Consider the following 43,274-nt stretch of genomic DNA (forward strand, 5'->3'; position numbering starts at 1 on the left):
CAGTCGAGGGCCGCCCCAATGTGGGTCGGCCCTCAACTGCGTAGCGTCGAGTGCGGCGCAATCAGGAAGGATGTACCTGTGAGTTCAGGACCGCAGGACGGCGACCGTCCTCGACGTTATGAAGACCGTTCCGACCGACGTGGTGGCGCGCCCCGACGGGATGACCGTCCGCCGTACCGTGACCGGGACGACCGTTCGCGCGATCAGCGCGGCGGCCACGGTGACCGCCGGGAGGGCGGTTTCCGCACCCGCGACGACTCGCGGTCGACCGGCGGAGGCCGGGACGGCGGCCACCAGGGCCCGCCGCGCGGCGAGGGCCGGGACTTCCGCGGTGGCGACCGCCGTGAGGGTGGTCCGCGCGAGGGTGGTTTCCGTTCGGGTCCGCCGCGTGAGGGTGGCTTCCGCGGTGGTGACCGTCGTGAGGGCGGTTTCGGCGGTGACCGTCGTGAGGGCGGTTTCCGTCGCGATGGTGACGGCCGCCAGGGCGGCTTCCAGGGTGGGGATCGCCGTGAAGGCGGTTTCCGTTCCGGCCCGCGTGAGGGTGGCTTCCGCGGTGGGGATCGTCGTGAGGGCGGTTTCGGCGGCGATCGTCGTGAGGGCGGTTTCCGTCGCGATGGTGACGGCCGCCAGGGCGGGTTCCGTGGCGGTGACCGTCGCGAGGGTGATGCCCGTTCCGGGCCGCGCGAGGGTGGTTTCCGTTCGGGGCCGCCGCGTGAGGGTGGCTTCCGCGGTGGGGACCGTCGTGAGGGCGGTTTCGGCGGTGACCGTCGTGAGGGTGGTTTCCGTCGCGATGGTGACGGCCGCCAGGGTGGCTTCCAGGGTGGGGATCGCCGTGAAGGCGGTTTCCGTTCCGGCCCGCGTGAGGGTGGCTTCCGTGGCGGGGACCGTTCCGAGGGTGGTTTCCGCCGCGACGGTGATGCCCGCCAGGGCGGCTTCCGTGGCGGTGATCGTCGCGAGGGTGATGCCCGTTCCGGGCCGCGCGAGGGTGGTTTCCGTTCGGGCCCGCCGCGTGAGGGTGGCTTCCGTGGTGGTGATCGTCGTGAGGGCGGTTTCGGCGGCGATCGTCGCGAGGGTGGTTATGGCGGCGGTGACCGTCGTGAGGGTGGTTTCCGTCGCGATGGTGACGGCCGCCAGGGTGGCTTCCAGGGTGGGGATCGCCGTGAAGGCGGTTTCCGTTCCGGCCCGCGTGAGGGTGGCTTCCGCGGTGGGGACCGTTCCGAGGGTGGTTTCCGCCGCGACGGTGATGCCCGCCAGGGCGGCTTCCGTGGCGGCGACCGTCGTGAGGGTGGTCCGCGCGAGGGTGGCTTCCGCCGCGACGGGGAGACCCGCGAGCGCGGCTTCCGCGGCGGCGACCGTGAGGGCACCTTCCGCAGCGGTGACCGTCGTGAGGGCGGTTTCCGCGGTGGGGACCGTCGCGAGGGTGATGCCCGTTCCGGGCCGCGCGAGGGTGGCTTCCGTTCGGGTCCGCCGCGTGAGGGTGGTTTCCGCGGCGGCGAACGGACCGGCGGTCACGGCGACCGCCCGCGCCGGGACGACCGGCCGGGATTCGAGGACCGACGCCGGGACGGCGGCTACGGTGGCGGGGACGCGTCGCGCGACCGCCGGGACGACCGGCGTGACCGTGGCGAGCAGTCGGGGGCTGCCGCCCCGGCGCTGCCCGACGAGATCGTCGCGTCCGACCTGGACCAGGCCGTCCGCGCGGAGCTGCTGTCGCTGGCCAAGCCGGTGGCGGACACCGTCGCCCGGCACCTCGTCGCGACCGGCCAGCTGATCGATGAGGACCCGGCGGAGGCGCTGGCGCACGCGCTCGCCGCGCGTCGGCTCGCGTCGCGCATCTCGGCGGTGCGCGAGGCGGTCGGGTTGGCCGCGTACCACGCGGGGGAGTGGCAGACGGCGCTCGCCGAGCTGCGCACGTACCACCGGATGACCGGCCTGCAGAGCCATCTGGCCGTGCTCGCCGACTGCGAGCGGGCGCTCGGGCGCCCGGAGCGGGCGATCGACCTGTTCCGGGGTGCCGACCGGGAGAAGCTCGACCAGGCCGTCGCGATCGAGCTGCTGATCGTCGCCGCCGGGGCCCGGGGTGACCTCGGCCAGAAGGACGCGGCCGTGGCCATGCTCCAGGTCCGGGAGCTGACCAACGATGAGGCCGAGCCGTGGGCCGCCCGGCTCCGGTACGCGTACGCCGACGCGCTGCTCGCCGTGGGCCGCCGCGAGGAGGCCCGGGAGTGGTTCTCCCGGGCGGCCGACATCGACGCCGAGGGCGAGACGGACGCCGCCGAGCGGCTGCTCGAACTCGACGGGGTGCTGATCGAGGGCGACGACGTGGACGACGAGTCGGATGGCGACCTCACCGGCGGTGCGGACGCCGACGCCGCCGACGACGAAGACGACGACGAAGACGACGACGAAGACGACGACTTCGACGAGGACGACGACGACGACGAGGACGGCGCGGCCCGGGCGGCTGCGGACCGGACCGGGTCGGCGCCGGTGGAGACCGAGCGGGGCGCGGAGTCCGCGGCTTCGCCCGAGCCGGGCGCGGATCTGCGGTGACGACGGGCACCGGGGACCGGCTGGTCGACGGATACTCGCTGGTCGTCTTCGACCTGGACGGGGTCATCTACCTGATCGACCGGCCGATCCCCGGCGCGGTCGAGGCGGTGGGACGGCTGCACGCCGAGGGACGGGCGGTCGCGTACGCCACCAACAACGCGTCGCGGCGGGCCAGCGAGGTCGCCGAGCTGCTCACCGGGATGGGTGTGCCCGCCGCAGCGGAGGAGGTGCTCACCTCGGCGGGCGCCTCCGCCGAGCTGCTGGCGGAGCGGCTGCCCGCCGGCTCGCCGGTCCTGGTGGTGGGGGCGGAGGCGCTGCGCGCCGAGATCACCGCCGCCGGGCTGCGCCCGGTGTCCCGCGTCGACGAGTCCCCCGTCGCCGTCGTGCAGGGGTACGGCCCGCAGGTCGGCTGGGCGGACCTGGCCGAGGCGTCCCTGGCCGTGCGGGCCGGGGCGCAGTGGATCGCCACGAACACCGACCGGACCCTGCCCAGCGGGCGGGGACCGCTGCCGGGCAACGGGTCGCTGGTGGCCGTGCTGCGGACCGCGCTGGACCGTGAGCCCGACGTGGTCGTGGGCAAGCCCGAGCCGGCGCTGTTCGCCACCGCTGCCCGTCGGGCGGGGCAGGGGCGCACCCTCGTGGTGGGCGACCGGCTCGACACCGACATCGAGGGCGCCCGGCGGGCCGGCCTGGACAGCCTGCTCGTGCTGACCGGCGTCAGCGACGTACCCGAACTGCTGGCCGCCCCGGCGGCGCGCCGGCCGACGTACGTCTCGGTCGACCTCGCCGGGCTGTTCGACCCGGCGGCGGTGGTCCGGGTGCCGGGTGCCGCCGAGACGGGCGGTTGGTCGGTGCGCGCGACCGACGGCGGCCTGGAGCTGGCCGGTGCTGGCCGGCCGCTGGACGCCCTGGCCGCGCTCTGTGCCGTCGCGTGGACGACCGGCACGGGCGCGCGGGTACGGGCGGCTGCGCCGGAGGCCGAGGCCGCCCTGGCCGCCCTCGGCCTGGCCGACTGACCCACCGAGCGACGGGCGCAGCCCGCGCCACCGACCCCGGTCGTTCCGGGTCCGGTGGCGCGGGCTGCGCCCGTCCCGGGGCCGTCAGAGCAGCTTGCGGAGCTTCATCAGGTCGAACGGGTTCGCCTTGATCGACACCCGGCGGGACGCGATCGCCTTGGTCACGTCGAGCTGGCCGCGCACGAGGGCGAGCAGGTCGTCGCTGCTGGTGCTCAGTGCGATCTTCGCCTTGGGGTCGTCGCCGTCGGTCAGGTCGAGCAGCCGTCCGTCGGTGAGCCGGCCGTGGAAGGCGGTGTCCAGGTCGGTCACCCGGCAGGCCAGGGTGCGGTCCAGGTCGACCCGCTCCCGCACGGCGTCGGCGTTGCGGTCCAGCCGGGCGGCCAGATCCTGCAACGCCTGCCGGCACTCGTCCACGCTGGCCACTTTGTCTCCTCACGCACGCCACGTCCGTTTCCCGGCACCGTACCGCAATGGGCGTCCCACGGCGCCCGGTAGCGTGAGACCCGCAACCCCCACCCCGCGGAAGGACTCAGGCATGCAGGACGCGTGGCGCGCCTACCTCGGACTGGCCATGGGCCTGACGGAGGCGCCCCGGAAGAAGGCACAGGACGTGGTGCGTCGGGTCGTCGGCTCCGGCGAGGCGACGGCGACCCAACTCCAGGCCCTCGCCGAGGAACTGGTCTCGACCGGCGCGGCCAACCGGGAGGCGCTGACGAAGCTGGTGCGCTTCGAGGTCGACCGCGCGCTCGGCGCGGTCGGGCTGGCCACCGCCGACGAGGTGGCCGAGCTGACCCGTCGGGTGCACGAGCTGGAACGCCAGCTTCGGGAGGCCCGGACCGGCCCCGCCGAACCCGCCCCGCAGTCACCCGCCCCGCAGGCGTCGGCCCCCCAGCCGCCGGCGGCGGAGCCGTCCGCGTCGCCTGCCCCCGTGGCGAAGAAGGCGGTCGCGAAGAAAGCGGTCGCCAAGAAGGCCGTCGCGAAGAAGGCACCCGCCACGGTGAGCCGCACCGACTCGGAGGCAGGGGCGGCGGAATCGGCCCGCCCGCCGAAGAAGGCGCCGGCCCGCAAGCAGCAGCCGGGCGGTGCGGCGTGAGGGTGCCCGTGCCGGGTCGGGGCCGGCGGTGAGCGGGCCGTTCCGGCCGGGCCCACCGCCCGGCGGCCGGCCCGCGCCGCCGCCGGGGCCCCGACCGGGCCCGCCACCGCGCCCGCTGACCGACGCCGACGACGGCGACGCCCGGCACCCGGCCGTGGACGCCGCGGTGCAGGCGATGGCGAACGCCGCGTCGCTCTCCCCGGCCGACCAGATCCCGCAGTACGAGGCCGCGTACCAGACGCTGCGGGAAACCCTCGCCACCATCGACCAGGCCTGACCGACCGGAGATCCACCCCATGGCACGTCGCAACCGGCTCGACGCCGAACTCGTCCGTCGCGGTCTGGCCCGGTCCCGCGAGCAGGCCGCCGCGCTGGTCGAGGCCGGCCGGGTCCAGCTGCGCGGGGTGCCGGCCCGCAAGGCCGCCGCGCTGGTCGACCCCGCCGATCCGCTGCTGGTCACCGGTGCCGACCCCACCTCGGAGTACGTCTCCCGGGGCGGCCACAAGCTGGCCGGCGCGCTGGCCGCGTTCACCCCGGACGGGCTGCGGGTGGCGGGCCGGCGCTGCCTCGACGCCGGCGCGTCGACCGGCGGCTTCACCGACGTCCTGCTGCGCGCCGACGCGGCCGAGGTCGTCGCCGTGGACGTCGGCTACGGGCAGCTCGCGTGGGCGCTGCGCACCGACGACCGGGTGCGGGTGTTCGAGCGGACCAACGTCCGCACGCTGACCCCGGAGGCGATCGGCGGGGAGGTCGACCTGACGGTGGCGGACCTGTCGTTCATCTCGCTGCGGTTGGTGCTGCCGGCGCTGGCTGCCTGCACCCGGGCCGACGGCGACCTGGCGTTGATGGTGAAGCCCCAGTTCGAGGTCGGCAGGGAACGCGTCGGCGCGGGCGGGGTCGTGCGCGATCCGGCGCTGCGCGCCGAGGCGGTCCTGGACGTGTCGGCGGCGGCGGCCCAGCTCGGCCTGGGGCTTGCCGGGGTGACCGCCAGCCCGCTGCCGGGGCCCAGCGGCAACGTCGAGTTCTTCGTATGGTTACGCCGGGGCGCGCCGGCGGCCGACCCGGAGCGGGTGCGGGCCGTCGTGGCGGCCGGCCCGCAGGGCGCGAGCCTGTCCGGTGACGCGCCGGACGCGGCCCCGGAGGAGGTGGCAGGGTGAGCGCGAGGAGTGAGCTTGCGAGCCCCGCAGTCGCGAACGGAAGGTGGGTCCGTTGAGTCGTACCGCGCTGCTGGTGACGCACACCGGCCGGCGTCGCAGCACGGAGCACGCCCGGGCGGTCGCGGCGGACCTGATCGCCGCGGGGTTCGAGGTGCGGGTGGTGGCCGAGGAGGCCGACGACCTGGACCTGCCGGGCGTGGTGCCGGTGGCGGGGCCGGAGGCCGCCGAGGGGGCCGAGATCGTCTTCGCCCTGGGCGGGGACGGCACGTTCCTGCGCGCGGCGGAGCTGGCCCGGCCGGCGAAGGTGCCGCTGCTCGGCATCAACCTGGGCAAGGTCGGCTTCCTCGCCGAGGCGGAGATCGACGACCTGGACGTGGCGGTGCGCGACGTGGTGGACCGCAACTACACGGTGGACGAGCGGCTCACCCTCGACGTGACGGCGCAGTTCGACGGTGGCCCGACGATCGAGTCCTGGGCGCTCAACGAGATCAGCGTCGAGAAGGGCGAGCGGGCCCAGATGCTGGAGCTGCTGGTCGACGTGGACGGCCGGCCGCTGTCGCGGTACGGCTGCGACGGCGTGGTCTGCGCGACCCCCACGGGCTCGACGGCGTACGCGTTCTCGGGCGGCGGGCCGGTGGTCTGGCCGGAGGTGGAGGCGCTGCTGCTGGTCCCGATCAGCGCGCACGCGCTGTTCAGCCGACCGTTGGTGACCGCGCCCACGTCGACGTTCTCGATCACGGTGGACCCGTTCACCACCCTCGCGGTGCTGTGTTGCGACGGCCGGCGCGTCTACGACCTGCCGCCGGGGGCGCAGGTGACGGTGCGGCGGGGTGCGCTGCCGGTGCGGGTGGTGCGGCTGCGGGCCCGGTCGTTCACCGACCGCCTGGTGGCGAAGTTCGGGTTGCCGGTGCACGGCTGGCGGGGCAACCGCAGGTGAGCGACGTCTCCGGGGCGGCCCGGCGGCGCGGGTCGACCGCTGGTCGGCCGGGGTTCCGGCGGAGGTGACGGGGGCGGCCGCCGGCGGGCGGTCACCGCGTCCCGGCCGTGCCGGCTGGTCAACTGTCGGGGCCCGCGTCTACTGTCGGGTGCTGTGCTGGAAGAGCTGCGCATCACCGGACTGGGCGTCATCGAGGACACCACGCTGCCGTTGGCCGGCGGGATGAACGTCATCACCGGCGAGACCGGTGCGGGCAAGACGATGGTGGTGACCGGCCTCGGCCTGCTCTTCGGCGGCCGGGCCGACGCGGGCCGGGTGCGGGCCCAGCCGGGTCGGGCGGTGGTCGAGGGGCGGCTGCGGCTCGGTGGCCGGGTGGCCGCCGCCGTGCACGCCCGGGTCACCGACGCCGGCGGGGAGCCTGACGACGACGGTTCGCTGCTGCTGAGCCGCACGGTCACCGTGGAGGGTCGCTCGCGGGCGCACCTGGGCGGGCGCGGCATGCCGGTGGCGATGCTCGGCGAGGTCGGCGAGCAGGTGGTGGCGGTCCACGGCCAGTCCGACCAGTTGCGCCTGCTGCGGCCGGCCGAGCAGCGGGCCGCGCTGGACCGGTTCGCCGGCCCGGAGCACGAGAAGCTCCTCGACGCGCTGCGGGAGGCGTACGCCCGGTGGCGGGCGGTGGTCGACGACCTGGCCGACCGGCGGCGCAACGCCCGGGCGCGCCACCAGGAGGCGGACCTGCTCCGGCTGGGGCTCGACGAGATCAGCCGGGTGGATCCGCAGCCGGGCGAGGACGACGAGTTGCGGGCCGAGGTGCAGCGCCTGGAGCACGCGGAGGGGCTGCGTACGGCGGCGCAGACGGCGCACCAGTGCGTCGCGGGCGGCACAGAGCCGACTGACGAGACGCCGGACGCCACGGCGCTGCTGGGGCTGGCCCGGCGCACCCTGGAGGCCCAGGCGGGCACCGATCCGGCGCTGGGTGACCTGGCGGCCCGGTTGGAGGAGGCGGCGACGCTGGTCGCGGACGTGTCGGCGGAGCTGTCGACGTATCTGGCGGCGTTGGACGCGGACCCGGCCCGGTTGCAGGTCGTCTACGAGCGGCGGGCGGCGCTGCGGGCGTTGACCCGTAAGTACGCCGACGACGTCGACGGGGTGGTGGCGTGGGCGGAGCGGGCGCGGACGCGGCTGTCCGATCTGGACACCTCCGACGACGTGCTGGACGAGCTGGACCGGGAGGCCGCCCGGCTGGCCGGTGAGGTGGCCGAGCTGGCGGGGCGGGTGTCGGCGTCCCGGCAGGAGGCGGCGTCCCGGTTCGCCGAGCAGGTGACGGTCGAGCTGGCCGGGTTGGCGATGCCGCACGCCCGCATCGAGGTGGCGGTGCTGCCCCGGCCGGCGGGCAGGTCGGAGCCGAGCCTGGCGGTCAACGGCGTGGAGGTGGGCGTCGGCCCGGACGGCGGCGACGAGGTGGAGCTGCGACTGTTGGCGCACCCGGGGGCCCCGTCGCTGCCGTTGCAGCGGGGCGCGTCCGGCGGTGAGCTGTCCCGGGTGATGCTCGCCATCGAGGTGGTGTTCGCGGGCTCGGGTGGCCCGCCGACGCTGGTCTTCGACGAGGTCGACGCGGGCGTGGGCGGCCAGGCGGCGGTGGAGATCGGCCGGCGGTTGGCCCGGCTGGCCCGCAGCCACCAGGTGCTGGTGGTCACCCACCTGCCGCAGGTGGCGGCGTTCGCCGACCGGCACCTGGTGGTGGCGAAGGACACGGGTGGCGCGGTGACCACCAGCGGCGTGCGGGTGGTGGAGGACACCGAGCGGGCCCGGGAGCTGGCCCGGATGCTGGCGGGTTTGCCGGATTCGGATCTGGGTATCGCTCACGCCGAGGAGCTGTTGGCCGTGGCGGCGCGCGAAAGGCGGCCGTGACGGCGGGTATTGTGAGCGCGCGCACACCGTGGCGCGCTCCGGTGTGCTTCCCTGGGTAGGCGGCCCTGCTCAGGCATGTCGCGACAGAAAAGCCTGCCTCACATGCCAGGATGGTCACGATGCGTCTACCCACGTTGCGCCGGACCCGTAACACCGAGCCGGACACAGTCCTCGGCACCGCGCGCCTCGACCGCCGGACGAAGCGCCTGGTCGGCCGGCTGCGTCCGGGCGACATCGCGGTCATCGACCACGTCGACCTGGACCGGGTGGCGGCCGATTCGCTGGTGGCGGTCGGTGTCGCCGCCGTCCTCAACGCGAAGCCGTCGGTCTCCGGCCGTTATCCGAACCTCGGGCCGGAGGTGCTGGTGACCGCCGGCATCCCGCTCCTGGACGACCTGGGCGAGGGGATCTTCGAGCGGGTCCGGGAGGGCGACACCGTCCGGATCGAGGGCAACACGGTGTTCGTCGGCGGCGAGCCGGTCGCGCACGGCGCGTTGCAGGACGCCGAGTCGGTGGCCAAGGCGATGGCCGACGCCCGCGAGGGGCTGTCGGTGCAGTTGGAGGCGTTCGCCGCCAACACGATGGACTATCTCAAGCAGGAGCGCGACCTGCTCCTCGACGGCGTGGGCGTGCCGGAGATCCAGACCCAGATCCAGGGTCGGCACTGCCTGATCGTGGTCCGTGGCTACGACTACAAGGCCGACCTGGACGTGCTGCGGCCGTACATCCGGGAGTTCAAGCCGGTGCTGATCGGCGTGGACGGCGGGGCGGACGCGCTGGTCGAGGCCGGCTACACCCCTGACATGATCATCGGTGACATGGACTCGGTGACCGACGACGTGCTGCGCTGCGGCGCCGAGGTGATCGTGCACGCCTACCCCGACGGCCGGGCCCCGGGGCTGCCCCGGGTCACCGGGCTGGGTGTCGAGGCGATCACCTTCCCGGCGGCGGCCACCAGCGAGGACCTGGCGATGTTGCTGGCCGACGAGAAGGGCGCCTCGCTGCTGGTGGCGGTGGGCACGCACGCCACGCTGGTCGAGTTCCTGGACAAGGGCCGGGGCGGGATGGCCTCGACGTTCCTCACCCGGCTCAAGGTCGGCGGGAAGCTGGTGGACGCCAAGGGCGTGAGCCGGCTCTACCGGCAGAGCATCTCCGGTTCGTCGCTGCTGCTGCTGGTCCTGTCGGCGGTGGCGGCGATGGCCTCGGCCGTCGCGGTCTCCACCGTCGGCAAGGCGTACCTGGGCGTGGTCAGTGAATGGTGGAACAATTTCGTGTTCCAGCTCGGCCAGCTCTTCTAGCTCCCCGACCGATCAAGAGGCTGCAAGCGTGATCAACTTCCGCTACCACGTGGTGTCCCTGACCGCGGTCTTCCTGGCGTTGGCCATCGGCCTGGTCGTCGGCACGGCCGCCCTCAACGGCCCGGTCGCCGACTCGCTCAAGGAGCGGGTCAACGGGCTGAGCAAGGACAACCAGCAGATGCGCCAGGCGGTCAACAACATGCAGAAGGAGATCGAGCTGGAGGAGCAGTTCGCCGCCGAGATCGCCCAGGTCGTCCTGCCGGGCAAGCTCACCGGGCGCCGCGTGCTGCTGCTCACCCTGCCCAGCGGGCGCGAGCACACCGAGGGCGTGCTCAAGATGCTCCAGGTCGGCGGTGTCCAGGTCACCGGCCGGGTCGACCTGCAGGACAAGTTCATCAACCCGGACAACAACAACAACCTGATGGAGCTGGCCGTGACCGCCGCCCGGCCGAGCGCCCCCGCCTCGGGGCTGCCCGGCAACGGGCACGGGGTGGAGACGTCCAGCGCCCTGCTGGCCAGCGTGCTGCTGGACCGCGCCGACGGCGCGGCCCCGGCCACCGAGGCCGACCGCCGGGCGGTGCTGGCGTCGTACAGCAACGCCGGTTACCTGACGACCGACGAGAAGGTGACGGGGCCCGCCGAGGCGGTGGTGCTGGTCAGCGGTCAGCCGTACGTCGACAAGGACTCCGCGAAGAAGGACGAGTCGGTGGTCAAGGTCGCCGAGCAGTTCGACCGGACGGGGGCGATCGTGGTGGCCGGCAACGGCTCGGCCGGCGGCAACGTCGTCGCGGTCGTCCGGGGTGACCCGGTGCTGTCGCAGACCATCTCCACCGTCGACGACGCCAACACCACCCAGGGGCAGCTGGTCACCACGCTCGCCCTGGTGCAGCAGCTCGTGGAGAAGAAGGCGGGCCAGTACGGCGTGGGCGACAACGCGTCCGCGCTGCTGCCTAGACTGCCCCAGTGAGCGAACGACGTACCCGGGTGTCCGATCCTTCCCGCCGTGCGTGCGGCGTACCGAACGGGGTGACCGCGTGAGCCTGCTGGGCCGCCTGCTGATCGTCGGGGCCGGCGCCGCCGCCGCCCGGTACGCGCTGCGCGAGGTGCGCACCTCGCCGGCCGCCCCGGCGCTGGAGCGCACCAACTTCCGGGGCCGCACCGTCACCCTCGCCGCCGGGCCGGCGCTCGCCGCCGGTGCCGCCGCGGCCGGGGCGTTCGGCGCGTCCAGCGCCCCCGCCGGCGCCGCCGCGCTGGTGGCCGGCCTGGGCGGGGGAGCGGTCGGGGTCTACGACGACGTGGTGGGCGCCCGGCCCGAGCAGAAGGCCGCCAAGGGCTTCGCCGGGCACCTCGCCGCCCTGCGTGAGGGCCGGGTCACCGCCGGGCTCGTCAAGATCGTCGGGGTGGGCGCGGCGGGGCTGGCCGCGTCGGCGCTGCTCGCCGCCGACCGGGCCGTCGCCGCCCACCCCCGCCGCCAGCGGCACGGCGCGGTGGGTCGCACCGCCGACGTGCTCCTCGGCGCCGGGGTGATCGCCGGCACCGCCAACCTGCTCAACCTGCTCGACCTGCGGCCCGGGCGGGCGCTGAAGTCAGCGCTGCTGCTCGGCGCGCCGCTGACCGGGGGCCCGCACGGTGGGATCGCCGCCGGGGCGGTGGGCGCCGCCGCCGGCCTTCTCGCCGACGACCTCGACGAGCAGGTGATGGTCGGCGACGGCGGGGCCAACGCGATCGGCGCGGTGCTCGGGGTGGCCCTCGCCGCCCGCACCGGGCCGCTGGGCCGGGCCGGCCTGCTCGCCGTGCTCGCCGGGCTCACCGCCGCCAGCGAGAAGGTCAGCTTCACCCAGGTCATCCAGGCCACCCCGGGCCTGCGCGAGCTGGACGCGCTGGGTCGGCGCACCGACTGACGTGCGCCCGGTGCCCATGAGCCCGGCAATGCCGGCGCGGCGACCGGCCGACGTGCGGGCCGCAGCGACCGACGGGAAGGCCCCCTGCTGACGTGAAGAACCCGGCACCCCTCGCCGGCGCCGGCCGGGTGGCCGGGGCGGCGGCCCTCATCGCGGTGCTCACCGTGGTCAGCCGGCTCGCCGGCTTCGGCCGGACGATGGTGTTCACCTGGACACTGGACTTCAGCGACCTCGGCGACATGTACGTGGTCGCCAACATCGCGCCGAACATCATCTTCGAGATCGTGGCCGGCGGGGCACTGGCGAGCCTGGTCGTGCCGCTGCTGGCCGGCCCGGTCGCGGCGGGCGACCGGCGGGCCGTCGGCGCGACCACCGGCGCCCTGCTGACCTGGACGCTGACCCTGCTGGTGCCCCTCGCGGCGCTGGTGGCGCTGCTGGCCGGGCCGATCGTCGAGGCGCTCAGTTCCGGCCGCAGCCCCGCCGAGCTGGCCGCCGGGGCGCGCATGCTGCGGGTCTTCGCCCCCCAGCTGCCGCTCTACGGCATCGGCATCGTGCTCACCGGGGTGCTCCAGGCGCACCGCCGCTTCGCCTGGCCCGTCATCGCCCCGCTGCTGTCCAGCCTCACCGTGATCGTGGTCTACCTGACCTTCGGCGGCGTCGAGGGACGGGGGGCCACCGTCGCCGGGGTGAGCCGGGGCGGGGAGCTGGTCCTGAGCGGCGGCACCACCCTCGGCGTGGTCGTGCTGTCGCTGTCGCTGCTGATCCCGCTGCGCCGCCTCGGCCTGCGGCTGCGCTTCGGGTACGCGTTCGACGCCGACGCCCGGGCCCGGGTCGGCGGACTCGCGGCGGCCGGGGCGGTCACGGTGGCCGCCCAGCAGATCGCCCTCGCGCTGGTCGTCAAGAGCGCCTCCGGGGGCCCGACCGGTTCCGTCCAGGCGTTCAACCTGGCCCAGACGATGTACCTGCTGCCCTGGGCGGTGCTCGCCGTGCCGCTCGCGGTCGCCGCGTACCCGACCCTGGCGGCGGCGTCGGCGGCCGGCGACGAACCGGCGTACCGGGACACCCTCGCCACCACCACCCGGGGAGTGCTGCTGTTCAGCTGCCTCGGCGCGGCGGCCCTCGCCGGCACCGCCGCCCCGGTCGCCGCCTTCTTCCGTCCGGCCGACCCGGCCCCGGTGGCCGCCGCGATCGCCGGCTTCGCCCCCGGCCTGCTCGGCTACGGGCTGTTCGCGGTGCTCTCCCGCGCCCTCTACGCCCGCGGCGACACCCGGCCGGCCACCGTGGCCGTCACCGTCGGCTGGCTGGCGGTGCCGCTGGCCGTCGTCCCCCTCGCCGTGCTGCTGCCCCGCGCCGACCGGGTGCTCGCGGTGACCCTGGCCAACTCCGCCGGCATGCTGCTGCTCGGCGTCCTGCTGGTCGTCGCGGCGCGCCGCGCGGCGGGGCCCGCCGCGCTGGCCGGGGCGGCCCGCGCGGGAGCGGCGGGGCTGCTCGGCGGGGCGCTCGCGGCGCTCGCCGGGGCGGCCACCGCGCATGCCCTGGCCGGGCGCGGGGCCGGCACCCCGACGACACTCGCGGCCCTCGTGCAGGGCATGCTGTCTGCAGCCGTGGTCGGGGTCGTGTTCCTCGCCGTGGCGTACCTGGCCGACCGGCGGGACGTGCGGCCGCTGCTCGCCGCCGTGGGTCGCCGGTTGCCCGGTGCGCTGCGGCGCGGCGGGCGTTCCGGTGGGCCCCGGCAGCGCGACGTGGTCGGTCCGGAACGGGGCGACGGGAAGGAGACGGTGTCCGGGTGAGCGGGACGACGGGCGGCCGACCGGGGGTGGCGGTGGACCGGAGGTGGTCGCGGTGACGGGCGCGACACCGGCACCCGGGCAGCACGGCACCGTGGCGTTGTTGCTCGCCTCCAGCACCGGCGGCGTCGGCCAACACGTCCGTTCCGTCGCCCGGGGCCTCGCCGCGGCGGGCCGCACCGTGCTGGTCTGCGGGCCCGCCGCCACCGAGGAACAGTTCGACTTCACCGGCGTCGGGGCCCGCTTCCAGCCCGTCGAGATCCCGGCCAGCCCGACTCCCGCCGACGCCCGGGCCGTGGCCGCGCTGCGCCGCGCGCTGGCCGCCGAACCGGTCGCGGTCGTGCACGCGCACGGGCTGCGCGCCGGGCTCGTCGCCGTCCTGGCCCGGCCGGCGGCCCCGGTCGTGGTCACCTGGCACAACGCGGTGCTCGCCCGGGGGTTGCGCGGCGGGCTGTCCCGGCTGGCCGAACGGGTCGTCGCCCGGGGCACCCGGGTCGCCCTCGGCGCCAGCGCCGACCTGGTCGAGCGCGCCGCCGCCCTCGGCGCCGCCGACGCCCGGCTGGCCCCGGTCGCCGCGCCGGCGCTGCCCGCGCCGCGTCGCCGCCGGTCCGCCGTCCGCGCCGAGTTCGCGGTCGCCGCCGGCCAGCCGCTGATCCTCTCCGTGGGCCGGCTGCACCCCCAGAAGCGGTACGACGTGCTGGTCGACGCCGCCGCCCGGTGGCGCGGCCGGACCCCGCCGCCGGTCGTGGTGATCGCCGGCAGCGGCCCGGCGTACCTGCCCCTCGCCGCCCGGATCTCCGCAGCCCGGGCCCCGGTCACCCTGCTCGGGCACCGCACCGACGTGGCCGACCTGCTCGCCGGCGCCGACCTGGCCGTGGTGACCAGCGACTGGGAGGCCCGCCAGTTGTTCGCGCAGGAGGCGCTGCGGGCCGGCGTACCGCTGGTGGCGACCGCCGTCGGCGGCCTGCCGGAACTGGTCGGAGACGCCGCGGTGCTGGTGCCCCCGGGCGACGTCGACGCGGTCGACGCGGCCGTGCGCGCGCTGCTCGACGACGACGACCGGCGGGCCGAGCTGGGCCGTCGCGGTGCCGCGCGGGCGGCGACGTGGCCCACCGAGGCGGACACCGTCGCCCAGTTGGCCGCGCTCTATGCGGAGCTGACCGGCGACACCAGCGGTCCGGCCGCCCCCGGCGCGGACGCCCCGTCGACGGGACGCCGGTGATGCTGCGCGCACTGAAGCCGGTGCTGCTGCGCAGGCTGCCGCCGGTCCTGCTGACCCTGCTCGTCGTGGTGCTGGGGGTGACGGCCCTCGCCGCCCGGCCCGCCACCGAGACGCCCCGGCGCACCGCCGACTTCGTGGTGCTCGTCGGGGTGGCCGGCCTGCGCTGGGACGACGTCGACCCGCAGACCACCCCGACGCTGTGGCGGATGGCCCAGCAGGGCTCGATCGGCTCCCTGTCGGTGCGTTCCGCCCACCGGCCCACCTGCCCCGTCGACGGTTGGCTGACCCTGGGCGCCGGCAACTTCGCCGCCTGGAACGGCAGTCGGGGCGGCGGCGTGTGCCCGCCGGCCGGGGTGACGGTCGAGCAGCCCGACGGCATCGGCGCGAACCTGCCCGACCAGGAGAGCGTCGTGCAGCACAACCAGCAGCGCCTGCCCTGGGGCGCGGTGCCCGGCGCGCTGGCGGAGTCGGTGCGCTGCTCGGTCGCCGTCGGCCCCGGCGCGGCGGTGGCCGCCGCCCGCCCGTTCGGCCGCGTCGACCGGTACGCTGCGGCGCTGCCCGACGACCCGGCCCCGCTGCTCGGCTCCTGCGTGCTGAGCGTCGTCGACCTCGGCACCGTCGCCGGCGACGACCGGGCGGCCCGGGCCGAGCAGGCCCGCCGGGCCGACGCCGACCTGGCCCGGGTCCTCGCCGGCCGGCCCCCGCGCTCCCTGGTGCTGGTCGCCGGGATCTCCGACACCGACCTGCCGTCGCGGCTGCACGTCGCCGTCGCCGACGGGCCGGGCTGGGAACGGGGCTGGCTCACCTCGCCGACCACCGGCCGGGAGGGATACCTGCAACTGGTCGACCTCGCGCCGACGGCGCTCGCCGCGCTGGGGCGGCCGATGCCGGAACGGCTGTTCCTCGGCCGACCCGCCCTCTCCGTCGGCGGTCGCCCGGCGGACCTGCCCACCGCGATCGCCGCGCCGGCCGACGCCGACCGGGAGGCCGCCGCCCAGCGGCGGGTCGCCGGCTGGTTCTTCGCCCTGCTCGCCGGCGCGCAGGTGCTGCTGGCCGTGGCGGTGCTGCCGCTGCTGCGCCGCGCCCGCCGCCACGCCGGGCCCGTCGGCCCGGCGCCGGTGCCCCGGCGGGTGGTGGCCGTGGTCGAACTGCTGCTGATCGCCGCCGCCCTCGCGGTGCCGGCGGCCCTGCTCGCCGACGTGGTGCCGTGGTGGCGCGGCGACCACGCCGGCTGGTGGTTCGCGGCGACCACCGTGCTGCTGCTGGTCGGGGCGACCGCCGCCGTGCGGTTCGCCCCCGGGCACGACGCGACGCTCGGGCCGCTGGGCGCGGTCGCCGGCCTGGCCACCCTCGTGGTCGCCGCCGACGTGCTCACCGGCGCCCGGTTGCAGCTCAACGGGGTGACCGGCTATTCGGCGCTGGAGGGCGGCCGGTTCTCCGGCCTGGGCACCGTCGGGCTCGGCGTGTTCGCCGCCGGGTCGCTGCTGTGCGCCGGCTGGCTGGCCCAGCGGGTCCACCGCCGGTGGCGGCCCATGGTGGTCGTCGCCGTCGGCGGGGCCGCCGTGGTGGTGGTCGGCAGCCCCTACCTCGGCGCGGACTCCATCGGCGCGATCGCGCTGACGGCCGGGGTGAGCGTGGCCGCCGCGATCAGCACCGGCGGCTGGCTGACGGTCAGCCGACTGGTCTGGGCGGGCATGGCGGGGCTCGCGGTCATGATCGGTTTCGCGGTGGTCGACCTGCGCCGGCCGGCGACCGAACGGGGCAGCCTCGGCCGGTTCCTGGCCGCCCTCGGCGACGGCACCGGCGGGCTGACCGTCCACCGGTCCAGCACGGCCAACTTCGAGACCCTGGTCAACAGCCCGCTCACGGTGCTGGCCCTGGCCGGTGCCCTGCTGGTCTGGTTCGCGCTGCTCCAACCGTGGGGCGGGCTGATGCGGCTGTTCGGCATCTACCCGGCGATGCGGGCCGCGATGGCCGGCACGGGCGTGGCCGCCGGCCTCGGCGGGCTGCTCGGCGGCTCCGCGCTCGACGTGGCCGGCGCCGCCGGCGCGCTGGTGGTGCCGATGGCGGCGCTCGCGGCGCTGCGGGTGCTCGACCACTCCACCGACCGGACCCAGCCGGGCGACGGCGGCCCCGCCAACGGCCGGCTCGGCGTCGCCCCGCCGGGCGGCCCGGACCGCCCCGACGCCGACGAGGGGACCGGGGCCGGGGCCGGGGCCGGCGAGCAGACCTCGACCGGCGACGCGACCGCGTCGCCACCCGCCGACCCGCCCCCCGCGGCGCCCACCGACGGCGCCGCGGGCGGCGGCGGGGACGCGCCGGACCGGGCCCCCGGGCGGGCCGCCCGCGCATCGACGGGGGTCGCGACGGCCTGACCTGGTGCGCCGCCCGGCCGGGCGACCTCGGGTGCGGCCTGCGGACCCGGCCCGGGGAGGTGTTACCGTGGAGTCCCGTGGATCGCGTGATCACTTGGCCCGCAGCCGGCACGGCCGGTTGTTCGGCACTGATCGGCACGACGGTCTGCACGACCGCGACGGACGACACGGGAGCAGGCCTTGGCCCCTTCAGCACGGACGACCAGGCACATTTTCGTCACGGGGGGCGTCGCCTCCTCGTTGGGTAAGGGCCTCACCGCCTCCAGCCTCGGCAACCTCCTCTCGGCCCGCGGGCTGCGCGTGGTGATGCAGAAGCTGGACCCGTACCTCAACGTCGACCCGGGGACGATGAACCCGTTCCAGCACGGCGAGGTCTTCATCACCGAGGACGGTGCCGAGACCGACCTCGACGTCGGGCACTACGAGCGTTTCCTCGACCGGGACCTGTCCGGCAAGGCGAACGTCACCACCGGCCAGATCTACTCGGACGTGATCGCGAAGGAGCGGCGCGGCGAGTACCTGGGCGACACCGTCCAGGTGATCCCGCACATCACCAACGAGATCAAGGCCCGCATCCTCGGCATGGCCGACCCGGACGCCGAGGGCCAGATCCCCGACGTGGTGATCACCGAGGTCGGCGGCACCGTCGGCGACATCGAGTCGCTGCCGTTCCTGGAGGCGATCCGCCAGGTCCGCCACGACCTGGGCCGGGACAACTGCTTCTACCTGCACGTCTCCCTGGTGCCCTACCTGGCACCGTCGGGCGAGCTGAAGACCAAGCCCACCCAGCACTCGGTGGCGCAGCTGCGCAGCATCGGCATCCAGCCCGACGCGCTGGTGCTGCGCTGCGACCGGGAGATCCCGGAGAAGGTCAAGGTCAAGCTGTCGCTCTACTGCGACGTCGACACCGAGGCGGTCGTCGCCGCCCCCGACGCCCCGAGCATCTACGACATCCCGAAGGTGCTGCACCGCGAGGGCCTCGACGCGTACGTGGTGCGCCGCCTCGGCCTGTCCTTCCGCGACGTGGACTGGGCCAGCTGGGACGACCTGCTCGACCGGGTCCACCAGCCCCGGCACACCGTCACCGTGGCGGTGGTCGGCAAGTACGTCGACCTGCCCGACGCGTACCTGTCGGTCAGCGAGGCGATCCGGGCCGCCGGGTTCGGCCACCGGGCCCGGGTGCAGCTGCGCTGGGTGCCCAGCGACGACTGCGTCACCCCGGCCGGCGCGGCGGCGGCCCTGGCCGGCGTGGACGGCATCGTCATCCCCGGCGGCTTCGGCGTACGCGGCATCGAGGGCAAGATCGGCACCGCCCGGTACGCCCGGGAGAACGGCGTGCCGCTGCTCGGCCTCTGCCTCGGCCTGCAGTGCATGACCATCGAGGTGGCCCGGCACCTGGCCGGCCTGCACGGGGCCAACTCCCTGGAGTTCGACGAGGAGGCCACGCACCCGGTCATCGCCACCATGGCCGACCAGGAGGACATCGTCGCCGGCCGGGGCGACCTGGGCGGCACCATGCGGCTGGGCGCGTACCCGGCGAAGCTGGCCGGGGGGTCGATCGTCGCCGAGGCGTACGGCGCCACCGAGGTCAGCGAGCGGCACCGGCACCGGTACGAGGTGAACAACGCCTACCGCGACCAGCTCACCAAGGCGGGGCTGCACATCTCCGGCACCTCCCCGGACGGCCGGCTCGTCGAGTTCGTCGAGCTGGACCGCGACCTGCACCCGTTCTTCGTGGCCACCCAGGCGCACCCCGAGCTGAAGAGCCGCCCGACGCGGCCGCACCCGCTGTTCGCGGCATTCGTGAAGGCCGCCGTCGCCTACTCCGAGGCCGACCAGCTCCCGGTCGACCTGGACGCGCTCGGCGGCGCGGCGGAGGCGGCGGGCAGGGCCGAGCACAACGGCGGCGCGGCCGCCGGGCGCGAGACGGCGTCGGCGTCGTGAGCGCCGTCGAGCACCGCTACGAGGTGACCGACCGGCGGGAACGCTACGCCGGGCGGATCTTCTCCGTGGTCACCGACGAGGTCACCATGCCCGGCGGGGGCACCGCCGCCCGCGACTACGTCCGGCACGTCGGCGCGGTCGCCGTCGTGGCCCTCGACGACGCCGGCCAGGTGGTCCTCATCCGCCAGTACCGGCACCCGGTCGGCCGGCACCTGTGGGAGCTGCCCGCCGGGCTGATGGACGTCTCCGGCGAGGACTTGGCCGCCGCCGCGGCCCGGGAGCTGGCCGAGGAGGCCGACCTCACCGCCGGCACCATCGACGTGCTGGTCGACCTGCACAGCTCACCCGGCTTCTCCAACGAGGTCGTGCGGGTGTTCCTGGCCCGGGACCTCGCCGACGTGCCGGCCGGGCAGCGCCACGAACGCAGCGAGGAGGAGGCCGACCTCCAGGTCGTCCGGGTCGACCTCGACGAGGCGGTGCGGATGGTGCTGGCCGGGGAGATCACCAACGCCTCCGCCGTGGCGGGGCTGCTCGCCGCCGCCCGCGTCCGGGACGTCGGCTGGTCGGCGCTGCGCCGCCCGGACGCGCCGCTGCCGCGCTGAGCCGAGCCGGCCGGCGGCCCGACGGTGGTCCGCGTCGGCCGGCGGACGGAACGTGACGGGAAGGGGCCGTGCGGCGCGCCGCACGGCCCCCTTCGAGACGAGGTGGAGATCAGTCGCGCAGCGGGCGGCCCTGCCCGTCGACGCCGCCGTTGACCAGGATCAGGATGCCGTCGATGGTGCCCCAGAGGGCGCCGAAGCCGCAGGTGACCAGGGTCACGACGAGCTGGAGCACGCCGGTCTTGGTGTCGCCCATGTAGAACCGCCCGACGCCGAAGCCGCCGAGGAGGATGCCGAGTACACCCGCGACGACCTTGCTCTTGTCGGAGACGCCCTGCGGGTACTGCTGGTAAGGAGTGGTCATGGGGCGAAACCATAGTGATCGACTCGCGTCCTGTCCGCAGCGGCACCCCACCGGTGGGACGATGGGAGGCGAACACTGGCGGAACGGCTGATCCGCTCTCCACCGCCGGCCCCATCGATGCCTGACACATCGTCAGCACCCCTGGGCACGGGATGGCACAGTGTCGGCGCCGCGAAACGGGCGGCCCGCCTAGACTGCCGCCGGCGGGACGGTGGACCGCGGCGGCAACGGAGCCTCCGCGCACCGGGCGGTCGGGGCGGGTCGGCCCCGGAGAGAGGTGTCTGCATCGTGAAGGTCGGAATCCCTCGCGAGGTCAAGAACCACGAATACCGCGTGGCCATCACACCCGCGGGCGTCAACGAGTTCACCCGCAGCGGCCACCAGGTCTTCGTCGAGTCCGGCGCCGGCGTCGGGTCGAGCATCACCGACGAGGAGTTCGCCGCGGCCGGCGCGAAGATCCTGGCCACCGCCGACGAGGTGTGGGACACCGCCGAACTGGTGCTCAAGGTCAAGGAGCCGGTCGCCGAGGAATACCACCGCATGCGCGCCGGGCAGGTGCTCTTCACCTACCTGCACCTGGCCGCGTCCAAGGCGTGCACCGACGCGCTGGTCGACCGGGGGGTCACCGGCATCGCGTACGAGACCGTGGAGCTGCCCGACCGGTCGCTGCCGCTGCTCGCCCCGATGTCCGAGGTGGCCGGCCGGCTCGCCCCGCAGGTCGGCGCGTACCACCTGCAGCGGCAGGGCGGCGGGCGCGGCATCCTGATGGGCGGCGTCTCCGGCGTGTACGCGGCGAAGACCGTGGTCATCGGGGCGGGCGTGTCCGGCATGAACGCCGCCGCGATCGCGCTCGGCCTGCAGGCCGAGGTGCTGCTGCTGGACAAGAACGTGGCCCGGCTGCGCCAGGCCGACGCCATCTACCGGGGCCACCTGCAGACGGTCGCCTCCAACGCGTACGAGATCGAGCGGGCCGTGCTCGACGCGGACCTGGTCATCGGCGCGGTCCTCGTCCCCGGGGCGAAGGCCCCGACCCTGATCTCCAACGAGCTGGTCTCCCGGATGAAGCCGGGCAGCGTGCTCGTCGACATCTCCATCGACCAGGGTGGCTGCTTCGAGGACTCCCGGCCCACCACGCACGCCGAGCCGACCTACCAGGTGCACAACTCGATCTTTTACTGCGTGGCGAACATGCCCGGCGCGGTGCCGCACACCAGCACCTACGCGCTGACCAACGTGACCCTCCCGTACGCCCTGGAGCTGGCCAACCACGGCTGGCGCGCGGCCCTGCGCCGCGACCCGGCCCTGGCGCTGGGCCTGAACACCCACGACGGGCAGGTCGTCTACGGGCCGGTCGCCGAGGCGCACGGCATGCCGACCCTGCCGCTGGCCGAGGTGCTGGCCTGACCGGGCAGCGCACCGGGGCACCGGACGGGGCCGGCGCGGAACCCGCGCCGGCCCTGCGCCGGGCCCTGCGCGGCTACCTCGACCACCTCACCGTCGAGCGTGGCCTGTCCGCGAACACCCTCGCCTCGTACCGCCGGGACCTGGACCGCTACCTCGCCACCCTCGCCGCCGCCGGGATCGCCGACCTCGCCACCGTCGGGGCGGGCGTCGTCGAGGCGCACCTGGCCCGGCTGCGCGCCGGCGACGACGACCACCCGCCCCTGGCGGTCTCCTCCGCCGCCCGCGCCGCGTCGGCCGTGCGCGGGCTGCACCGTTTCGCCCTGCGCGAGGGGCTGGCCGGCGCCGACCCGAGCCGCGACGTCCGGCCGCCCGCCCCGCCGCGCCGGTTGCCCCGGGCGCTCCCTGTCGACGCGGTGGTGCGGCTGCTGGAGACCGCCGGCCCGGTGACCGCCACCGGCGACGGCGCGCCGCTGGCGCTGCGCGACCGGGCGCTGCTGGAGTTCCTGTACGGCACCGGCGCGCGGATCTCCGAGGCCGTCGGCGCGGCGATCGACGACCTCGACGGCCTCGACAGCGGCGAGGCGGCGGTGCTGCTGCGCGGCAAGGGCGGCCGGACCCGCCTCGTGCCGGTCGGCGGGTACGCCGTCGAGGCGCTGCGCGCCTGGCTGGTGCGCGGGCGACCGGCCCTGGTGGCCGCCGGCCGGGGCACCCCGGCGGTGTTCGTCAACGCGCGCGGGGGCGCGCTGACCCGGCAGGGGGCGTGGACGATCCTGCGGCGGGCCGCCGAGCGGGCCGGGCTGCCGGTGGACGGGGCGAACGCCGTCTCCCCGCACACCCTGCGCCACTCGTACGCCACCCACCTGCTCGACGGCGGGGCCGACGTGCGGGTGGTGCAGGAACTGCTCGGCCACGCCTCGGTGACCACCACCCAGGTCTACACGCTGGTCACCGTGGAGCGGCTGCGCGAGGTGTACGCCACCGCCCACCCCCGCGCCCGCGGCTGACCGCGGGACGCGTCGACCGGCCCCGCCCACCGGGACCGGCCGGTCGGGGCCGACACGCCGTACCGGTGCCGAACGCCCTGCTGACCGGTGGCGTACAGTCGGCATGGCGCGGACCTTGCGGGGCGACAGGACCGGGGTGCGCCGCGGCGCCGCGAGGGACGTCGGACGGCTCCGACGCCAGGTGGTCGTCGGGAGGGGGCAACGAGGACATGGCTGGCAACGGTGACCGTGCCGAGACCTGGACGACGGAGCTCCGCGAGCAGCAGGCCACGCTCGGCGCGGACCTCGGGCCGGCGGACCCGGCGGCCTACACGATGCGCAAGCCGATCCCCGAGCCGATGCCCACCGACCGGCACGGGCCGGCCCGGATCATCGCGATGGCCAACCAGAAGGGCGGCGTCGGCAAGACCACCACCACGATCAACCTGGGCGCGGCGCTCGCGGAATACGGCCGCAAGGTGCTGCTGGTCGACTTCGACCCGCAGGGCGCGCTCTCCGTGGGCCTCGGCGTCAACCCGCACAACCTCGACCTGTCGGTCTACAACCTGCTCATGCAGGACGACGTCACCGCCGAGGACGTCCTGATCAAGACGGACGTGGCGGGGCTGCACCTGCTGCCGGCCAACATCGACCTCTCCGCCGCCGAGATACAGCTCGTCAACGAGGTCGCCCGGGAGATGGCCCTCGCCCGGGTGCTCAGGTCGATCCGCAAGGAATACGACTACATCCTCATCGACTGCCAGCCCTCCCTCGGCCTGCTGGCGATCAACGCGCTGACCGTCGCGCACGGCGTGCTCATCCCCCTGGAGTGCGAGTTCTTCAGCCTGCGGGGCGTGGCCCTGCTGCTGGACACGATCGACAAGGTGCGCGAGCGGCTCAACTTCGACCTGGAGCTGGAGGGCATCCTCGCCACCATGTACGACAGCCGCACCACCCACTGCCGGCAGGTGCTCCAGCGGGTGGTCGAGGCGTTCGGCGACAAGGTCTACCAGACGGTGATCACCAAGACGGTGAAGTTCCCCGAGTCCACGGTGGCCGGGGCGCCCATCACCACCCTCGACCCAGCGTCGTCGGGCGCCCGCAACTACCGGCAGCTCGCCCGCGAGGTGATCGCCGCGCAGGCGGAGCGGTAGGCCGGGTGGCCCGTCGTCGGCGCGCGTGTCCCCGGCCGGGGACGCACCAGCGGTCGGTGGCCGCGCCCCGCCGAGGCGGCTTTGTTGGCGCCCGGGGTGACCTCGTCGTCCGGGGCGGCCTTGTCGTCGCGGTGCCCAGGGCGTGGACTACGGTCGTCCGGTGACCGCGCCGCCCCTGGACCCGCCCGCCGCACCGCCGCCCCCCGTGGCCGGTTCCGGTGGCGTGGCAGGTGACGGTGCTGCTGGCGTGGCCGGTGGCGGCGGCCCGGCCGGCGACGGCGCGGGCGGGGAATCCACCGGGTTCACCGTCCGGCTGGACAACTTCACCGGCCCGTTCGACCTGCTGCTCCAGCTCATCAGCAAGCACAAGCTGGACGTCACCGAGGTCGCCCTGCACCGGGTCACCGACGAGTTCATCGCCTACCTGCGGGCCATGGGCGACCAGTGGGACCTGGACGAGACCAGCGAGTTCCTGCTGGTCGCCGCCACCCTGCTGGACCTGAAGGCGGCCCGGCTGCTGCCCACCGCCGAGGTCGAGGACGAGGAGGACCTGGCGCTGCTGGAGGCGCGGGACCTGCTCTTCGCCCGGCTGCTGCAGTACAAGGCGTTCAAGGAGGCCGCCGCGCACATCGCCGAGCTGGAGGCGGTCGGCGGCCGGCGCTACCCCCGGGCGGTGACCCTCGAGGCCCGCTACGCCGAGGCGCTGCCCGACCTGGTGCTCGGCATCGGTCCCGAGCGGCTGCTGAAGCTGGCGGTCAGGGCGATGACGCCGAAGCCGGTGCCCGAGGTGTCCATCGCGCACGTGCACCTGGTCCGGGTCAGCGTCCGGGAACACGCCGGGATCATCGCCGAGCGGCTGCGCCGGGCCGGCGTCGCCACGTTCTCCCTGCTCTGCGCCGACTGCGAGGCCACCCTGGAGGTGGTGGCCCGCTTCCTGGCGCTGCTGGAGCTGTACCGGGAGGGCCTCGTGTCCTTCGTGCAGGAACAGGCCCTGGAGGAGTTGACCGTCCGCTGGACCGGCCCCGCCGACGGCGGCACCGAGCTGCACGTCGACGAGTATGCCGGCGCCCCGTCCGAGCCGGGCACGAGCAACGACAAGGACGGCAACGGCGTGGCCGTGGACGGCGTGGCCGTGGACGGCGAGGCCGTGGACGGCGAGGAGCAGCGTGATGAGTGACGAGGAACGCCGGGACTCCCTGGCCGACCAGGCCGCCGCCTGGGTCCCGCCCTGGAACCGCCCCCGTCCCCCCGCCCCACCGGAACCCCCCGCCCCGCCGCCGGCCGCCCGGGAAGATCTTGGAAACGAACGGCCCCCGGAGGGGCCGGATTCTTCCAAGATCTCCTTGGCTGGGGAGGCGGCGGAGGCGGCGGAGGCGGCGGAGCGGAAGCAGCGGGCCTCGCGGCGCCGGGCCGCTCCCGTGCCACCGCCGGCCCCCGCGCTCGACGACGCGGAACTGCGCGGGGCGCTGGAGGCCATCCTGCTGGTGGTCGACGAGCCCGTCAGCGAGCTGACCCTGGCCCAGGTCCTCGAACAGTCCCCGGAGCGCATCGGCCCAATGCTCGACGACATCGCGGCCGGCTACACCGCCGCCGGGCACGGCTTCGAGCTGCGCCGGGCCGCCGGCGGCTGGCGGCTCTACACCCGCCCGGAATACGCCACGTACGTGGAGCGGTTCGTGCTGGACGGGCAGTCGGTCCGGCTGACCCAGGCGGCGCTGGAGGCCCTCGCCGTGGTCGCGTACCGGCAGCCGGTGACCCGTTCGCGCATCTCGGCCATCCGGGGTGTCAACTGCGACGGGGTGCTCCGTACGCTGGTCTCCCGCGGGCTGGTCGAGGAGTGCGGTGCCGAACCGGACAGCGGCGCCTTCCTCTACCGGACCACCACGATGTTCCTGGAGAAGCTGGGGCTGAACTCGGTCGACGAGTTGCCCCCGCTCGCCCCGTTCCTCCCCGACGACGTAGAAGAGCTTGCCGATGCGACGCGATGACCGTGCCCCCAAGACCGACGCGCCCGTCTTCGAGGGGGCCGAACGCCTCCAGAAGGTGCTGGCCGCCGCCGGCGTGGGATCCCGCCGCGCCTGCGAAGACCTGATCTTCCGCCGCCGGGTCACCGTCAACGGCAAGGTGGCCCAGCTCGGCGACCGGGCCGACCCCACCCGCGACGTCATCTTCGTCGACGGCGAGCGCCTCCAGGCCGACACCCGGCTGGTCTACCTCGCCCTGAACAAGCCCCGCGGGGTCGTCTCCACCATGGCGGACGAGAAGGGCCGCACCGCCCTGTCCGACTTCATCGGCCACCGGGTGGAGCAGCGGGTCTACCACGTCGGGCGGCTCGACGCCGAAAGCGAGGGCCTGCTGCTGCTCACCAACGACGGCAACCTCGCCCACCGGCTCACCCACCCGTCGTACGGGGTGCCGAAGACCTACCTGTGCGAGGTGGCCGGGCCGATCCCACGCAACCTCGGCAAGAGGCTGGCCGCCGGCGTCGAGCTGGAGGACGGCCCCGTCACCGTCGACTCCTTCAAGGTGGTGGACACCCTGGGCAAGACCGCCCAGGTGGAGCTGACCCTGCACGAGGGGCGCAAACACATCGTCCGACGCCTGCTCGCCGAGGTCGGGCACCCGGTGTCGCGCCTCGTGCGTACCTCGATCGGGCCGATCCGCCTCGGCGACCTGCGCGCCGGTCGCACCCGGCGGCTCACCAACGCCGAGGTCGCCGCCCTGTTCAAGGCGGTGGGTGACTGACCCCGTAGGACGGGGTACCCCAACAGGTAGGCTTCCGTGACGTCCCGGACGGGACGCACGGTGGCGTGGGTCGCCACCGACGGCGTCGCGCGCGGCCCCTCGACGGGCCGCGGGCATGATTGACGACGACGACAAACCGCTCGCGACGGGCCGCCGGGCCCCGCGAGGCACGGGCTGAGGAGGATCACGGTGGAGGAAAACGTACGGGCCGGGCGCTGCGTGGTCGCTGTGGACGGGCCGTCCGGTTCGGGTAAGTCCACCGTTTCCCGGCGGCTCGCCGTGAGCCTCGGGGCCCGCTACCTGGACACCGGCGCGATGTACCGGGCGATCACCTGGGCCGTGCTGCGCTCCGGGGTCGACCTGACCGACGCCGAGTCGGTGGGCAAGGTCGCCGCCGAGGTCGACCTGCGCATCGGCACCGACCCCCAGGGGTACGCCGTGACCGCCGACGGCGTGACCGTCGACGCCGAGATCCGGGGCCCCGAGGTCACGGGCGCGGTCTCCGCCGTGGCCGCCGTACCGTCGGTGCGGGCCCTGCTGGTGGCCCGGCAGCGGGAGTTGATCGCGAAGGCCGGCCGGATCGTCGTCGAGGGCCGCGACATCGGTTCGGTCGTCGTCCCCGACGCGGACCTGAAGGTCTACCTGACCGCCTCCGAGGCCGCGCGCGCCCAGCGGCGCAGCGCGGAGGACGCCACCGACGTGGCCGCCACCGCCGCCGACCTGGCCCGTCGCGACCGGCTCGACTCGACCCGCAAGGCCGACCCGTTGCAGCAGGCCGCCGACGCGGTGGTGCTGGACACCACGGAGCTGGGCATCGACGAGGTCGTCGACCGGCTGCGCGCGCTGCTGACCGAGCGGGGCGTGGCGTGACCACAGACGAGGGCTGGGTGGAGCTGCGCGAGCCCGACGCGGACACCGAAGAGCCGACCGGCCCGGTGCCGGTGGTGGCCGTCGTCGGCCGTCCCAACGTCGGCAAGTCCACCCTGGTCAACCGCATCATCGGCCGTCGGCAGGCGGTCGTCGAGGACATCCCCGGGGTGACCCGGGACCGGGTTCCCTACGACGCGCAGTGGTCCGGCCGGGCGTTCACGGTCGTCGACACGGGCGGCTGGGAGCCGGACGCGAAGGACCGCGCCGCGGCGATCGCCGCGCAGGCCGAGATCGCCGTCGCCACCGCCGACGTGGTGCTGTTCGTGGTCGACGCCATGGTCGGCTCCACCGACGTGGACGAGGCCGCCGTCAAGATGCTGCGGCGCAGCGCCAAGCCGGTCATCCTGGTGGCCAACAAGGCCGACAACGCCACCATCGAGATGGAGTCGACCTCGCTGTGGTCGCTCGGCCTCGGCGAGCCGTTCCCGATCTCGGCACTGCACGGCCGGGGCTCCGGCGACCTGCTCGACAGGATCCTCCAGGCGCTGCCGGAGGCCCCGACGATCGTGGAGAACCGCCCTCGCGGCCCGCGCCGGGTGGCCCTCGTCGGTCGGCCCAACGTCGGCAAGTCCAGCCTGCTCAACCGGTTCTCCGGCGAGGAGCGGGCGGTCGTCGACTCCGTCGCCGGCACCACCGTCGACCCGGTGGACAGCCTCGTCGAGATCGGCGGGGAAACCTGGCAACTGGTCGACACCGCCGGGCTGCGCAAGCGGGTCGGCAAGGCCAGCGGCACCGAGTACTACGCCAGCCTGCGCACCGCAGGGGCGATCGAAGCCGCCGAGGTGGCCGTGGTGCTGCTCGACTCCAGCGAGCCGATCAGCGAGCAGGACCAGCGGATCCTGTCCATGGTCACCGAGGCCGGTCGGGCCCTGGTCATCGCTTTCAACAAGTGGGACCTCGTCGACGGCGACCGCCGGTACTACCTGGACAAGGAGATCGAGCGCGAGCTGCGCCGCATCCCGTGGGCGCTGCGGATCAACCTGTCGGCCAAGACCGGCCGGGCGGTCGACAAGCTCGCCCCGTCGCTGCGCAAGGCCCTGGCGAGCTGGGAGACCCGGGTGCCCACGGCGCAGCTCAACTCCTGGCTGACCGCCCTGGTGCAGGCCACCCCGCACCCGGTGCGCGGCGGCCGGGCGCCGAAGATCCTCTTCGCCACCCAGGCGGGGGTCGCCCCGCCTCGGTTCGTGCTCTTCACCACCGCGCCACTGGACGCCGGCTACCAGCGGTTCGTCGAGCGCAAGCTCCGCGAGGAGTTCGGCTTCGAGGGCAGCCCGGTGGAGATCTCGGTACGCCCGCGCAAGAAGCTCGGTCCGGGCGGTCGGGGCAAGGCGCACGGCTGACGGCGTACCGCCTCCTGTTCCCGTCGCGCCCTGCCTGCTTGTCCGTTTCCCCTGATCCACCTGCCACCGGTTGACGCCACCCTCAACGAGCACGCCCGGCCCTGCGTAGCGGGGCCGGGCGTGTGCCCGGTTCCTTGGTGTGCCCGGCTGTGCCCTTGTCTGGCATGGCGGGCCGTCTACGTCTTCGTCCGGCTGCTGTGCCGTCTGTGTCCTCAGCTGGCTCAACGTGCCGTTCGTGTCCTTATCCCGGGTCGGCGCGCTCCTGCCTGTCCTTCGAGCCGGGCCGGGCCTGCGTCCCTACGTCTTCGGGGATGCCCGCCCCCGCTCCCCACACCCCGTACGCCCTGCTCCCGCCGATGCCGCCAAACCCCTACCGCTGTGATCGTGGAGTTGTCGTCACGGACGAACAGCAACTGTCCACGTTCAGAGGCCCGTGACGTGGCAGGCGAGAATGCGCGGCGGGTGGCGGAGGTGCGGCGGGCGGTGGGCGGGTGGAGCGCCGGGGCCGGGCGGGAAGCATGGGCGGCCTGGCATGGACTCACGCCCAGTGAATGGTGCCCGCCCGGCCAATCTGACACGCCTTACGGGGGTGCGTGGGGCCCGAGATCCGACCAACGCCCTTCGGAGAAGTTTCCCCCTATCCTCCTAGGATGCTCTAGCGGGTGTGGGTCGGCAATCGGGGGCGGGGCCGATGCGTGCGTGCGGAAGATCGTGCGTTAAGCTGTACCGGCTGTCGCAGGGAGCAAGTGCCTCGCGGGAGCATCGGGACGTGGCGCAGCTTGGTAGCGCACTTGACTGGGGGTCAAGGGGTCGTCGGTTCGAATCCGGCCGTCCCGACACGCGAAAAGCCCTGACCAGCGGAAACACTGGTCAGGGCTTTTGCTTTCGTCTATGGAGTTTTGAACCGCCCCCCGAAAACCCCCCAATTACCCGGGGCGGCAACCAGGTTTGTCATCCATGGTCATCGTCGTGCCCCCTGGGCGTGGGGCGTCCGTTCCGGTCGGCGCCGAGGCGTTCGAGGACGTCGGAGACGTCCGGTGCTTGGACGGGCTTGGCGATGTAGTAGGTGGCGGTGACCTCCTCGCTGGAGTGCCCGAGCTGGGCTGCGGCGTTCTTGGTGTTGGTCTCTTCCTTGATGAGGGTGGCCACGGTCTTGCGGAAGGTGTGCGGGGTGACCCAGGCGAGGTCGGTGTCGGCGCGGGCCTGGCGCCACTGGCGGCGGACGTTGTTGGGTGACAGCCAGGTGCCGCGTCGGGACGCGAAGATCGCGTCGTGGGGGTTGTCGGCGGCGTCGAGCTTGCGGGCCAGGAGCATGCCGACGGCGAACCGGGGCAGGACGACCATGCGGTAGCCGGCGTCGCTCTTGGTCCAGGGCTGTCGGAAGAAGCCCTGGCCTGTGACGAAGACCAGGGTGCCGCAGATCGTCAGGGTGGGGCGTGCGGTGGCGAGGTCCAGGTCCGCCCAACGCAGGGCGAGGATCTCGCCGATGCGGGCTCCGGTGGCGAGCATGAGGTCGACGACGTCGGCCAGGTCGCCGGTGTGCCGAGGCCCGGGCTTGCCGGGGACCGGCCGCTGCCAGTCGCGGATGGCGGTGCGGACGGCCTGGAGGTGTTCGTCGGAGAGGATGACGACTGCGCGGCGAGGTTTGCGCAGTCGACCCGTGTCGCGTACGGGGTTGGTGGGGAGCGCGCCGTGGCGCACGGCGAGGGCGAACATCTGGCTCAGGACGACCTTCGCGCCCCTGGCGGCCGAGGGGCGGTCCTTGGCGATGTCGCGCAGGAACCGATCCAGTCGCCCGACGCTGGCCTCGCGGATCCGCAGGTTGCCGAGGGCGGGCAGGATCGCCGCGCGCACGCTGGTCGCGTATCGGTGGATGGTCTGTGGTGCGATCCGTTCCTCGGTGGTGATCTCTTCGATCCATAGTTCGGCGAGTCTGCTGACGTGGGTCTCGCGGGTGATCTCGTCGTCGTTGGGGGTGGTGCGGTCACGTAGCTTGATTTTCAGCGCCCGTTCGGCGGCTGGGCCGGTGGTGTCGGTGGCCTCGATGTCGCGGGTCTTGCCGTCGTAGTCGCGGAACCGGGCCCGTGCGCGGAACCGGCGGGGTCCGAGTTTCTCGGTGCGGATCTTGCCCCAGGTTCCGATGGGCAGTTCAGGTCGGGACATGGCCTACCGCTCCGCGTCGGTGTGCTCATCGAGCCAGCGCTCGACCTCGCTGCGCCGGTAACGCAGCGTGTTGCCGACGCGGATGGCGCGGGGGCCCTTACCTCGGCTGTGCCAGGCGTAGAGGGTGTTCTTGGGCTTGCCCAGCCAGGCGGCGAGGTCATCGATGGTCAGCAGAGGGTCGGGCCGCCACTCGGGGGCGTTCGGGCCGTTCATCGCTGGCCCGGCGGATAGGCGGAACCGGGCTGCTGGCCCGGCGTGGCGTGGCCGGCCAGATGCCGGCGGCCGGTGGTGCCTGACGGCCCGGTGCCGGGGCGGGGTTGGGGGTGGGGCGGACATCGATCGGATTTCCTTTCATTGCAGCCTGACTGGAAAAGGGGGCCGGTGCCGCTGATGATGTGCATGGTCGCGGTATGTGTCGGCTGTGGGTGTCTATCCATTCGTTGCGGTCCTGAGGTGTCAAGCCTGCCGATGATGTCCGTGGAGGTCCGCTCCGCCAGTTGTGGAATATCGAGCGGAGTCGCATCAGGACTAGGCGTGAATGAGCGTGCTGGGAAGGTTGGCCTCAGTCGACTCTTCAGGTGGAGATTGAGGGTTCGGTGGTTCTGATGTGTTCCCATAGTGGGGTGGCCTTTCGGAAGATTGGCAAAGTGGAGGTTCGGGTTGGTGCCGGTCTCGATGCATAGCTTCTAGAGCGACGCGGTGTCGGCCAGTGGGCCGTGAGAAGCTGTCGAGGCAGCGATGCGGTACGGGATGGAGCGCCGTGCGTTGCTGGCAGTCCTCGGGTCGGAGCGGTGAGCTGCCGCGTGCCGTCGCTCTTGTCCTTGTCGCGTAGGCCAAGACCTGGGTCGGCTCGGTTGACTGCTGAATGGGGAGTGGACTACTGGTGGTTCCCCTCGCTGCGGGAGACGTTCGAGTGTGGACAGGACGGCCGACGTGGTGCGGGCCTCAATGGCCTTGTGCTGAGTGCTGGCCGATCAGCTTTTGGCGATTGGGTCCTCCTTCGGGGCAGGCGGAGATAGCCCGACGTCTGCGCCATGAGGGCTGGCTCGGTTGGCGGGCTGAGAAATGCAGAAAGCCCGCCGACTGCTCGACGGGCTTGGCGATATGGTGACCGGCTCGACGATGAGCCTGTACGTGCGGCTTCGTGCCTGGAGATGCGTCCGAGGCAGCGGGGCGCGTCCCTTCTCAGCCACCGCCTTCTGATCGGCGGCCGGACGAATCGCCTCGGACGAGCGGAAATCCCGCGCCAATCACGGAACTGAGCCGTGGTCTTCGTCTGCTTCCGGCGACTGTTCAGCCGTCAGAGTGACCGGTGAGGCGGTGTAGCGCTGACCGGACGTTGGGGAAGGCCAGTTGCAGGGTGTTGCTGGTGAGGCGGATTCCCCACCAGGTGAGGGCGATGAGGTAGCCGGCGATGAGGGCGCTGTTGGTGTTGTAGGTGAAGACGAGGGCGTAGCCGATGGCCAGGCCGGGTGCGGTGATGGTGCGGGCCAGGCGGGTGCGGGTTGCGGTGAGGGCGGTGGCGGTGCCGAGGAGGGCTGCTCCGAGGCTGCCCACGAGGCCGGGCATGCCGGTGAGGTCGACGGGGGTGGTGATGGTGAGGGCGGCGCGCATGAGGAAGATGCCGGCGGTTGCGGTGACGGTGTGGGTGATGGCGGGGCGGGTCATGGCGAGCCATGTGGGTAGTGCGTCGGCGGGGATGCGGGGTGCGGTGGCGGCGATGAGGGTGGCGCAGAGCGCGAGGGGCAGGGCGGTGCCAAGAGCCCATTTCAGGTAGGGGGTGTAGTCGAGTCCGACGGCGGTGCCGGTGGCGAGGCCGTAGAGGGCGGCGGTGATGGTGCCGCCGACGGCGGCGGTGAGGTATCCGCGTCGGATGAGGCTGCCTGTGGTGGGTTCGGGCGTGGGTGTGGCGGGTGTTCCGGCGAGCCAGGTGGTGGGTGCCAGGTGTGCCACGGCGAACGCGGTGAGCATGGCGAGCGCGCCGGCGGTGCCGAGTTGCGGTAGGGAGATGCGGGCTTCGACCACCCTGGTGAAGAGGGTGGTGATGTCGGCGGTGAGGACGGCTTGCAGCAGCAGGGCCAGGGAGCATGCGCCGATGAGGAGGGCGCCGGTGAGGTCGCTGATGCGCAGCCGGATGCGGGGGAGTTGGGCGGCAGCGGCCAGGGGCCCGGGTTGGTGGGTGGTGGTGAGGGTCAGGGCTCCGTCGGCGAGGGCGTGGGAGTGGTCGACGATGGTGGGGGTGACGCGGGTCGCTGCGGCGAGGCGGTCGGTCAGTGCGGGCACGCCGGGCGCTGGCCTCACGATGACGGCGGTGAGGTGTTCGGTGTCGACGTCAGCCGCGTCGAGGAGGTGGGCGACTGCGTCGGGCACCTGGTCGAGGAGGGGCTGGGTGGCGGTGGTGATGTCGTCGCGGGTGATGACCGCAGGGTGGTGGGGTGTGGGGAGCATGACCGGCGCCCGCTCCTGCTGGACGAGTTGGTGCCGGGCGGTGCGGACGGACTCCCGGAGAGCGCCGTGGTCCTGCGCTGTGATCGTGTCGGTGTGGTCGCCGGCTGATCGGAGCGGGTCGTGGCCGGTGGTCGCGGTGGCGACGACGTGTCGTGCGATGAGATCGTCGAGGTCGTGTGGGCCGTGGAGTTGCTGTGTTGCCAGCTCGCGGTAGCCGTCGCTGACCGTCTGCAGGACGGTGAGAGTGGGTGGATGGTGGTCGGCCTGGCAGACGAGTACGCAGGAGTTCTCGGGTGTGGTGAGGCCGAGTGTCGTGGTGTAGGTGGCCAGGGCAGCGGGTGCGGTGACCAGGGCCGGCGGTGGTAGTCCCGCTCGGGCCGCTGCCTCGCTGAGGTGTGTGCGGCGGCGTGGTCCCCAGGCCGGTGGGATGGTCACGGTGAGGTCGGTGATCGGCTGGCCGACCTGGTGGGTGGCGTGGTTGCTGGCGTGCCGCAGGACCGCAGCGAGGACATCCACGGGGCCGGGTCGTGCCGGATCGGGAGCCTGGGCAGGGCTGGCGAGGTGGTCGGCCGGGTGGTTGACGAACCGATGGTCTGCGGGCAGCGACCGCACGGCGGCGGCGTCGACACCGACGTAGAGGTCACCGGCGGGGCCGACGGCGACGCCCGGCGGCATGACGAGCCGACCGTCGATGAGGATGGGAACCCGGGTGCCCTGCCGGCTGACCGTGGCGGCGATGGCCGAGGAGCTGAGGTCGATCGACAACCTGGCGTCCCCGTTGACCATGAGAGGCAGTCTCGCCCGTGGTGGCGAGGCATTGTCAACCGTGATCCTCTCCCATGATTCCCGGTGCGCGAATGATGAGAATCCTTCCGGCTGGGATGGTCGGAGATGCTGATCCTCGTGTATGGGAAGAGATTGACGATCAGCCGCAGGGAGGGGCAGGTGCCGCAGATGTCCCCGGACCGAGGCGACAGACTGGCCGAATACGGTGCGCGGGCCACCGTCCATCCTCCCCACGACCCGCCCCGACACCGTAGGTCGCTGTCCCGTTCCCTGACCAGCGCCGCCCGCGCCGTTATCGGTGCCGGATTCTTCCTGGCGGGAGTACCGGCGCTGTTGTGGGTCGTCGGCGGCAACCCGGTGCGACGGCTACCGGCGTGGTCGCAGATCCCGGACTGGTTCGAACGGTCCAGCGGACGGTTCACCCCGGACGTCCTCATCGGCGCGGCCCTGTGGGCGATGTGGCTGCTGTGGGGCGTCTTCGCGCTGCTCCTGCTCGCCGAGATCCTCACCGGGCTGACCCGGTGGCGCGTTCCCGCGCTCAGGCTGCCGGCCCCGCTGCACCGGCTCGTGTTCGGCCTGGCCGGCACCGCCGCGCTCGCCGTCACCCCCGCCGGCCCGCTCGGCCGCGTAGCGAACCCGGACCCGCCGTCCACGCCCGCCGCCGCCGCAGAGCACGCCGATGTTCCCCGGCAGGCCGCCGCCCGTGGACCCGCCATCATCCAGGTCGCCGAGCAGCACTACCTGTACACGGTCGAGCGGCACGACACCCTGTCCAAGGTCGCCAAAGACTGGCTCGGCGACGCCAACCGCTGGCCGCAGATCTGCAGCCTGAACAAGCACCGCCACTTTCCCGGCGTCGGCGGCACCCTGCGCGACTGCGACCTCATCTACCCCGGCTGGGAACTGCGCCTGCCCGCCGACGCCCGCCCACCACACACCGCCACACCCGCCAGACCACCCAAGCCGCCACCGGCAACGCCGTCCCGACCTGCGACGCCATCGGCATCGCCGAGCGCCGACCCGGACAGGCCACACCCCACCACACCACCACCGACCACCGAGGAACCAGCCGTCCCCAGCGCCACACCCTCGGCCGCAGCGAGTACGCCCGCCTCAACCCCGACCACATCCTCGACGACTGCCGACCTCACCTCGTCGCCGGCCACGCCGACCAACCCCGACACCCACGGCCCTGCGGTCGCAACCGACCAGGACGGAGTGCAGCTGTCAGGGGGCGACTGGCTGCCCTGGTCGCTCGCCGTCGCGATCAGCGCCGCCGCCACCCTGGTCTGGCTGCAACGCCGACGCCGCTACACCGGTGAACCCGACACCGATCCACCCGCCAAACTCCCGCCGCCCGTGGTGCAGGTACGCCGCGCCGTGACTGCCCACCACCCCGGACCCCCGAACCCGGACGCCGACAACAACGAGCCGTCGACCCTCGTACCCAAACTCGCATTGCTACCGACCGGCGGAATCGGCATCGTCGGCGACGGCGCGCACGCCGCAGCCCGCGCCGCACTCGTCGCGGCCCTGGCCACCGGCAACCCACACCACCCCCATACCCGCGGCGAAGTCATCATCGACACCGCCACCCTGGCCACACTCCTGGGCCCCGACGCCACCGCCCTCGCACCATGGCCACGGCTACACACCACCGCAAACCTCGACGACGCGCTCACCGCAGTCGAGGCCCAACTCCTGCACCGCAGCCGCATCCTCGACGAACACACGCTGACCGACCTGGACACCCCACGCCAACAGACCCCCGACAAGGAACCCCTGCCACCGGTCGTGCTCATCACCACAGCCCCGTCCGCCGCCACCTCCACCCGCGCCACGACCGCGCTCACGGTGGGCGGCAACCTGAACGTGTCCGCCGTGCTGCTCGGCGAATCGACACCCGGCACCACCATCGACGTCACCGCAGAAGGCCACACCACACACGCCTCCGGACCGGCGACCGAGCCAATCCCACCGCGCCTGCCCGTACTCGACACCCACACCGCTCTCGGGATCCTCACGACCCTGCGCGAGGCCCACACCGGCGAGCCCACCACACTCCCGTCATCTGCCGAGCCGGCCCCGACGGTCCCGCTGCACGCCAGCCGAACCGAGACCACGTCTCCCGACCGTCACCGTCATACCCCGACAACCGCAGCAGCCGAGAGCGACGCCACTGACAAGGCGCGGCTGCGGGTCCTCGGACCGCCGCGGATCCACGACATCACCCACCCCGGCCGACCACTGCGCGCCAAGGCCCTCGAACTCGCCGTGTTCCTGGCCTGCCACCCCGACGGAGTCACCACCCGCGAGATCGGCGAGTACCTCGAACCCGACGCCCGCATCAGCCAAGCCGACCAACGCGTCCACACCAACGTCAGCAACCTCCGACACGTCCTCGCCCGCGCCGCCACCCCCAACGCGAAGAACGCCTACGTCATCAAGAGCGCCGGACGCTACCGGCTCGACCCCACCACCGTCGACGTCGACGTCTGGACCCTGCGCGACCTCATGCGCACCGCCACCATCGCCACTGGCCCACGCCGCCGCGAACTGCTCACCACCGCCTGCGACCTCTACACCGCACCCCTGGCAGACGGCCAAGACTACGAATGGCTCCCACCCCACCGGGAAACCGTGCGCCGCTGGGCAACCGAGGCCCACCTCCTACTCGCCGACGACCTCATCGACACGGACCCACAGGCCGCATCCGACCTGCTCGACAAGGCCATCGCCCTGGACCGCTACAACGAGACCCTCTACACCCGCGCCATGCACGCCCGCCACGCACTCGGCGACACCGACGGCATCCGCATCCTCCTCCGCGCCCTGACCACAGCACTGGCCGACCTCGACGCCGAACCCCAGGAAGCCACCACCACCCTCGCCAACAGGATCCGGAGCAACCTCGCTGACAAGTGAGCACCACCGGGAGCGGAATCGACCCAGGTAGAGGGGCGGCGCTACATCGAAAGGGCGGCATCGGCCACTAGCCCTCGCAGCTTCCAGACCAAAACGACGCTAAGCGGTTGATCTAGGACCGGACCTGGGGCTATTTCCGACATGTGGGATGCGCGAGCGGGGAGCGACCACTCAAGCCGGTCGAGGGGGCGGCCCTGAATCCGGGCAGATAGCTCGGGGTCGATCGGGTCGAGCAGCGGGCGGGCCGAGGGCGCACGGTTGCCGGGAGGTCGTCGCCGACGCGCTTCGCGTGCTCGTTGCAGGCCTGCTCGATCGCCTCGGGATACGCCTGGGCTTTCTCGTACGCAACGAGCAAGTTGGTCCCACGGTCGTGGTGGACGGCGCGGGCTTCTGCGTGTCGGTGCTCTCTGCGATGCTTCGTTCGCGTTTCGTGTCGGTGGTGGAGGGTGGTGGCGTGGCGGTGATGGGGCGTTCCCACGCGTTGTCCGGGGCGGTGGTGTGGCTGGGCGGCTGCGCGGTGGCGGCCGGGCTGGGGGCGCGGCCGGCGGTGGGCACCGTGGTGGTCGGCGCGGCCGTCACCGCTGGTGGGGCGCTGCTGCCTGACGTCGACCATCCCGGCTCGGTCATCGCCCGGTCGCTGGGTCCGGTGACCCGGCTGGTCGCCCAGGGCGCGGCGGCGGGCGCGGCGGCGCTGCGCGGGGCCTCCTGCCGCTGCTGTGTGGGCAGGGGCGGGCACCGAGCGGTCACGCACACTCTGCTGTTCGCGGTTGCCGCCGGCCTGCTCGTGTCGCTGGCGTGTGGGGTCGGCGGGGACGTCGCCGCGGCGGTGGTCGCCGGGCTGGCCGCGGCGCTGGCCACGCGTGGGGCCCTGCGCAAGCGCAGCCGCGGCGCGTACGGGGCGGCGGCGGCCGGGCTGTTCGTCGGGGTGATGGCCGCTGCGCTGCCCGGCCCGGTCGCCGGATGGTGGTGGGTCGGTCTGCCGCTGGGCCTGGGCTGCCTGGTGCACTCCCTCGGTGACGCGTTGACCTTCAGCCGGGTGCCGCTGCTGTGGCCGATCCGGATCCAGGGCTGCCGGTGGGCGCCGCTGGGCATGTGGGCCCCGCTGCGCTTCCGCACCGGCTCGGCCGCCGAACTGCTCCTGGTCGTCCCAGCCCTGATCGTGCTGGGCGGAATCAGCGCCTGGACCCTGATCGCGCCGTAGCCACTGCCGCTCCGCGCCACTGGACCCGAGCGCCGGCCGGGCGAGGTTAGGCCGCGTATCGCGTGATCGCGCCCTTGGTCATTGCCGACACCGGGCTCCGGTGCCCCAGCAGCCTCGCGGCAGCCTTGACCGGGCGGATTTCCTTCATGTAGGGCCGGAGCGGATATCGCTCCGGCCCTACATTGTGATGTGTCGTGAGTTATCGACCGCGTCCGCGTCGTGCACTGCCCTGGATGGCTTTGGCCGTACGACGCCGCTGGGAGGGCGCCGCTGGAAAGACCGGGTCGTTGACATGATCCGGGTTGGAGAACACCACGGGCGGTGCAGCCGGCTGTGTCACGGTCGGCTTCTTCGGCATCGTCAACACGAGTTCCGGCTCTGGTGACGGAACATGGTGTCCTTCCTGAACCAGCAGATCGTAGACCGTCTCGGCTGGTTGACGTCGTGAGGTCAGCATGAGCCCGTGGCGCGGTGGCCACGCGCCGTCGCGGGAGGCCGTCGTCGACGAGGACGGCGAGGAGTGGACGGTCGACACTGGGGCCGATGCCACTGTCGTCCTGGACGCCGCCGATGCGGCCCGCCTGCCGGAGGTGGTCGAGGACGTCATCGCTCGCGCCGTCGAGGCGGACAGGCGGTTCCGGCAGGTAGTCAAGGACTACGAGCGGCTGCACGCCTTGCGGACCCGGCTGGAGGGCGCCCGGCATCCCGGCCGGACGCAGGAGGTGATCGCGCTGCGCGAGCGGGTGCGGCAGGAGGAACGGACCCAGGAGCAGCGTCGGCGCCACATCGAGCGGGTCGTGGCGCGGCTGACCCCGGCGGACGGGATGGTCTACCACCAGCGGCAGCAGCGAATCGACGCCGCCGGCCGGGACGCCTGGAACCCCGACGGTGACGCCGAGGCGGCCGAGGTGTGCGGCCTGACCGTCGAGGAGTACCGCGAGATGCGCGACCTCGATCGGATTCCGTTCCAGCAGCGGACCGCCGTCCAGTCGGCGCGACTGGACCAGCTCAAGCACGGTGGCGGGGACGCGCTCCACCCGGGGCTGCCGCCGTTGCTGGCCGAACAGGCCGCGCTCGTGTGCGGCCTGACCCTGGCCGAGTACCGCGAGATGGAGACCCTGGAACGGATTCCGAAACGCAGCAAGGCCGAGCGTCACAACCGGGGCCGGCGCGTTCGCACGTACGCCGAGCAGGCCCGGCTCGACGAGCTGGACGCCGCACCGGGCGGCGCGACCGGCCCGACCCCACGGGCTACGTACAAGCTGCGCGGCGAGTACCTGTCCATGCTCCGGGCGCACCACGCGGCCAAGGCGAAGCTGGCCGACGCCCGAGCGGCGCAGGCCGCGATGGACGCCACCGCTCGCCCCCTCGACCAGGCGACCGCCGCCGAACTGGGCAGGGTCACCGCCGAACTGGAGGCGGTCAGCGCCCGCCACGACGAGATGGCCGGCTGGGCGAGCGCGTCAGCGCAGATCCCCGCCCGCAACGGCGGTGCCCTGGTCGTCGAGACACTCCAAGAGGAAGACGGCGGCGTGAGCTACCGCGTCGACCGCCAGCCGGTCGACGCCGACGAGGACTGGAACGTCGGATCGGCCACCGACCCCTTTACCGCCACGGCGGGCGGGCTGCGCAAGGTCGCCAAGCCGGCTCGCGACCTGGCCGGCGCGACCCGGGATCAGAGCTCGCTCGCCGTCGTCCCGACCTCGGATCTACCTAAGTAGACAGCATCCCGCTACCTAGGTAGAGTTTTCCTATGACTATGGGACCACGCCTTACCGCGCAGACGGTGGCGGTGGTACGCGCGCTGCTGACCGAGCCGACAAAGGCTCGCTGGGGGCGCGACATTGCCGCCGAGACGGGACTGAAGTCTGGCAGCCTGCACCCGATCCTGGCCCGCCTGGAACAGGCCGGGTGGGTGGAGAGCTACTGGGAGGACCCAGCTGAGCATGAGGAGGCCGGCCGGCCCCGCCGCCGCTACTACCAATTCACTCCTGACGGAGCTGTAACGGCGCGCCTCGCGCTCGCCGAAGCCAGCGAGTCCGCCGCTCGCGCCCCCGCGCTCAACAGGCTGCGCCCGCAGCCGGGCTGCCAGTGAGGACGGAAACCGAGATGGCATCCAGCAGCAACCGCGAAGACTGCTCACTCGGAGCGCTTGCCGGCGACCTACCGCAGGTTGTCGACGGCCCTAGCGCTGTCGGTGTCGTCGCTTCCCGCGAGCGCCCCACCCTCATTGAGGTCGTCTTCCTCTTTGTCGGCGTCGTCACCGTCGTCTATGACATCATCTTCCTCCGCACCCTCGGCTTCTTTGGCACCCCCACCCTCGGCTTCTTTGGCACCCCCACCGTCGGCTTCTTTGCCACTACCACCATCGGCTTTGCCCCCACCACCGCCTACTCCGCCCCCACCACTGCCGGCCTCCGTTTCGCCGTTATCGGCAACGCCGTAGTCGCCGTTCTCGCCGGCTTCATCATCGCCCCCGACCTGAGGGGGCGTATTGCAGGAGCTGGTACCGCGATGCTGCTGCGCGGCGCGGCGGGGTTGTTGCCGGGGTCGGCGGTGTCCCGGTACGGCGAGGAGTGGATGGGGGAGCTGTATGACCTGCGTGCCGAGGGTGCGCCTTGGTGGAGTCGCGTCGGGTACGTCCTCGGGATCCTGCTGTGGAGTGTGCCGCGGCTGGCGGTGGCGTTGCGTCTGGGAGGGGAGCGGTCCCGTGCCTGAGTGGGTTCCCGTCACGCTCATGTTGGCCTACGCCGGCATGGTGGTCCTGATGGCCTTGGCGAGTGTGTTCAGCGAGACCGAGCCCCGCCGCGACGCCGCCTACAAGGTGCTGCGGGTGATGCTGCCCTGGGGAGCGGTCAGCGTGGCCACGCACGCGATCGTCAGCTACACCATCACGGGTGTGTAGCACGCCGATCCGCGAGGGTGCACGCCGGCCCGGCGCGCACCCCTCGCGGACTTGGTCCGGTGGGTGATTCCGCAGAATCGCTCCGGCCTCAAGATCACGCGGTCATGCCTTCATAACTGATCTTATCGAGGTATGAAATGTCGGACCCGGATCGTGTCCGGCGTGCGACGTACGGCACCGCGCGGGTCGTGGCACTCGTACGCCTGGCAGTGCGGCACGGCCCGCTAGACCAACAGCGCCTGGTGTGTGACGTCTGCCCTCGGACTCTGGACTGTCTGATGTGGTTCGGGTGGCGATGGTGGCTGATGATGTGGTCATGGGTTCGCGACGCTGGGTGGTCATCGGGGTGGGTGGGTTGGTCGCTGCCGGGTTGGTGGTGGTGGCGGTGGTGTTCGGTTTGCAGGGGGTGGAGGTGGCCAGTTGGCTGGCCGGGGCCGCGAGCTTCGTGGTCGCGGTGGCCGCCCTCGTGCTTGCTCCGTCGGGAAACCCGGCTGTGGCACCGACGCCGCCGGCTGTGGTGACACCGCCAGTGGCGGGGCCGGGGTCGATCACCGTGCAGGGTGATCTCACGGGGATCGCCTCGACGGGCGACAACGCGACGAACACCCAGCACCGGTGAGGTGGTTTCGACGCGACCGGGTTGCCCCTTTGCCCGCTGATCCCGAACCGCCGACGCCGGTGGGTGATCCCACCGTGCCGAGCGGGTCGGGCTCGATCACGGCGGGCAGCATTCCCGGTATCGCCTCCACGGGCGACAACGCGACCAATACCCAGCACGTCACGGTGCTGCCGGCGGAGGCGTTGGTCGCGCCGGAAGATGTGCCCGCACCGGCCGGGCTGGTGAACCTGCCGGTGCGGCTGCGGCTGTTCGTGGGTCGTGAGGATGCGCTGGGCTGGCTGGACGCAGCGGCTCAGGAACCGGGTGTGGTGGTCGTGCAGGCGGTCCACGGGCTCGGCGGTATCGGTAAGAGCACCCTGGTCGCACGGTGGGCGGCAACCCACCGCGACCAGCACCGCCCGATCTGGTGGATCACCGCGGACAGTCCCGCCGCTCTCGACGCCGGCCTGGTCGCCCTGACCGTCGCGCTGCAACCAGCCCTCGCGGCTCTGCCGTCACCGTCCCTGCGAGAATGGGCCGTACGCTGGCTGGCCTGCCACGACGGGTGGCTGCTCATCCTGGACAACGTCACCGATCCCGCCCACATCGCCGAACTGGTGGGACGGCTGCCCCACGGGCGGATCCTGGTGACCAGCCGTCGCGCCACCGGCTGGCCCGACATCGTGACCCCGCTGCACTTGGACGTCCTCGAACCCGGCCAGGCGGTCGCCCTGCTCACCGGAATCGTGTCTCAGGGCGGCGGTGTCATCGACCCCGCGGGCGCTGCCGCCCTGTGCGCCGAGTTGGGCCATCTACCGCTGGCGGTGGAACAGGCTGGCGCCTACCTGGCCCAGACCCGGACCACCGTCGGTGATTATCTTCGGCTGCTCGCCGAGCATCCCGCCGACATGTACCGCGACGGTGAGGAAGGCCGGGCCGCCGAACGGACGATCGCCCGGGTCTGGCAGGTCACCCTCGACGCCCTCGCCGACGATCGCCTGCCCGGACGGCTGCTGCGGGCCCTGGCCTGGTACGCGCCGGAAGCCATCCCCCGCAGCCTGTGGCACCACCTCGGCGACGGCGCGGGGGAACCAGCGGTGACGCGGGCGGTCGGCCGGCTGGCCGCGTACAACATGCTCAGCATCGACCCCGCCACCAGGGCCGTCACCGTGCACCGACTCGTCCAGGCCGTCGCCCGCACACCCGACCCCGACGACCCGCACCGCCAACCCGACGACATCACCACCGCCCGCACCACCGCCACCACCGCACTGACCACCGCACGACCCGACGACTGGCGCGCCCCCACCACCTGGCCGACATGGCGCACCCTGTTGCCCCACATCGACGCGCTCGCCTCCCAGACCAGAGCACACGCCACCGACAGCGACCGCGTCGCCCAGGCCTACCTGCTCAACGCGACCAGCCTATTCCTGCTCGACCAGGGAAACCTCCCTCACGCCATCGCCTACCTCAAGCAGGCCCTCACCGACTGCCGGCGGGTGCTCGGCAACGATCACCCCGACACGCTGACT

At 73.5% G+C, this 43,274-nt stretch carries 37 protein-coding genes and 1 tRNA gene; 32 read left to right on the plus strand and 6 right to left on the minus strand.

The features are described 5' to 3' along the window. Positions 1-84: 84 nt before the first annotated feature. Positions 85-1,803, minus strand: coding sequence for a hypothetical protein (locus tag ACVMYR_RS31995; RefSeq protein ID WP_457123576.1), 1,719 nt, complete (start codon positions 1,801-1,803; stop codon positions 85-87). On the opposite strand from ACVMYR_RS31995, the gene ACVMYR_RS32000 reads away from it, so the two are divergent. After that, complete coding sequence (locus tag ACVMYR_RS32000; RefSeq protein WP_457123577.1) at positions 1,726-2,553, plus strand: Replicase polyprotein 1ab; 828 nt, start codon at positions 1,726-1,728, stop codon at positions 2,551-2,553. The two genes, ACVMYR_RS31995 and ACVMYR_RS32000, sit on opposite strands and share 78 nt — an antisense overlap. Continuing rightward, positions 2,550-3,569: an HAD-IIA family hydrolase gene (locus ACVMYR_RS32005; protein ID WP_457123578.1), complete on the plus strand. Its 1,020-nt coding sequence runs from the start codon at positions 2,550-2,552 to the stop codon at positions 3,567-3,569. The genes ACVMYR_RS32000 and ACVMYR_RS32005 overlap by 4 nt, the downstream gene beginning before the upstream one ends. An 84-nt stretch (positions 3,570-3,653) precedes the next feature. Here ACVMYR_RS32005 and ACVMYR_RS32010 read toward each other — a convergent pair whose 3' ends face one another. Further along, positions 3,654-3,992 (minus strand): SCP2 sterol-binding domain-containing protein, encoded by a 339-nt coding sequence (locus tag ACVMYR_RS32010; RefSeq protein WP_043968081.1) that lies wholly within the window; start codon positions 3,990-3,992, stop codon positions 3,654-3,656. A gap of 112 nt (positions 3,993-4,104) precedes the next feature. Here ACVMYR_RS32010 and ACVMYR_RS32015 point away from each other — a divergent pair, with 112 nt between their 5' ends. From ACVMYR_RS32015 to ACVMYR_RS32075, 13 genes are all read left to right on the plus strand, one after another. Beyond that, positions 4,105-4,662, plus strand: a complete 558-nt coding sequence (locus tag ACVMYR_RS32015; RefSeq protein ID WP_457123579.1) for a hypothetical protein — start codon at positions 4,105-4,107, stop codon at positions 4,660-4,662. A gap of 28 nt (positions 4,663-4,690) precedes the next feature. Then, positions 4,691-4,939, plus strand: a complete 249-nt coding sequence (locus tag ACVMYR_RS32020; protein WP_457123580.1) for a hypothetical protein — start codon at positions 4,691-4,693, stop codon at positions 4,937-4,939. A gap of 19 nt (positions 4,940-4,958) precedes the next feature. Beyond that, the gene (locus ACVMYR_RS32025) at positions 4,959-5,819 is read left to right on the plus strand and encodes a TlyA family RNA methyltransferase (RefSeq protein ID WP_457123581.1); all 861 of its coding nucleotides are present in this window, start codon (positions 4,959-4,961) and stop codon (positions 5,817-5,819) included. Between the two features lie 52 nt (positions 5,820-5,871). After that, positions 5,872-6,756, plus strand: a complete 885-nt coding sequence (locus ACVMYR_RS32030; protein ID WP_077939451.1) for an NAD kinase — start codon at positions 5,872-5,874, stop codon at positions 6,754-6,756. Positions 6,757-6,909: 153 nt separating this feature from the next. Next, positions 6,910-8,667 carry a DNA repair protein RecN gene (gene recN / locus ACVMYR_RS32035; protein ID WP_431897851.1) on the plus strand — a complete coding sequence of 586 codons (1,758 nt, stop codon included), beginning with the start codon at positions 6,910-6,912 and terminating at the stop codon, positions 8,665-8,667. Positions 8,668-8,786: 119 nt separating this feature from the next. Then, positions 8,787-9,965 carry a putative cytokinetic ring protein SteA gene (gene steA / locus ACVMYR_RS32040; RefSeq protein ID WP_007075891.1) on the plus strand — a complete coding sequence of 393 codons (1,179 nt, stop codon included), beginning with the start codon at positions 8,787-8,789 and terminating at the stop codon, positions 9,963-9,965. A 28-nt stretch (positions 9,966-9,993) separates the two neighbouring features. Further along, positions 9,994-10,932: a copper transporter gene (locus ACVMYR_RS32045; protein ID WP_077939452.1), complete on the plus strand. Its 939-nt coding sequence runs from the start codon at positions 9,994-9,996 to the stop codon at positions 10,930-10,932. Between the two features lie 67 nt (positions 10,933-10,999). After that, positions 11,000-11,866, plus strand: a complete 867-nt coding sequence (locus ACVMYR_RS32050) for a hypothetical protein (protein ID WP_457123582.1) — start codon at positions 11,000-11,002, stop codon at positions 11,864-11,866. Between the two features lie 92 nt (positions 11,867-11,958). Beyond that, complete coding sequence (murJ, locus tag ACVMYR_RS32055; RefSeq protein WP_077939453.1) at positions 11,959-13,656, plus strand: murein biosynthesis integral membrane protein MurJ; 1,698 nt, start codon at positions 11,959-11,961, stop codon at positions 13,654-13,656. A gap of 52 nt (positions 13,657-13,708) precedes the next feature. Beyond that, positions 13,709-14,875 carry a glycosyltransferase family 4 protein gene (locus tag ACVMYR_RS32060; protein WP_457123583.1) on the plus strand — a complete coding sequence of 389 codons (1,167 nt, stop codon included), beginning with the start codon at positions 13,709-13,711 and terminating at the stop codon, positions 14,873-14,875. A gap of 23 nt (positions 14,876-14,898) precedes the next feature. Continuing rightward, positions 14,899-17,250: a hypothetical protein gene (locus ACVMYR_RS32065; protein WP_457123595.1), complete on the plus strand. Its 2,352-nt coding sequence runs from the start codon at positions 14,899-14,901 to the stop codon at positions 17,248-17,250. Between the two features lie 180 nt (positions 17,251-17,430). After that, positions 17,431-19,194: a CTP synthase gene (locus tag ACVMYR_RS32070; protein ID WP_077939454.1), complete on the plus strand. Its 1,764-nt coding sequence runs from the start codon at positions 17,431-17,433 to the stop codon at positions 19,192-19,194. Next, positions 19,191-19,796, plus strand: coding sequence for an NUDIX domain-containing protein (locus ACVMYR_RS32075; RefSeq protein WP_077939455.1), 606 nt, complete (start codon positions 19,191-19,193; stop codon positions 19,794-19,796). The genes ACVMYR_RS32070 and ACVMYR_RS32075 overlap by 4 nt, the downstream gene beginning before the upstream one ends. Before the next feature lie 109 nt (positions 19,797-19,905). On the opposite strand, the gene ACVMYR_RS32080 is transcribed toward ACVMYR_RS32075, so the two are convergent. Further along, positions 19,906-20,220 (minus strand): TM2 domain-containing protein, encoded by a 315-nt coding sequence (locus ACVMYR_RS32080; RefSeq protein ID WP_043968096.1) that lies wholly within the window; start codon positions 20,218-20,220, stop codon positions 19,906-19,908. 225 nt (positions 20,221-20,445) lie between these two features. Between ACVMYR_RS32080 and ald the strand changes: the two genes are divergently transcribed. From ald to ACVMYR_RS32125, 9 genes are all read left to right on the plus strand, one after another. Continuing rightward, entirely contained in the window at positions 20,446-21,561 is a 1,116-nt protein-coding gene (gene ald / locus ACVMYR_RS32085) for an alanine dehydrogenase (RefSeq protein ID WP_077939456.1), read from the plus strand. Next, positions 21,558-22,565 carry a site-specific tyrosine recombinase XerD gene (locus ACVMYR_RS32090; protein WP_077939460.1) on the plus strand — a complete coding sequence of 336 codons (1,008 nt, stop codon included), beginning with the start codon at positions 21,558-21,560 and terminating at the stop codon, positions 22,563-22,565. The genes ald and ACVMYR_RS32090 overlap by 4 nt, the downstream gene beginning before the upstream one ends. A gap of 209 nt (positions 22,566-22,774) precedes the next feature. After that, positions 22,775-23,698 carry a ParA family protein gene (locus ACVMYR_RS32095; protein WP_043968099.1) on the plus strand — a complete coding sequence of 308 codons (924 nt, stop codon included), beginning with the start codon at positions 22,775-22,777 and terminating at the stop codon, positions 23,696-23,698. 160 nt (positions 23,699-23,858) lie between these two features. Continuing rightward, positions 23,859-24,875 (plus strand): segregation and condensation protein A, encoded by a 1,017-nt coding sequence (locus ACVMYR_RS32100; protein ID WP_457123584.1) that lies wholly within the window; start codon positions 23,859-23,861, stop codon positions 24,873-24,875. Next, complete coding sequence (scpB, locus tag ACVMYR_RS32105; RefSeq protein WP_457123585.1) at positions 24,868-25,686, plus strand: SMC-Scp complex subunit ScpB; 819 nt, start codon at positions 24,868-24,870, stop codon at positions 25,684-25,686. The genes ACVMYR_RS32100 and scpB overlap by 8 nt, the downstream gene beginning before the upstream one ends. Then, positions 25,673-26,443, plus strand: coding sequence for a pseudouridine synthase (locus ACVMYR_RS32110; RefSeq protein WP_077939461.1), 771 nt, complete (start codon positions 25,673-25,675; stop codon positions 26,441-26,443). Before scpB ends, ACVMYR_RS32110 begins: the two co-directional genes overlap by 14 nt. Positions 26,444-26,632: 189 nt before the next feature. After that, the gene (cmk, locus tag ACVMYR_RS32115; RefSeq protein WP_353901504.1) at positions 26,633-27,313 is read left to right on the plus strand and encodes a (d)CMP kinase; all 681 of its coding nucleotides are present in this window, start codon (positions 26,633-26,635) and stop codon (positions 27,311-27,313) included. Next, positions 27,310-28,713, plus strand: a complete 1,404-nt coding sequence (gene der, locus ACVMYR_RS32120) for a ribosome biogenesis GTPase Der (protein WP_431897865.1) — start codon at positions 27,310-27,312, stop codon at positions 28,711-28,713. Before cmk ends, der begins: the two co-directional genes overlap by 4 nt. Before the next feature lie 763 nt (positions 28,714-29,476). Then, positions 29,477-29,550, plus strand: a tRNA-Pro gene (locus ACVMYR_RS32125). Between the two features lie 114 nt (positions 29,551-29,664). On the opposite strand, the gene ACVMYR_RS32130 is transcribed toward ACVMYR_RS32125, so the two are convergent. The 3 genes from ACVMYR_RS32130 to ACVMYR_RS32140 form a co-directional block, all read right to left on the minus strand. Next, positions 29,665-30,876, minus strand: a complete 1,212-nt coding sequence (locus tag ACVMYR_RS32130; protein WP_457123586.1) for a tyrosine-type recombinase/integrase — start codon at positions 30,874-30,876, stop codon at positions 29,665-29,667. Between the two features lie 3 nt (positions 30,877-30,879). Continuing rightward, the gene (locus tag ACVMYR_RS32135) at positions 30,880-31,089 is read right to left on the minus strand and encodes a helix-turn-helix transcriptional regulator (RefSeq protein WP_074479352.1); all 210 of its coding nucleotides are present in this window, start codon (positions 31,087-31,089) and stop codon (positions 30,880-30,882) included. 1,080 nt (positions 31,090-32,169) lie between these two features. Continuing rightward, positions 32,170-34,110 carry an Hsp70 family protein gene (locus ACVMYR_RS32140; protein WP_457123587.1) on the minus strand — a complete coding sequence of 647 codons (1,941 nt, stop codon included), beginning with the start codon at positions 34,108-34,110 and terminating at the stop codon, positions 32,170-32,172. Positions 34,111-34,278: 168 nt separating this feature from the next. On the opposite strand from ACVMYR_RS32140, the gene ACVMYR_RS32145 reads away from it, so the two are divergent. The 8 genes from ACVMYR_RS32145 to ACVMYR_RS32180 all read left to right on the plus strand — a co-directional run. After that, on the plus strand, positions 34,279-37,035 hold the full coding sequence (locus tag ACVMYR_RS32145; RefSeq protein ID WP_457123588.1) for a BTAD domain-containing putative transcriptional regulator: 2,757 nt from the start codon (positions 34,279-34,281) through the stop codon (positions 37,033-37,035). A gap of 412 nt (positions 37,036-37,447) precedes the next feature. Next, entirely contained in the window at positions 37,448-38,236 is a 789-nt protein-coding gene (locus ACVMYR_RS32150) for a metal-dependent hydrolase (protein ID WP_457123589.1), read from the plus strand. A gap of 455 nt (positions 38,237-38,691) precedes the next feature. Continuing rightward, entirely contained in the window at positions 38,692-39,957 is a 1,266-nt protein-coding gene (locus ACVMYR_RS32155) for a hypothetical protein (protein WP_457123590.1), read from the plus strand. Positions 39,958-40,022: 65 nt separating this feature from the next. Beyond that, entirely contained in the window at positions 40,023-40,331 is a 309-nt protein-coding gene (locus ACVMYR_RS32160; protein WP_457123591.1) for a helix-turn-helix transcriptional regulator, read from the plus strand. Positions 40,332-40,345: 14 nt separating this feature from the next. After that, positions 40,346-40,954 carry a hypothetical protein gene (locus ACVMYR_RS32165; RefSeq protein ID WP_457123592.1) on the plus strand — a complete coding sequence of 203 codons (609 nt, stop codon included), beginning with the start codon at positions 40,346-40,348 and terminating at the stop codon, positions 40,952-40,954. Beyond that, positions 40,947-41,141 (plus strand): hypothetical protein, encoded by a 195-nt coding sequence (locus ACVMYR_RS32170; protein WP_457123593.1) that lies wholly within the window; start codon positions 40,947-40,949, stop codon positions 41,139-41,141. Before ACVMYR_RS32165 ends, ACVMYR_RS32170 begins: the two co-directional genes overlap by 8 nt. A 295-nt stretch (positions 41,142-41,436) precedes the next feature. Next, positions 41,437-41,760 (plus strand): hypothetical protein, encoded by a 324-nt coding sequence (locus ACVMYR_RS32175; RefSeq protein WP_457123596.1) that lies wholly within the window; start codon positions 41,437-41,439, stop codon positions 41,758-41,760. Between the two features lie 59 nt (positions 41,761-41,819). Next, the coding region (locus tag ACVMYR_RS32180) for a tetratricopeptide repeat protein (RefSeq protein ID WP_457123594.1) at positions 41,820-43,274 on the plus strand (1,455 nt) is incomplete at its 3' end.

Source organism: Micromonospora sp. PTRAS2 (genome assembly GCF_054052245.1).

Excerpts from the sequence above, each read along its gene's own strand:
- ACVMYR_RS32130 (WP_457123586.1), bottom strand. The coding sequence starts at position 30,876 with ATGTCCCGACCTGAACTGCCCATCGGAACCTGGGGCAAGATCCGCACC.
- ACVMYR_RS32165 (WP_457123592.1), top strand. The coding sequence starts at position 40,346 with ATGGCATCCAGCAGCAACCGCGAAGACTGCTCACTCGGAGCGCTTGCC.
- ACVMYR_RS32135 (WP_074479352.1), bottom strand. The coding sequence starts at position 31,089 with ATGAACGGCCCGAACGCCCCCGAGTGGCGGCCCGACCCTCTGCTGACC.
- ACVMYR_RS32095 (WP_043968099.1), top strand. The coding sequence starts at position 22,775 with ATGGCTGGCAACGGTGACCGTGCCGAGACCTGGACGACGGAGCTCCGC.
- ACVMYR_RS32025 (WP_457123581.1), top strand. The coding sequence starts at position 4,959 with ATGGCACGTCGCAACCGGCTCGACGCCGAACTCGTCCGTCGCGGTCTG.
- ACVMYR_RS32150 (WP_457123589.1), top strand. The coding sequence starts at position 37,448 with ATGCTTCGTTCGCGTTTCGTGTCGGTGGTGGAGGGTGGTGGCGTGGCG.
- ACVMYR_RS32140 (WP_457123587.1), bottom strand. The coding sequence starts at position 34,110 with ATGGTCAACGGGGACGCCAGGTTGTCGATCGACCTCAGCTCCTCGGCC.
- steA (WP_007075891.1), top strand. The coding sequence starts at position 8,787 with ATGCGTCTACCCACGTTGCGCCGGACCCGTAACACCGAGCCGGACACA.
- ACVMYR_RS32175 (WP_457123596.1), top strand. The coding sequence starts at position 41,437 with ATGGTGGCTGATGATGTGGTCATGGGTTCGCGACGCTGGGTGGTCATC.
- ACVMYR_RS32145 (WP_457123588.1), top strand. The coding sequence starts at position 34,279 with ATGTCCCCGGACCGAGGCGACAGACTGGCCGAATACGGTGCGCGGGCC.
- ACVMYR_RS32110 (WP_077939461.1), top strand. The coding sequence starts at position 25,673 with ATGCGACGCGATGACCGTGCCCCCAAGACCGACGCGCCCGTCTTCGAG.
- ACVMYR_RS32155 (WP_457123590.1), top strand. The coding sequence starts at position 38,692 with ATGAGCCCGTGGCGCGGTGGCCACGCGCCGTCGCGGGAGGCCGTCGTC.
- scpB (WP_457123585.1), top strand. The coding sequence starts at position 24,868 with ATGAGTGACGAGGAACGCCGGGACTCCCTGGCCGACCAGGCCGCCGCC.
- ACVMYR_RS32015 (WP_457123579.1), top strand. The coding sequence starts at position 4,105 with ATGCAGGACGCGTGGCGCGCCTACCTCGGACTGGCCATGGGCCTGACG.